This is a genomic window from Amycolatopsis mediterranei, assembly GCF_026017845.1.
GTDB lineage: Bacteria > Actinomycetota > Actinomycetes > Mycobacteriales > Pseudonocardiaceae > Amycolatopsis > Amycolatopsis mediterranei.
Genome location: NZ_CP100416.1, coordinates 9535621 through 9590811, shown reverse-complemented (window position 1 = coordinate 9590811; position 55191 = coordinate 9535621). Strand labels below are relative to the sequence as shown.

Below are 55191 nucleotides of genomic sequence, written 5' to 3'. Positions count from 1 at the left end.
CGCGGCCGGGTCCGCGCCCTCCTTCGCGATCTTCGCGACCGCGTCGGACAGCGCCGTGTTCGACGGCTGCGTCCACACCGGGCCGCCGACGAGGTGGCCGTTCTCCTGGACGAACCGGGCCGCGTCGGCGGCCGGGCCGGACTTGAGGTTGTCCGCGCGGCCGATCAGGCTCTGCCGGGACGGCACGTGGAAGCCGAACTTCGTCGCGAACTCCAGCTGGTCCTGCGTCTGGTCGATCCACAGCCACTTCACGAACGCCTTGGCTTCGGTGACGTGCGCGCTCTTGGCGTTCACCATCGCGCCGTACGCGCCGACCGGCACCGACGGCGCGCCGCTGCCGTCCAGCTTGGGGAAGGGCAGGACGCCGAAGTCCTCGTCGAACGCCTGGCGGATCTTCGGCACGTTCCACAGCCCGGTCCACTGCATCGCCGTCAGCCCGTCGATGAACGCGCCGGGGTCCGACCAGTCCGCCGGCGCGCCGAGCAGCAGGGAACCGTTGGCGTTCAACGTGTGCAGCTTGCCCAGCGCGGTCGCCGCGCGCGGGTCGTCGAAGCCGACCTCGCGGTTGCCGTTCTTCAGGTAGTCGAGCCCGGCCGACCACAGCAGCGGGCCGGTGAGCACGCCGACGCCGCCGTCGTTGCCCGCGAAGAGGCCCTTGACGCCGTCCTTCGTGAGCTTCGCGGCCGCGTCGACGAGCTCGTCGACCGTCTGCGGCGGCTGCACGCCCGCGGCCTGCAGCAGGCTCTTGCGGTAGAAGAGCACCTGCGTGTCGGTGGCCTGCGGGATGCCGTAGACCCGGCCCTCGACGGTCTGCGCGGCCAGCACGGCCGGGCTGAAGTCGCCCTTCACCGGCCCGATGACGTCGTCGAGCGGGAGGACCTGCTTCTGCCGCACCCAGTCGATCTTGACCTGCGCTTCGAAGACGTCGGGCACCTTGCTGTTCTGCAGCGCGGTGACGATCTTCGAGTCGTAGTCGCCCGGGTTCCACTGCACCGTCACGGCCGCGCCGGGGTAGCTCGACGCGTACCGCTTGACGGCGTCCTGGACGCCTTCCTCGCCGTAGGCGTGGTACCACTGCTGGAGCGCGGCCTTCGGGGCGTCCGACGGCGGCGGCCCCGCCGAGTACGCCGTCGAGGGCGGCGGGTCACCTTGCCGCCCGGTGTTCGACCCGCACGCCGTCGCCAGCGCGCCCATTCCCGCCAGCGCGAGGAAACTCCGCCTGTTCCGCTGCATCCCCAGAACCCTCCGACGTGCTCTGAAAGGCCACCATAGGGGGGTCAGGGTCCCCTATGGTGACCGCCAGAGGCATGAGACTCGCCGGAGATTTACCCGTTAGAGCTGCGCGATGTCGAGCTTTCCCTCGGAGTAGGACGCGCGGATCCGCTTCTTGTCGAACTTGCCGACGCTGGTCTTGGGCACCTCGTCGACGAACGTCCAGTTCTCCGGCAGCTGCCACTTGGCGACCTTGTCGGACAGGTAGTCCCGCAGCTCCTCCGGCGTGACGCTCTGCCCTTCCTTGAGCACGACGGCGACCAGCGGCCGCTCGTCCCACTTCTCGTCGGGGATGCCGACGACCGCGGCCTCGGCCACCGCCGGGTGGCCCATCACCTGGTTCTCCAGGTCGACCGAGGAGATCCACTCGCCGCCGGACTTGATGACGTCCTTGGCACGGTCGGTCAGCGTGAGGTAGCCGTCCGGGCTGATCTTGCCGACGTCGCCGGTGCGCAGCCAGCCGTCGTGGAACTTCTCCGGGTCGACGTCCTGCCCACCGTTGTAGGACGCCGCGATCCACGGGCCCTGGACCTCGAGCTCGCCGACGGCCTCGTTGTCCCACGGCAGTACTTCGCCGGAGTCGCCGATCAGCCGGGCCCGCACGGACGCCGGGAACCGGCCCTGCGTGTAGCGGTAGCGCCAGGCTTCGTCGCCGGTCGCGGACGCGGGCGGCCGCGCGACGCTGCCCAGCGGCGACGTCTCGGTCATGCCCCAGGCGTGCAGGATCCGGACGTGGTGGCGCTCCTCGAAGGCGTGCATCAGCGACGGCGGCACCGCCGACCCGCCGACGACGACTTCGCGCAGGTGGGAGATATCCTGCGGGTGCGCTTCGAGGTGGGCGAGCAGGCCCTGCCAGACGGTCGGGACGGCGCCGGCGAACGTCGGCTTCTCGGCGGCCAGCATGGCGGCGATCGGCGCCGGCTGGAGGAACCGGTCCGGCATCAGCAGCGACGCGCCGACCATCAGCGACGCGTACGGCAGGCCCCACGCCATCGCGTGGAACATCGGCACGATGGACAGGGCCTTGTCGCTCTGCGCGAGGTTCATGCTGTCGCTCATGCAGACCTGCATCGAGTGCAGCCAGATCGACCGGTGTGAATAGGCGACGCCCTTGGGGTCACCCGTCGTGCCCGAGGTGTAACACATCGCGGCGGCGGAGCGTTCGTCGACGTCCGGCCAGTCGAAGGTGTCCGGCTGGGCGGCCAGCAGTGCGTCGTAAGCGTGCACTTCGACGCCGGCCGGAGCCTCCAGGGCCGCGGCGTCGCCGTTGGCCACGATGACGTGCCGGACCGTCTTGAACTCCGGTAGCTGCTTCGCCAGCAGCGGGACGAGCGTGCCGTCGACGATGACGACCTGGTCCTCGGCGTGGTTGGCGACGAAGGTCAGCTGCTCGGGGAACAGGCGGATGTTCAGGGTGTGCAGCACGGCGCCCATCGCCGGCACGGCCAGGTAGGCGGCCATGTGCTCGGCGTTGTTCCACATGAACGTGCCGACGCGCTGGTCACCGGTCACGCCGAGGCTCTTGAGGGCGTTCGCCAGCCGCGCGGAGTTGCGGCCGAGTTCGCGGTAGCTCTCCCGGCGGGCTTCTGAACCGGTCCAGGTGATGACTTCGCTCGCCGAGTGCACCGACGTGCCGTGGCGGAGCAGGTTCGCCAGCGACAGCCGGCCGTCCTGCATGGTGCTCAACATGGTCGCTCCCGGGGGTCGCTCGCCGGTGAACTGGGGTTGCGCCGACTCTAGTGCGGATCGGGTGAAGCGGGCATGGTCAACTACGGCTCCGTTCGGTCACGGTCGTCGCGCGATCGGGCGACGACCGGACGATGATCAAGATCATCAATTTATCGGCTTTTCCTTATGTGCGAGGAAATGTGCACGAGAACAGGGCGTAACGGAGACTCCACTTCCGGGTGAGAGAGGCCACGCGGCCCACTTCTTGGGAGCGTTTCCGCAGGCCGGAGCGGGTTGCCCGGCATCACCTCCGGGGGTAATAAGTGCGTGTCGGTTGCACGGCCATGAAGCGGGTGGCGTTTACTGGGCCCGTGGCAAGAGACGGCTGAGCAGCGCTTGCAGGAGCAAGCACTCGTAAAAGCTGTCGGCCGCGAAAGCGGAGACCTGAGAGGAAAGGACACTACGTTGGCTCTGCCTACGTTGACTCCGGAGCAGCGCGCCGATGCCTTGGCCAAGGCCGCCGAGGCTCGCAAGGCGCGTTCGGAACTGCTTGCGTCGATCAAGTCCGGCAAGGAGAGCATCGAAAAGGTGCTCAAGCAGGCCAAGGAGAACAAGACCATCGGGAAGACGAAGGTCACCCAGCTGCTGAAGGCCGTCCCCGGCCTCGGCGCGGTGAAGGTCGCCGCCCTGCTCGAGCAGGCCGGCATCGACCCGGACCGGCGTGCGGCCGGCCTGGGCGAGCGTCAGCGCGAGGCGCTCATCGACGCGCTCAAGTAGTCCGTCACCAGGAGCTGACCGCGAGGGGAGTGTCGCTGGCGACACTTCCCTCGCGGATCTCCCGGAGCCTGGGACGCTCATCTGGTGAGTTCTGCGTCCTCTGGGGCCGAGCCCCAGACCCCAGCCGGGGGGCAAGCCCCCCTGGATCCCGCGCAAACGGTCAGTCCGGCGACCCCGGTCGACCTCGCCGCCCGCTACCAGCGTGGCGACTTCCTCTTCACGACGGCCGAGCGCGCACTCCTCGCGCAGGGCACCCTCCGCACCGTCACCGAGACGGACCCCCGCCGGCTCGCCTCGGCGATCCCCGGCGTCCTGGCCGAGACGGGTGCCCCGCTGGCCGTCGGCGTCCTGCCGTTCGACACCGGGCCCGACACGAAGGTGCCGGGCCACCTCGTCGTGCCCAGGACCGTCCACCGGTCCGAAGGGGTGCCTTCCCTGCCGCGGGAGGCTCTCCCGGCGCCCTCGCGGGTGCGTGCGGTGCCGTCGCCCGCGCTGCACATGGACGCCGTCCGGGCCGCGGTCTTCGCCCTGGGCGAGCGTGACCTGCGCAAAGTCGTCCTGGCGCGGGCGCTGGACCTCGAATTCGCCGCGCCGGTGCCCGCCGAGAGCATCGTGCGCAACCTGGCCGTGGGCAATCCCCGGCACTTCACGTACGCGGCCGAGCTGCCGGGCGGCCGGTCGCTCGTCGGCGCCACGCCCGAGCTGCTGCTGCGCCGGACCGGCCGGACGGTGTTCTCCTCGCCGCACGCCGGATCGATGCCGCGCTCGGCCGACCCGGCGACCGACCGCGCGAACGGCGAGGCGCTGCGGACCTCGCGCAAGGACCAGCTCGAGCACGCGGTGGTGATCGACTACCTGGTCGAGGCCCTGCGGCCGTTCTGCCGGACGCTGGACGTCCCCGCCGGCCCCGAGCTGGTCACGACGCCGGCGATCTGGCACCTGCGGACGCCCATCACGGGCGAGCTGGCGGACCCGGACATCACGGCCCTCGACCTGGCGGCGGCGCTGCACCCGACCCCGGCGATCTGCGGCACCCCGACCGAGGGCGCCCGCGACCTGGTGCAAGAGCTGGAGCCGTTCGACCGCGACTACTACGCGGGCGCGGTCGGCTGGGTCGACGCGGCGGGCGACGGCGAGTGGGCGGTGGGGATCCGCTGCGCGGAGATCGCCTCGACGTCGATGCGGCTGTACGCGGGCGGCGGGATCGTCGCGGCGTCGGACCCGCAGGCGGAGCTGGCCGAGACGACGGCGAAGTTCCGCACCCTGCTGACGGCGATGGGCTTGGAGGACCTGCCTGCCTAGGGGACCCAGTGCTCCTCGGTCACCGACAGGTCCTCGGTGGTCAGCACCGCGATGGCCGCCCGGTAGCCGTCCGCGGCCTTGAGGTCCGCCAGGCGGGTCGTCGCCGGGTCCAGGGCCGGGTCGCCCGAGGACACCAGGCTCGCCGGTTCGTCGTAGCGGGAGAACGTGATGCTCTGCAGCGGGATGCGCAGGCCCTTGCCGGTGGCCTTCATCACGGCCTCCTTGCGGGTCCAGTAGACGAAGAACGCCGCCGCCTTCTCCGTCGGGTCGAGGCCCGCCAGGTGCGCGGCCTCCGCCGGGCTCAGCGCGTACTCGATCAGGCCGTCGTCCGCGCGGCGGGTGGCCGTTTCGACGTCGAGGCCGACCGGGACCGACGGCGTCGCCGCGACGCCGATCAGCTCGCCCGAATGCGAGATCGACAGCGTCAGGTCCGCGCCCGGGATCCGCGGCCGCCCGTGCGGCTTGCCGCAGTCTTCGCAGGTGGCGTCGAACTTCACCGCCTCGAGCGCCAAGCCGAGCCGCTCGGCCGCGACCGTCTTCGCCAGGACGCGGCCGGTCAGGAACCGTCGCTTGTCCGCCTCCTGCCGGTACGCCTCGAACCGCCCTTGCTCGACGTCGTCGAGCAGGCGCATGAAGCGATCTTCGACGGGCAACGGCGACGACCAGCGGACCTCGATCTCCATCACCCCTCCGATCCTTCCGGGCCGGGAAGCCGTTGTCACGAATTCCGGCCGAGGTCTGGGGTTATCCACGCCTCAAGAGGTACCCTCGGGTAAGCAAGCGCTTAGCCAGTGTCGGAGGAGCAGCTCACCCATGGACTTTTCACTCAGCACCGAAGAACGGGAAGTGCGCGACTGGGTCCGCACGTTCGTCCAGCGGGAGCTGATCCCGCTCGAGCAGGAAGTCCTCCGGCGCGAGCGCGCCCACCAGCCCGGGCTCACCGGCGAGGAGCTCAAGGACCTCCAGCTCAAGGCGAAGGAGTCCGGCTTCTGGGGCGTGCTGACCCCGGAGGAGTACGGCGGCATGGGCCTGTCCGCCGTGATGGCCGCGCTGCTGGAAGCCGAGCTGGGCCGGACCTTCGTGCCGTTCCGCTTCGGCGGGGCCGCCGACAACATCCTGTTCCACGCCAACGAGGAGCAGAAGCAGACCTACCTGCTGCCGACCATCTCGGGCGAGCGCAAGTCGTGCTTCGCGATCACCGAGCCGGGCGCCGGGTCGGACGCCAAGGCCATCCGGACCACCGCCCGCAAGGACGGCAGCGACTGGATCATCAACGGCGAGAAGACCTTCATCACCGGTGGCAACGAGGCCGACTTCACCATGGTCTTCGCCATCACCGACCCGGAGAAGGGCGCCAACGGCGGCGTCACCTGCTTCCTGGTCGACCGCGAAGCCGGCTGGAAGTCCGAATACATCGACACCATGGGCGAGTGGGGCCCGGCTTCGCTGATCTTCCAGGACGTCCGCGTCCCCGAGACGCAGATCCTCGGCGAGGAGGGCCGCGGGTTCGAGCTCGCCATGCAGTGGATCGGCCAGGGCCGCTACCTGCTGCCCGCCCGCGCGATCGGTTCGTGCGAGCGGCTGATCTCGATGGCCATCGAGCACGCCAACACGCGCGAGACGTTCGGGCAGAAGATCGCCGAGCGGCAGGCCATCCAGTGGATGATCGCCGACTCCGGTGTCGAGCTGGAAGCGCTGCGGTGGCTGGTGCTGCACGCCGCCTGGCAGGTCGACCAGGGCGTGGATTCGCGGCACGCGCAGTCGATGGCGAAGCTGTACGGCGGCCAGAAGGCCAACGAAATCGTCGACCGCGTCCTGCAGATCCACGGCGGCATGGGTTACACGCGGGAGCTGCCGGTCGAGCGGTGGTACCGCGAGCTGCGGCTGCTGCGCATCTACGAGGGCACCGACGAGATCCAGCGCCGGACGATCGCCCGCAACCTGCTCAAGGGGCACGTGAAGGTCGGCGGCACGCTGGGCTGACAACGCGACCACCTTCTCGCGGGGGTCCGGGTGGCGGAGCCCCCGGCCCGGGGCGAAGCCCATAACGCGAGAAGCCGTCAGGGCCGCCTTTCCCGGCGGCCCTGACGGCGCTTCGGCTTGCTTACTTCTTGTTGCGGATGGCGATCGGGACGCCCGCGAGGTCCTCTTCGTTGCACAGGAGCTTCACGTCGTAGTACGGCGAACCCTGACGGTCGTCGTAGTCGAGGTGGATGGCCAGGACGTCGAGCGGCTCGCCCAGCCACTCCTGCGCCTGCCGTAGCCAGGCGGAGCACCGTGCCAGGGCGGTGGGGAGATCGTCATCGCGGAACTCGACGGGGCGATAGGGCACATCCTGCACCTGATCGCGGGGGTTTTCCGGCGCCGGGAGGCCCGGCGCGAGACCCGAGTCGTCCAGTTCCAGTTGGATCGTTTCCTCAGTCACCCTTCGAGCGTCCCCCACGCACGCCGTCTGGGCAAGGCGTACACAGGTAAAAGCGCCGCTAAACGGACACGCCCCACTCTTTCGCGACGATTTCCCGGCACCGTCGCAAGTCGGTCACGCCGGGCGCGGACGTGCAGCCCAGCGCCCTCGACGCCAGTTCCGCGTAGTGCTCCGCCAGCTCGTCCAGCGCCAGCGGGCCGCGTGGGGAATACCACCTCGCGACGCCGCTGCACATCTCGAGCAGGGCGAGCCGGGTCACCGCCGGGTGCTCCACACGGAACACCCCCGCCGCCACCCCTTCGTCGATCGCGGCCGCCCACAGCCGTTCGTAGGCGTCCCGCAGGGCCACCACCGGCTCGCGCGCGGCGGGGGACAGAACGTCGACTTCGTTGTCCACCACCCGGGTTTCCGCCGGTCCGACGGCGTGCGCGAGGACGTGCAGCACGACCAGCGTGCGCAGCCGGTGCACCGGGTCGCCGCCGCCCGCGGTCGCCTCGCGGGCCGCGTCGAGCAGCCGGTTCAGCGCCGTGTGCATGATCTCGGCGAGCAGATCCTCTTTGGTGCCCATGTAGTGGTACAGGCTGGCCGAGGAGAGTTCCGCCTCCTGCGCCAGATCCCGGATGCCGGTGCCGTGGAAGCCCTTGGCGGCGAACAGCTTCACCGCCGCCGCGCGCACCCGTTCGCGGCTGCTCACAGCCATGCTTCCGCCTTCGCGTCCCAGGTACCGGCGCGCGGGTCGGCGACCTTCCGCAGCTCGCCCTTGGCCACCCGCTCCGACGGCGTCATCGGCAGCGCGTCGGCGAACGCCCAGAACCGCGGAACCTTGAAGTAGGCCAGTTTCCCGGCGCAGAACGCGGCGAGCTCGGCGGGGTCCGGCCGGTCGCCGTCGCAGACGACGTAGGCCTTGATCTCCTCGCCGCGCAGCTCGTCCGGCACCGCGACGACGGCCGCCAGCCGGACCGCCGGGTGCAGCAGCAGCGCCCGCTCGACCTCGTCGGCGGAGACGTTTTCCCCGCTGCGGCGGATCATGTCCTTCGTCCGGCCGATGTAGTAGACGCGGCCGGCGGCGTCCATCCGGGCGAGGTCGCCGGTGTGGAACCAGCCGTTTTCGAACGCTTTCGCCGTCGCGTCCGGATCGTCGTGGTAGCCGTGCATCAGCCCGATCCCGCGGATCAGCAGCTGCCCGGTTTCCCCGCGCGGCACCGGCTTCCCGTCGTCGCCGGCGATCAGCACCTCGCGGTCGCGGCCGGGCCGCCCGATGCAGCCGGTGCCGACGGTCTCGTCGTGGTCGGCGGCGGTCATCCGGATGTCGCCGCCGGTTTCGGTCATCCCGAACGCCTCGTACCACGGCACGCCCCAGCGCCGTTCCAGCTCGGCGTGCAGGTCGTGCGGGATCGCCGACGCGCAGATCGCGCGGACGCGGTGCGCACGGTCGGTCTCGGCCGGTTCCTGGCGCAGCAGCAGCGTCGGCATCAGGCCGAGGCAGTAGAACCAGGTGACGCCGTGCTCGCGGACCTTCGCCCAGAACGTGCTGGGGTGGAAGCGGTCCAGCACGACGAGGGTGGCGCCACCGGCGAGTCCCAACGCGACATTCCACTGTGGATCGATGTAGTGGAACGGCTGGGCGGTCAGGATGACGTCCTCCTCGCCGACGGCGGGGAAGTCGGTGGCCAGGCTCACCGCGAGGGTCGTCCAGTAGCGGTTCGGCAGGACGCAGCCCTTGGGGGCGCCGGTGGTGCCGGAGGTGTACTGGATGTTGACCGGCAGCTCGGGCACCGGCGTGAACTCCGGCGGCTCGGCATCGGTGCGGAGCTCGTCCGGGGTGAGCACGTCGGTCAGGCCGATCCGGCCGAGCAGCTCGGTGAATTCGGGCGCGGCGACGGTCAGCTTCGCGCCGGAGTGGCGGAGGACGTGGGCGCCGTCGAACTCCTGGTAGTTCGTGTTGACCGGCACCAGCTGCGCGCCGATCTTCGCCAGCGCCAGCCAGGTGAGCGGGAACGCGGGCACGTTGCGCAGCATCACCGCCACCCGGTCGCCGGGGCCGATGCCACGCTCGGCCAGCGCCGCGGCGATCCGTGAGCTTTCGCGGTCGACCTCGGCGAACGTGAACTTCTGGTTCAGGTGATCGAAGACCCATGCTGTGCGCTCCGGCCACAGCGCGGCGGCCCGCGTGACGAGCTGCGCGAGGGTCCCGATCTCGGCGAGCGGCGTCACGTCCGGCTCCGGAAGGCTTCCGTCGACGCGGCGACCGCGGCCGAGGTTTCGGTGATCAGCGCGTGGCTGACCTCCAGCTCGAGGGCCGGTTCGATGTCGGTGCTCGCGTCGAGGACGCGCTTGGCCATCGCCGCGGCCGCGGGCGGGTGCTCGGCGATCCGCTTGGCCCAGCTGAGCGCTTCGGCCTGGAGCCGCTCGGCGGGCACGGCGGCGTTGACCATCCCCAGCTCCGCGGCCTTCCGGCCGTCGAACCGCTCGCCGAGCAGCAGCAGCTCCTTCGCCTTGAGCGGGCCGACCAGCAGCGGGAGCAGCCGCGACGCCGCACCGGTGACGCTCAGGCCGAGCGAGACCTCCGGGAAGGCGAACACGGCGTCCTCGGCGGCCAGGATCAGGTCGCAGCCGAGCGCGAACTCCGCGCCGGCGCCGATCGCGTAGCCGTGCACCGCCGCGATCACCGGCTGGCGCAGCCCGCGCAGCCGCCGCGTGACGTCCTGGAGCCGATCCAGCCGGGCCCGCGAGTCACCCGCGGGGGTGGGTTCCTTGAGGTCGTGGCCGGCGCAGAAGGCGCGGCCGGCCCCGGACAGCACGACGACGCGCGCGTCGCTGCGGGCGGCCGCGTCGAGGGCGGCGAGGAAGTCGTCGACCAGGACGGCGGCGACCGCGTTCAGCCGCTCGGGCCGGTTCAGCCGGATCTGCGCGATGCCGTCCTTGACGGCGAACTCCACGGTGGGCATGAGGGCGATGCTAGACGTTCGATCGATCGATCGATAGCCTCTGAATGTTGCTGCGGCGCGAAGCGCCTCCGTTGAGGGTGGCGGCGGGGAGGAAGGCGGAGCATGCGGGTCGATGCGGTCTACGAGAACGCCACGGTGTGGACGGGCACGGGCGCCACCAGCGCACTCGCCGTCCTGCACGGCAGAGTAGTGGCCCTCGGCGACGACGCCCTCTCGCTTTCGGCGCGCTCGCGGATCGACCTCGCGGGCGGGTTCGTCGTGCCCGGGTTCCACGACGCGCACAACCACATGGCGTGGTTCGGCATGGGCCTCGACGACGTCCCGCTGAGCGGCTGCCGCAGCGTCGAGGAGGTCTACGACGCCGTCGCCGCGCGCGCCGCGACGCTGCCGGCCGGGAGCTGGGTGATCGGGAGCGGGTACGACCAGAACAAGCTCGCGGGCGGGCATCCCGACCGGCGCGGCCTCGACCGGGCGGCGCCCGGGATGCTCGTGCGGCTCAAGCACACGTCCGGGCACATGACCGTGGTCAACTCGGCCGTGCTCGACCAGCTCGACCTGGCCCACGTGCCGGTGGGCGGGGACGTCGTGCTCTCCGCCGACGGTTCACCGACCGGGCTCCTGCGCGAGCAGGCCCAGCTGCTGCTGCGGCCGCTCACGTACCCGGCGCCGGTTTCGCGGGTCGTGCGCGGGCTCGAGCGGGCGTCCGAGCAGTACCTGGCCGAGGGCATCACCAGCGTCCAGGAGGCCGGGATCGGCGGCGGCCTCGTCGGCGAGACACCGGCCGAGCTGGCCGCCTACCAGGAGGCGCGCGACCGCGGCGTGCTGCGCGTGCGCAGCACGGTGATGGTCGCCGCGAGCGTGCTGCACGACCTGCCCGACGGCGCCGGCTTCGGCCTCGACCTCGGCCTGCGCACCGGCCTCGGCGACGAGTGGCTGCGCGTCGGCCCGATGAAGGTGTTCGCCGACGGCTCCCTGGTCGGGCGCACCTGCGCGATGCACGACCCGTTCGACGGCGAGCCGGACAACCGCGGCTACTTCCAGGTGCCCGAGGACGAGCTCGCGCGCACGATCAGCCGCGCCCACGACGCCGGCTGGCAAATCGCGACGCACGCGATCGGCGACCGTGCGATCACCGTCGTCCTCGACGCGTACGAAGCCGCGTTGGCCGCTTCGCCGCGCACGGACCACCGGCACCGCATCGAGCACTGCGCGGTGCTCCAGCCCGCGGAGCTCACCCGGCTCGCCTCGCTGGGGCTCATCCCGTCACCGCAGGGCCGGTTCGTCAACGAGCTCGGCGACGGCATGCGCGCCGCGCTCGGTGAGTCTCGCGTGCCCTGGTGCTACCGGCTGCGCAGCGTCCTCGACGCGGGTTGCGTGCTTCCCGCGTCCTCGGACCGGCCCGTCGTGAACGGCGCACCCCTGCTCGCGCTGGCCGACATGGTGCGTCGGCGCACGGCGTCCGGCGCGCCCTTCGCAACCGAAGAGGCCCTGACGCCGGAGCAGGCGTTGCGCGCGTACACGTACGGATCGGCGTACGCGACTTTCGCCGAGCGTGACCTGGGCACGCTCGAGCCCGGGAAGCTCGCCGACTTCGCCGTGTTGTCCGGTTCTCCCCTGGACGAGTCCGCTTTGGACGACCTCGCTTCCGGAGAACTCAGCGTGCAAGGCACCGCCGTCGGTGGCGAACTGCGTTATCAAGCGTGATGATTCACCTCTTTCCCACGAACTCGAGTGCTTCCTCGGCCAGCGCGGACCAGGGTTGGCGCGAACCCGCGTCCAGGGCCAGCCACTCCTTCATCGGGGTGCCCTTGTTGGCGTCGAAGCGCACCCCGTGCCCGCCCTCGACCAGCTCGTCCACCCGGGCTTCGGGCAGCTTCAGCACCAGCTGCCCGCGGACGAACATCGCGAAGATCCGCCCTTGTGCGCGCAGGGCGGAGCGCCCGAACCCGCCGGTCGCCCCGGGTGGCGTGATGCCCGGGCGTCCGGTGAACTCGTCGACCAGGACCTCGAACTTTCTCCTCTGGCGACATCGACCACCTCCACGTCCGACCGTAACGACCACCACCGACAAAAAGGGGAGGCGAGATGCCCGTCCGCGACGCCGTCTTCGAAGACATCGAGGAGATCTGCGCGCTCATCGAGGAGCACGCCGTCTACGAGGACAACCACGACCTGAAGCTGGACCGCGCCGAGATGAGCGGGCACCTGTTCGGGCCGGACCCGAAGGCGTGGGTGCTCATCGCGACCCCGCCCGGCGAGCCGGGGACGGTGGCCGGCTTCGCCTTCTGCAGCTGGAACTTCTCCACGTGGGAAGCCCGGCCGGGGATCTGGCTGGACGACCTGTTCGTCCGGCCCGCCTACCGGCGGCACGGGCTCGGCGGCGAGCTGCTGGACGAGCTGCGCACCCGCACGACCGGCCGCGTGGAGTGGGACATGCAGGAGGGCAACGAAAAAGGCGCGGCGTTCTACGCCCAGCTCGGCGCCGAACCGGTCCCGGGCTGGATCCGCTACCGCTGGCGGCCGTGAACTTTCACGAGAAAGTACCCGGGCCCGTATCGTGTGCGGTATGGGAGACGGTTCGGTCCGGAGGTCCTCGTCGGTCGAGGACTACGTCCGGGTGATCTACGGCCTGGTCGAGCGGGGTGAGGCGGTCACCAACGCGTCGCTCGCCGGCCGGCTGGAGGTCAGCCCGTCCTCGGCGTCGGGGATGGTCACGAAGCTGTCCCAGCTGGGCCTGGTCACCCACGTGCCGTACCGCGGCATCGAGCTCACCGCCGACGGCAGGCTCCTGGCGCGGTCGGTGCTCCGGCGCCACCGGCTGATCGAGACGTACCTGGTCTCGGAGCTCGGCTACACGTGGGACGAGGTCCACGCGGAGGCGGACGCGCTGGAGCACGCGGTGTCGGACCGGCTGGTCGAGCGCATCGCGGCGAAGCTCGGCAACCCGGTCCGCGACCCCCACGGCGACCCGATCCCGGCGCCGGACGGGAGCGTGGAGGAACTGCCGGTCCGGATCCTGGACGACCTCCCGCCGGGCGCGGTGGGCGAGATCGTGCGGGTCTGGGACACGGACCCGGAGCTGCTGCGGTACCTGACGGAACACGCGATCAACCTGGGCGAACGCATCGAGGTGGTGGAGCGGCAGCCGTTCGGGGGACCGATGGTGGTGAAGGTCGGGTCGCCACCGGATGCCGCCACGCACGCCATCGGCAAGGAGATCGCGCAGGCGTTGTCGGTCACCCTGCGCTGAGCGGTCGCGAACGTCAGGAATGACTCATTCCTGACCTCCGACGTCATGAATGACTCATTCCTGACGTCGGGCGAAACGCGTACGCGCGGGTGACGTCGTGAAGCGGATGTGGTGACCAGCCGCCGCCCCGGACCATGGCTTGCATGAAACCCTTCCGCTTCGGCGTCGTCGCCGGTTACTCGCCCAACCTCACCTCGTGGACCGCCCAAGCCGAGCGGGTCGAGAAGCTCGGGTTCGACACCCTGCTCGCCACCGATCCCGTCGGCACCGCCGATCCGTTCGTGCTGCTCGGGGCCGCCGCCGCGGTCACCCTGGATCTCACCGTCGGCACCTTCGTGCTCGCCGACCCCTTCCGCGACGCGCGAGCGCTCGGCTGGCAGGCGCAGACCCTCCACCGGCAGACCCGCGGCCGGTTCGAGCTCGGCCTCGGCGTCGGGCGGCCCGGGGCCGAAGCGCACGCGGAAACCCTCGGCCGGGAATTCCCCTCACCGGGTGAGCGCATCACACGGATGGCCGCCACCATCGCGCACTTCAAGCGCGAAGCGGACCGGCCCCGGTTGATGCTCGCCGGCGGGGGGCCGAAAATGCTGGCGCTCGCCGCGCAAGAAGCCGACACCGTCACGTTCAGCTGGGCGCCGACGACGACCGAAGCCGAAGCGACGTCCATTGTGGATCGATTTCGCGCACTCGCCGGGCCGCGGCTGCCGGAGATCGAGCTCGGCCTGAACCTGATGGCGCTCGGGACGGAACCGTCGCCCGCGATCGCGCGGTGGGCCGGGGCCGACGTGCCCGAACTCGCCGCGGCGGGGGCCGTCACCGTTCTGCCCGAGGATCCGGGGCAGGCCACGGAAACGCTTCTCCGGTGGCGAGAGCAGTGGGGGATTTCCTACGTCACGATCAACTCCGGCTACGCGGAACCGTTCGCCGCGATCGCCGACGAGGCGCGCAAGGCAGGTGGGTGAGGACCCTTCCGATCTTGCGAAGCGGCGCCTACGCTCCAATCTTCGTAATCGGGAGTGCTTCGGAGCGTTGTGATGACCGGTCAGCGAACACGCACCATCGACCGGGGGGAACAGGCGGAGCTGGGCCGGCTGCTGGCAGCCGGGCCGTTCGACGTGGCCCTGCGGGCGGCGATCCGGGCCCGCGGCCTCGGCCTCGAGCGGATCCGCTATCGCTTGCGCGGCAGGGGAACCACGGTCAGCCTGGCCACCCTCAGCCACTGGCAATCGGGACGGTGCCGGCCGGAGCGGCCGGAATCGTTGGAGGCCCTGCGGAATCTCGAGGACATCCTGAACGTGCCGGACGGCTCGCTCAGCAAACTCCTCGGCCCGCCACGGAGCAGGACGAGGATCCACGCGCTCAGTTGAGCGGTGTCGACGGCCGTTAGGCTCGCGCCATGCGAGCTGTGGTGATGGAGGAGTTCTGCGTCCCGCCCGTCGTGCGGAACGTGCCGGAGCCGGTGGCCGCGCCGGGCGGCGCGGTGATCGAGGTCGACGCCACCGGGGTCTGCCGCAGCGACTGGCACACCTGGCAGGGGCACGACGCCGCCGTCACGCTGCCGCACGTCGCCGGGCACGAGCTCGCCGGCCGGATCGTCGCGCTCGGCGAAGGCGTGCGCGGCTGGGAGCTCGGCGCGCGTGTCACCGTGCCTTTCGTCTGCGCCTGCGGCACGTGCGCCCAGTGCGCCCGCGGCGACCAGCAGATCTGCGACCGCGAGTTCCAGCCCGGCGCCACGCACTGGGGGTCGTTCGCCGAGCGCGTCGCCATCGAGCACGCGGAGACGAACCTGGTCGCGCTGCCGGACTCGCTCGGCGCCGCCGAGGCTGCCGCCCTCGGCTGCCGGTTCGGCACGGCGTTCCGCGCGGTGCTGCGGCAGGGCCGCGTCACCGCGGGTCAGTGGGTCTCGGTGTACGGCTGCGGCGGCGTCGGGATCTCCGCGGTGCTGCTGGCCGTCGCGGCGGGCGCGAAGGTCGTCGCCATCGACGTCTCGCCGGCCGCGCTCCAGCTTGCCGCGAAGTCGGGTGCCGCGGTCACGGTCGATTCCTCGGCGTTCGACGGGCCCGAAGCCGTCGCCGCGCACGTGCGCGAGCTGACCGGCGGCGGCACGTACGTCTCGCTCGACTGCCTCGGCTCGCCGTCGACCTGCGCGGCCTCGGTCGGCAGCCTGCGCAAGCGCGGCCGGCACGTCCAGGCCGGGCTGATGCCGCCCGCGCAGGGCCTCGCTCCGATCCCGATGCACCGCGTCATCGGCGGTGAGCTGGAGCTGGTCGGCATCCACGGGCTCCAGGCCCACGAGTACCCGGAGCTGCTGCGCGTGGTCGAGACGGCGGGCATCGACCTCGCCGCGCTGATCGGCCGGCGCATCGGGCTCGACGACGTCCCGGCCGCGCTGGCGGCGATGAACGACCCCGTGCCGGCCCAAGCGGGCGTCACCGTCGTGACGTTCGGTGACTGATCGGCGGCGCCGCGGTCAAGAGACCCGTTCGTAGCTGATCCACGCTGGTTTGTGACATTCAGGTGTGGGAACGTCTACTTCATGGTGGCCCAAAGCGAGGGGATGCCGCCGCAGGACCGTCCCGCTGGTCCATTGGGACGGCTCCTGCGGCAGTTCGCTGCCGCGGGCGTCACGTTCCGCGGTCATCGCGTGGTGCCCTCGACGATCACCGACCGTATGACATCTGGGGCTTCGGCCCAGGCCGGGTGCTCCGCCACCCGGACCCCCCGAAAAGCCGCTGTGCGGCGGGAGTCTCCGGCACAATCGAGGTGATGGACGCCCTCCTGCCGCGCCCGCGCGCCGAGATCGCGCCCGGCGCCGTGCACCTGCCCGGCTGGCTCGGCTTCGACGAACAGCGCGAGCTGGTCGCGGCCTGCCGCGGCTGGCCCGGCTACCGCCACACCCGGCTGCCCAACGGCGGCGTGATGTCGGTGAAGTCGGTCTGCCTCGGCCGGCACTGGTACCCGTACGGCTACTCGCGCACGACCGGCGAGGGGACGCCGGTGCTGCCGTTCCCGGACTGGCTCGGCGACCTCGGCCGCCGCGCGCTGACGGCCGCGTACGGCGAGCCGGCCGAGGCGTACGCGCCGGACGTCGCGCTGGTCAACTTCTACGACGCCACCGCCAAGATGGGGCTGCACCAGGACAAGGACGAGCGCAGCCTCGAGCCGGTGGTGTCGGTCAGCCTCGGTGACGCCTGCGTGTTCCGCTTCGGCAACACCGAAACCCGCGGCCGGCCGTACACCGACGTCGAGCTGCGTTCGGGTGACGTGTTCGTGTTCGGCGGCCCATCCCGACTGGCCTACCACGGCGTGCCGAAGACGCTGCCGGGCACGGCGGACCCGGCGCTGGGCCTGGCCGGGCGGCTGAACATCACGCTCCGGGTGTCCGGGCTCTAGTCCTCAACGGACTCCTCCTCGTCCGGCACCACGATGAACCGGACGGCCACCGACCGCGAGCCTTCGGGGTGCTGTCCCGGCTCGGTGACGTACTTCCACACCAGGTTCTGGTACTCCTCGACGAAGGAGGCGACCTGCTCCTTCGTCAGGTGCAGCCCGGCGCGGTAGATCTGGTTCCAGCCGCGGGCGCTGTCGTAGCCCGCGTAGGCCCGGGCGACCAGGCCCAGGTCGTGACTCAGCTTCAGCGCGCCGAGCTTCAGCATCGCTTCGCGCTCGTCCGGCGCGAGGTCGAGACCGGGCGGGGTGTAGATGTCCTTCGACCGCGACTTCCACCAGCGCTCGCGGCCGTCGCCGCGGTTCTCGAGCTCCTCGATCAGCTCCAGGTCGGCGAGCTTGCGGAGGTGGTAGCTGGTCGTCCCGGTGCTCTCGCCCAGTGCCTTCGCGACGCTCGTGGAGTTCGCCTCGCCGTGTTTGCCCAGGTAGCTGAGGATGTCCCGGCGCACGGGGTTGGCCAGCGCCTTGTAGAAGGCCTTGAGGTCCGCGCCGGTCAGGACGCGCTTTTCGGGACGTTCGACCATGCCCGGAGCGTACTACAGAGATTGTTTGCAAAGAATCTCTGCAATCGCTACCTTGGGTCGGAAGAGAGAACTCGGGGGTTCGCATGAAGAAGCTCTTCTGGGCGGCCGGGCTGTGCCTGCTGCCGTGGATCGCGGTACTGGGGACGACGTTGCCGGAGGTCGTGCAGGCGCAGCACTGGCGGCTGGCCTGGACGGGCTTCGACACGGCGGAGGCGGCCGGCCTGCTGCTCACGGCCTGGCTGCTGAGCCGCGGTGATGCGCGGACGCCGCTGGTCGCGACGGCCACCGCGACGCTGCTGCTCGCCGACGCCTGGTTCGACGTGGTCACGGCCGGCGACGACGTGGTGTTTTCGCTGCTCATGGCCGGCCTGGAGGTGCCGCTGGCGCTGGCGTGCCTGTCCGTCGCCGTGCCGCGGCCGGTGCCGGCGCATGTCTGAACTGGACCCGCGGCTGCGCGACGAGATCGACGACCAGGTCGCGGAGGCCTTGGACGCCTACTTCGCCGAGCGGCGGCCGCGACGGCGGTGGCGCGCGTGGCCCGTGGTGGTGACGGTGGCACTGGGGGTCGTCACCACCTGGCTGGCCCCGGGCGCGGCCTGGGCGGCGTGGCTCGCGATCGGAGCCACGAACGCCGCCTGGCTGGTGGTCGTGAGCGGCAGGCGGGCCTGACCCGCTCTGCCGCTCACGACGCTGGGAGGAAAGCTAGGCCGCCCGGAACCGCACGGTCTGGCCCGGCCGCAGCTGGGCCGCCAGATCCAGGTCCGCCTCCTCGACGACCGCGATCACCGGATACCCGCCCGTCGTCGGGTGGTCGGCGTGGAACAGGATCGGCCGGCCCGACGGCGGCACCTGCAGCGACCCCGGCACGCACGCCTCCGACGGCAACTCGTCGTGGCGCGCCCGGGCCAGTGCCGGCCCGGTCAGCCGGATGCCGACGCGGTCCGAATCCGGCGAGACCGTGTACACAGTGGACAACAGTTCGTCCGGCGCGGTGAACCAGTCGCGACGCGGACCCGGCGTCACGCGCAGCACCGGTTCCGCCGGCAACGCCGCCCGGGGCGCGAGGTCCACCACCGGGAACGCCCGCGGAGCCGGGCCGATCGGCAGCAGCATCCCGGCCGTCACCGGCGGCGGGCCGAGCTTCCCGAGCGTGTCCGTCGCCCGGGAACCCAGCACCGGCGGTACGTCGATCCCGCCGCGCACCGCGACGTAACACCGCAGCCCCGACACCGCCGTGCCCAGCGCCAGCTCCTCTCCGGGCCACAACGTGATCGGCCCGTTCGGGCCGCCTTTCGAGAGCGGGCAGGCCGCGCCGGTGACCGCCACCGTCGTCACGCCCGAAGCGCGCAGCACCAGCCCGCCGAGCGTGACCTCCAGGGCCGCCGCGTCGTCCGGGTTCCCGACCAGCCGGTTGGCCAGCCGGAACGACTCGCGGTCGGCCGCGCCGGAGCGGCCGACGCCGAGCGCCGCGTGGCCCGGGCGGCCGAGGTCCTGCACCGTCGTCGCGAACCCGGGCCGGACGACTTCGAGCTTCACGACGGCACCGCCGTGAACCGGACCCGGGTGCCCGGCGGCAGCAGGTTCGGCGGGTCGCGCTCGACGTCCCACACCGGCACGCCGGTCCGGCCAAGCAACCGCCAGCCGCCCGGTGACGCGCTCGGGTAGATCGCGCTGTACTCACCGGCGATCGCCACCGAGCCCGCCGGGATGCGGGTGCGCGGCGAAGACCGCCGGGGCACGTGCAGCGCCGGGTCCGACCCGGTCAGGTAGGCGAAGCCCGGTGCGAAGCCGCAGAACGCCGAAACGTACGTCCCCGCGGTGTGCCGCGCGATCACCGAAGCCTCGCTCAACCCCGTCTCCGCGGCCACGTCGGCCAGGTCTTCGCCGTCGTACACCACCGGGATCACCACCTCGCCCGCGTCGGCCGCCACACTGTCCACAGGGGACACTTGACGCAGCAGCGCGCCCAGGCGTTCCGCGTTCGTCATCGACGGGTCGAAGCGGACCAGCAGTGTCCGCGCCGCCGGGACGAGTTCGACGACCCCGTCCGGCGGCGACTGCGTCAGTGCCGCCTGGAAGCCCAGCACGTCGTCCAGTTCCACCAGGACCGCGCGCCGCCCGCACGGCAGCAGCCGGACGGTCATCCGGTGAACGCGGTGAGGGGGACGTCCGCGGCGGTCAGGCCGGCCCGGATCCGGCGGGCCAGCTCGACCGCGCCCGGCGTGTCGCCGTGCACGCACAGGGAATCCGGGCGCAGGTCGAGCTTGCCGCCGTCGGCCGTCACGACGCCGCCGCCGGTGGCCATCGCCACCGCCCGGTCGGCCACGGCCCCGGCGTCGTGCAGGACGGCGCCCGGCCGCTTGCGCGAGACGAGCCGGCCTTCCGCGGTGTACGCCCGGTCCGCGAACGCCTCCGCGTACGCGACGACGCCGGCTTTCTCCGCTTCCCGCTGCATTTCCGAGTCCGGCAAGCAGAGCAGGGCCAGCGCGGGGTCGTACCGGCGCAGGCCCTCGACGATCGCCGCCGCCTGCTCGGCGTCGCCCGCCGCGGTGTTGTACAACGCGCCGTGCGGCTTCACGTACGTCACGCGGCTGCCCGCCGCGCGGGCGAACGCGTCGAGCGCGCCGATCTGGTAGAGCACTTCGTCCGCCAGTTCGTCCGGCGCGATGTCGAGCGCGCGCCTGCCGAAGCCGGCCAGGTCGCGGTAGCCGACGTGCGCGCCGATCGCGACCCCGCGCCCGGCCGCCAGTTCGCACACCCGCCGCATCACCGACGGGTCGCCGGCGTGGAAGCCGCAGGCGACGTTCGCGCTGGTCACGATGTCGAGCATGGCTTCGTCGTCGCCCATCTTCCAGGCGCCGAAGCCCTCGCCGAGATCGCTGTTCAGATCCATTTCAGCCCACCCGGTATTCGCTGTCGTACCGATCGGTGATGAACATGTACCCCGGCGCGTGCGTGATCGCAAAGGGGGGCCGCGATGCCATCAGCGCCGCCTGCGGGGTGACTCCGCAGGCCCAGAACACCGGCACGTCACCCGGTTCCGCGTCCACCGGGTCGCCGAAGTCCGGCCGGGAAAGGTCGTCGATGCCCAGCGCGCGCGGGTCACCGACGTGCACCGGGGCGCCGTGCACCGCGGGCATCGTGCGGGTGATCCGGATGGCGTCGTCGACGCGGTCCTCCGGGATCTGGCGCATCGACACCACCATCGGCCCGAACAGCCGCCCGGCGGGTTCGCACGGCCGGTTCGTCACGTACATGGCGACGTTGCGGCCCTGGTCGACGTGCCGCAGCGGGACGCCCTCGGCGGCCAGTGCCGTCTCGAACGTGAAGCTGCAGCCGATCGAGAAGGCGACCATGTCGCTGCGCCACAGGCCGGTCGCGTCCGACACCTCGCCGGCGAGGACGCCGTTCTGCCAGATCCGGTAGCGCGGCAGGTCGGTGCGCAGATCCGCGTCCTCGGCGAGCCGGGTGGCCGGGTCGCCGGGGTCGGTGACGTCGAGCAGCGGGCACGCCTGCGGGTTGCGGGTGCAGAACAGCAGGACGTCGTAGGCCCAGTCCTCGGGCACGGCGATCAGGTTGGTCTGGGTGAAGCCGCTGGCCCAGCCGGTCGTGGGGTGGGCGGTGCCGCGGCGGAACGCTTCGCGCGCTTGCGCGGGGGTGAAGGTCGCGGGTTCGTCGAAGGTTGTCATGAGTTCCCCCTCAATCGACGAGTTCGATGCCGCGGGTCTCCGGGAGGCCGAGCAGGGCCAGCACCGCGATGCCGTAGCCCAGCGCGCCGAACACGATCGCGCCGCCCGCGCCCAGGAAACCGACCACAGTCGGGAAGATCGCCCCGACCGCGCGGCCGAAGTTGTAGGTGAAGCCCTGCCCGGTGCCGCGCAGCGCGGTCGGGTACAGCTCGGCGAGGAACGCGCCGAACCCGCTGAAGATCGCGGACATCGAGAAGCCGAGCGGGAAGCCGAGCACCAGCACGAGCCCGTTGGCGCCCTTGGGGATCTGCGTGTACGCGACGATCAGCGCGGCCGAGAGCAGCGCGAAGGTCAGGAAGGTCTTCTTGCGCCCCATCAGGTCGGTCAGGTAGCCGCCGCAGATGTACCCGACGAAGGCACCGGTGATGAGGAAGGCGAGGTAGCCGCCGGTGCCGATCACGGTCAGCTCGCGCGTCTTCTTCAGGTAGGACGGCAGCCACGTGGAGATCGTGTAGTACCCGCCCTGGACGCCGGTGGCCAGCAGCGCGGCGAAGAACGTCGTGCGGACCAGGTCGCCCTTGAAGATCTGGACGAGGGTGCCCTTCGGACGCTCGGTCTTCAGGCGCTCTTCGGCGCGCGGGGCATCTTTGACGCTCTTGCGGACCCACAGCACGAGCAGGGCCGGGATGACGCCGGTCCAGAACATGATCCGCCAGGCCACGGCGTCGCTCGCCACGCTGAACACGACGGTGTAGACGATCACCGACAGGCCCCAGCCGACCGCCCACGCGCTCTGCACGAACGCCACGGTCCGGCCACGGTACTTCGCCTGCGAATACTCGGCGACCAGTGCCGCGCCGGCCGCCCACTCGCCGCCGAAGCCCAGGCCCTGGAGCGCGCGGAAGATCAGCAGCGTCTCGAAGTTGGGCGCGAACCCGCAGAGCACGGTGAAGATCGTGTACATCGCGATGGTGATCTGCAGCGTCCGGACGCGGCCGATCCGGTCGGCCAGCATGCCGGCCCCGACCCCGCCGACGGCCGACACGACCAGCGTCGTCGTGCCGAGCAGGCCGGCTTCACCGCTCGAGATACCGAAGTACGCGGTGATCGCGGCCAGGCCGAGCGGCAGGGTCTGGTAGTCGAACGAGTCCAGGCCGTACCCGCCGAACGCGCCCACGAAGGCGCGGCGGCCCCGTTTTCCCAGCGTGCGGAACCAGTCGAACGGCCGGGCCTCGGTAGCGGTAGTGGCAGTCATGGGGCACCTCCTGGCCAGTGTCTCTCATCGTGGCGTGCCTCACACGGTAAGGATTGTTGAACAATTCCACAAGAGGCTAGTTGGATCGTCCTCTGGGTGCCGGGTACTCTCGGTGCCGTGGTCATCGAAGACGACGTGGTCCCGGGCCTGGAGGCCGACCGCGGCCTGGTCACCCGCAAGAGCACGGCCGAGCGGGTCGCCGGCGTCCTCCGCAAGCGGATCGCGGAAGGGTTCTTCCTCCCCGGCGGCCGGCTGTCGGAGCAGGACATCGGCAACGCCCTCGGCGTCTCCCGCAACACGCTGCGTGAGGCGTTCCGGCTGCTCACGCACGAGCGCCTGCTCGCCCACGAGCTCAACCGCGGGGTCTTCGTCCGCATCCCGAGCGTCGAGGACGTCGTCGACATCTACCGGGTGCGCAAGATCATCGAATGTGCCGCGGTCCGCGGGGTGCGGGCCAAGCCGGCGACCTTCGCGCGGATCAAGGAGAAGGTCGACATCGGGGACGAGGCCGCGCGCACCGGCAACTGGAAGGACCTGGGCACCGCGAACGTCTGGTTCCACCAGGAGCTCGCCGCGCTGTCCGGCAGCGAGCGGGTGAACGAGCTGGTCGGGCGGCTGACCGCCGAGCTGCGGCTGGTGTTCCACATCATGGCCGAGCCGCGGCGCTTCCACGAGCGCTACCTGCCGCGCAACCACGAAATCCTCGACCGCATCGAGGCCGGCGACGGCCCGGGCGCGGAGCAGCTGCTGCTGAAGTACCTCGACGACGCCGAGGAACAGCTGGTGGGCGCGTACGCCGACCGTGCCGAGGCAGCCCGCGCGGCCAGCGCGGCGGAATAGGTCAGTTCGGGCAGGCTTGACGTCCGGACGGCCCGAGCACGAGCCGCACGCGATACGCGGTCGTTAACCTCGGGGGCGGTTCCGCCGCCGGAGACCCCCAGCGGCAGGCGGGACCCCACGCTGCCGGGTCGCCGCTTCCCCAGGGCCGCGGCCCGGCAGCCCTACGCCGTGAAGGCCGCCTCGCGACGGCCTTCACGGACTCTTTGGTCGAGCAGCCGGGGTCAGCCGGCGTAGCGGGCGAAGATCCTCGTGAAGTCCCACGCCTGCTGGGAAACCCCGGAGCAGGTGTCGTTGTTCGGGTACCCGCCGGGGCACGGGCGGTCGCGGTTGGCCGACCAGAACGTCAACCGGGCCAGGTGGTGCGCGTTCGCGTAGCCCAGGATGGTGGTGAAGTCGTTGAGCGTGACCGTCTCGCTGTTGTCGGTGATGCCGTTCATCGACGAGATGCCCATGTGCCGGTAGGCCGTGTCGTCGTCGTAGCCGTACGCGCCCTTGACCACGTTCTTCAGGCCCTCGGCCGCCCGCTGCGTCAACGTGCCCATGTTCTGGCCCGCGCCGCCGAAGTCGAAGGGCATGATGACCCAGCCGTCGACCGTGAGGCCCGCCTGGGCGGCCCGGTTGACCAGGCTGTTGTCCGGGCCGGACTGGTCCGTGCCGAAGGTGACGTACAGCTTGATGCCCGGGTTGTTCGCCCGGACCGTCTTGAGCGCGTCGACCGTGCGCTGCTGCACCGTCGGGTTGCTGTAGGCGTCGGCCTCGATGTCGATGTCGATGGCCTTGAGGCCGTAGGCGTTGATCACCTTCTGATAGCCCGCCGCCAGCTCACCCGCGCTGCCGCAGGACGACTCCAGCTTGTTGCCGGAGTAGCCGCCGAACGACGGGATGATGTCGCCGCCGCCCGCACGGACGGTGTTGATCGTGGTCTGGTCGACGCCGCCGGTCAGCGCGCGCCCGCCGTCCCACTGCGGGTTGCAGTAGCCGTTGGACAGGATGAACGCCAGCGTGAACCACTTGACGCCGGTGGCGTTCATGATCGTCGCCGGGTTCGGCGGGTCGCCCCAGCCGTTGTAGAGGTAGGGCGCGACGGCCATCGCCCCCGGTCCGGGCGGCGGGGTGGTGCCGCCGCTGGGCAGCGTCCACTGCTGGTTGGCCGTGCTCGCGCACGTCCAGATCTGCAGCCGCGTCCCGTTGGCGCTGGAGTTGCCGGTGGCGTCGAGGCACTTCCCCGACCCGGTGCCGACCAGGTTCTTCGCCGCGTTGGCCGTCCACTTCTGGGCGCTGCTCCCGTTGCAGTCCCAGAGCTGGACGGTCGTGCCGTTCGCCGTGCCCGCGCTCGTGACGTCCAGGCACTTGCCCAGCGCCTGCAGGGAACCGTCGCTGCCGACCGTCCACTGTTGGGCGTTGGTGCCGTTGCAGTCGTAGAGCTGGACGGCGGTGCCGTTGGCGTTGCTCGCGCCGGCGACGTCGACGCACTTGCCGCCGAGGCCGGTGATGGGGCCGGTCGCCGCCTGCGCGGCGCCGGGGAGGAGGACCATCGCGGAGGCGGCCAGCAGGCCACCCGCCGCGGTCAGGGCTTTGAGCTTCATGCGGGCACGTTCCACTTCTGGTTGGCGGCGCCGGTGCAGGTCCAGATCTGCAGCCGGGTGCCGTTGGCGCTGGAGTTGCCGGTGGCGTCGACGCACTTGTCCGAACCGGCGCCGACGAGGTCCTTGGCCGCGGTTGCGGCCCACCTTTGGTTGGCCGTGCCGCCGCAGTCCCAGAGCTGCAGCTGGGCACCGTCCGTTGTGGACTGCCCGGTGACGTCGAGGCACTTGCCGAGCGCCTTCAGGGTTCCGTCGGTGCCGACCGTCCACTGCTGGGCGCCGGAGCCGTTGCAGTCGTAGAGCTGGACGGCGGTGCCGTTGGCGCTGTTCGCGCCGGCGACGTCGACGCACTTGCCGCCGAGGCCGGTGATCGGGCCGGTCTTGCCGGTGCCGCCGCCGGTGCCCTGGGTGCCGCTCCAGGTGAACGTCGCCGACGTGCGGCCGGGCAGGGTGTAGGTGAACGACGAGTTGCCCCAGTTCACCCGCACGCTCTGGTTGCCCGTGCCGGAGTTGTACGCGATCAGCGCCTTCGAGCCGTCCGGGTTCTTCCAGGCGACGTTCCGGACGGCCGAGCTGTCGTTCGAGTCGATCCGGTACGCGCCCGGCTTCACGAACTTCGTCAGGTGGCCCATCGTGTAGTACTCGACGGTGTAGTCGACCTGCCCGCTGCGCGAGTCTCCGTTGTGGACGGTGATCAGCCCGGTGCAGGTACCGCAGCCGCCGTTGTGCGGGCCCATGTTCTGGTCGACGGCGAGGCTCCACTTGGTCACGCTCTTCGACCAGTTCCGGGTGTAGTCCACGATGTTGTTCATGTCTTCGGCCTGCTGGTTCGAGATCCAGGTGCCGCCGGAGTGCTCGGTGGAGTAGGCGTTGACAGTCGGGTACTGGTTGTGCGTGGTCGTCTGCTGGGCGATGTCACCGCCGTAGCCGTGCCACGCCACACCCCCGAAGTTCGGGTGGTTCCGGATCGCCGAGTCGTCCAGGGTCGGCGCGCCGTAGGACGCGTAGGTGTCCCAGTTCCAGTCGAGTGCGAGGACCTTGGTGGACAGACCGGCACCCTGCAGTGCGGGAAGTAGGTTGTTCTTCGCGAAGTACGCCAGGCCCGCGCCGTTCCAGTTGGTCGACGGGTAGCTCGCGCAGCACGTCGGCTCGTTCTGCATCGAGACGTAGTCGATCGGCACGCCCGCGTCCCGGTAGGCCTGGAGGTACTTGACGAAGTACTGCGCGTAGGCCGGGTAGTACTGCGATTCGACCCAGCCGAGCAGGTAGCTGTCGTTGTCCTTCATCCACGGCGGCGCGCTCCACGGCGACGCCATGATCTTGGCCTGCGGGTTGAGCTGCTTGGCCTGCTTGGTCAGCGGCAGCACGTCGGCCTGGTCGTGGGCGATGGAGAAGTGCGTCAGGTTCGGGTCGGTCTGGCCGGCCGGCACGTCGTCGAAGGTGTAGCTGTAGCGGGCCAGGTCGGACGCGCCCAGCGGGTTGCGGATGAAGCTCAGGCCGATGCCGGTGTTCGGGTCGAACAGCTTGCGCATGGTGTCGTCGCGGGTGGCCTGGGACAGCGCCCCGCTGGAGTTCATCAGCCAGGCCGCGGTGTCCGTAAAGGACGCTCCGCCGCCTTCGAACTGCTGGTAGGTGGTGTTTTCGTTGACGTTGATGGTCACGCCGCCGCTGCCGGTGCCCGCGGCGAACGTGATCGGTGCCTGCTGCTGGAGCCCGCGGGTGACCGTCCGGCCGCCGGCGTCGCTGGTCGTGGTGAGCCAGACGTTGACCGTCTCGCCCGCGGCCCGCGCGGGCCCGGCGAAGGTGGCCGCGGCGACCGCGGACACCCCGATCAACGCGAGGAGAGAGCGTTTTCTCATGGGAGAGTCCACTTCTGGTTGGTACCGGTCCCGCAGGTCCAGATCTGGAGCCGGGTCCCGTTGGCGCTGGAGTTGCCGGTGGCGTCGAGGCACTTGCCGGAGCCGGCGTTCACGAGGTTGCGCGAGCCGTTGGCCGACCACTTCTGGGCGTTGCTCCCGTTGCAGTCCCATAGCTGGGTCGTCGTGCCGTTGGCCGTGCCCGCGCTCGTGACGTCGAGGCACTTGCCGAGTGCCTTCACGGTTCCGTCGGTGCCGACTGTCCACTGTTGGGCGTTGGTGCCGTTGCAGTCGTAGAGCTGGACGGCCGTGCCGTTGGCGTTGCTCGCGCCGGCGACGTCGGCGCACTTGCCGCCGAGGCCGGTGATCGGGCCGGCGGTGCCGGTGGGTGGCGTCGTCGTGCCGCCCGCGAACTGCGTCGCGACCTGTTCGCCGAGGCTGACGGCGTTGGCGTGGTTCTCGATCGGGTTGACGTGCGTGTTCGGGAACACGATGTAGGTCACCGGGCCCTCGGTGCCGCCGTTCTTCGGATCGGGGTTGATGCCCAGGCTGACGGCGGTGGCGTAGGACGCCTCGCCGATGATGCTCGTCGGGCCGGTGTCGCCGACCACGGCGTAGCTGACCTGGTTGTTGTAGATCACCGCCACGACCGAACCACCGTCGATGCCGTAGTTGCGGTAGTCCCAAGTGGACGTCGGCTGGGGCAGCACGATGTACGGCAGCTGCGCCGCGTTGAGCGGCTGGTCGGTCGAGGTGTGGAACGCGGTGTCGGGGTAGAAGCAGCAGTCGGTGTTTTCGTTGCACTGAGTGGTGCGGACGCCGTCGCAGTCGACGTCCATGTCGGCCTTGAAGAACACCGCGCCATTCGCTTGGCAGACGGGCACGGTGGCCGCGCCGCCTTCGTCGTAGGAATACTTCCCGTTCGAGATCTGTTGACAGGATTGGGTTTTCGCGAGCAGCTGACTCGCGGACGGGCCCGCTTCGACGGCAGCCTGGGCCGAGCCTGCGGTGAGGAAGGAAAGCGCTAACAGGGCACACCCCATTGGCGCGACAAGGATTCGCCGCACTTCGGTTCTCCTTGGGGAGTGGGGCCGGGAGCTACGCGCTCCCGGCCCCGGGGATCAGGGCGTGGTCCACTTCTGGTTCGCGCCGCCGCCGCAGGTCCAGATCTGCAGCCGGGTGCCGTTCGCGCTCGAATTGCCGGTGGCGTCGAGGCACTTGTTCGCGTTGGGGTTCACGATGTCCTTCGCCCCGGTCACGACCCATTGCTGCGCACCGGTTCCGTTGCAGTCGTAGAGCTGCACCGGCGTCCCGTCCGCGGTGCCCGCACCGGAGACGTCCATGCACTTGCCGAGGGCGCGGATCGTGCCGTCGGTGCCGACGGTCCAGTTCTGCGCGGCGTTGCCGTTGCAGTCGGTGATCTGGATCGGCGTGCTGTTGGCGGTGTTCGCCCCGGCGACGTCGACGCACTTGCCGCCGATGCCGGTGATCGTGCCGGTCCGGCCGCCGCCGCTGCTGGAGGTGTTGGTGACGTGCACGTAGTCGACGATCAGCTGCTGCGGGAACTGCGTGCTGCTGTTGGGATCGCCGGGCCAGTACCCGCCGACGGCGAGGTTGAGGATGATGAAGAAGTTGTGGTCGTACACCCAGCGGTTGCCGTTCAGGTCCGACGGCGTGCGCGTCTGGTAGAGGTTGCCGTCGACGTACCACTTGATCTGGTTGGGCGCCCAGTCGATGGCGTAGGTGTGGAAGTCGTCGGAGAAGTTCGGGCCGTTGTAGGCGGCGCCGATGCCGCCGGAGCCGGAGTATCCGGGGCCGTGGATGGTGCCGTGCACGGTGTTCGGCTCGAACCCGACGTTTTCCATGATGTCGATTTCGCCGTCGGTGGGCCAGTTCCCGCCGCCGAGCATCCAGAACGCCGGCCACATGCCCTGCCCGCGCGGGAGTTTCATGCGCGTTTCGAAGTGGCCGTAGGCCTGGCTGAACTTGCCGGCGGTGTTGAGCCGCGCGGAGGTGTATTCGCAGCGGCCGTACCAGCAGTTGTAGTTGCCGGGGTTTTCCTTCTTGGCGGTGATGACGAGGTGGCCCTGGCCGTCGAGCTGGGCGTTGTTGGTGCCGGAGGTGTAGTACTGCCGCTCGTGGTTGTTGACGTTGTCGCCGGTTTCGAGCTGCCACTTCGAACCGTCGACCCCGGCACCGGCGGCGCCGTTGAAGTCATCGGTGAACGTGGCCGCTGCTTCTGCCGGGGCCGTCGTGATGGCTTGCTGCCCGAGGCCGAGCAGCGCGCAGGCGGCGAGGAGTGCCGCCCAGCGGTTCTTCTTGGAGGTGGACATCGTTGTCGCCTCTCTCACCGTGGGGACCGGCGAACCGCGCGCAGCACGGAACGCGGGGAGGGGGAGCCGGCCCCGCCTGCCGGGGCGGCGGCAGGTGTGACCGTGTGTGCCCGCGGCCTTCGGGCCTGGGCTGGCTTTGTTGTGCGTGGCAACAAAGTATGCATGGTCCAGACAAGGCGGGCAACCGTCGGACGGTCATTTTTTTTCAACCCGAATTAAGGGGGTGTCGGGGTGGGGATGATGGGGGTGAGCTGGGGGATGCGGGGGTTCCGGTGAGCGGGGCATGGGGGTTTGTGGCTCGCTGGGGGGTGGTTCCCGCTCAGTGGGCATGGTGGTTGAGGGGCGATCCGCTTCTGGGTTCTCGTCGGTTCCTGTTTGCGTGCCGGCTGCTCGTCGGGTGTTCGGTGGGCGGCTTGCGCCGCGGGTCCGCGGGTCTGGTGCGCGGGTCTGTCCTGCGGCGGGCTGTGGGCCTCGCCCGTGTGCGGCAGTTGGGGCCGCCGCGGATCAAGCCGCGTCGGAGTTCGGGGCTCCCGGCTTGGCCAGCCTCGATGTCGCGCCCTGCTCCAGGAGGTCCGCCACCGGGAGGGTTGCCGCTCCCGTGGCCACCGCGTCCAGGCCCAGGGAGCCCAGCTGGATCGATGTCTGGCTGAACGGGTGCCGCAGGGCGTGTTCGCCCGCCGCTGCGGCGATTGTCGGCAGGAGCTTCTCTCCCAGGGCCAGGCCCGCCCAGCCGCCGATCACGATGCGCTCCGGGTTGAACAAGTTGATCAAGTTCGCGATGCCCGCTCCGAGGTAGCCCGCCGTTTCGTCGAGCACTCGCGAAGCCGTTTTGGACCTCGAGGCCGCCGAAAGCAGGGCCGAAAACTGGGCCTGCTCGTCCTCGCCCGTGATGTCCTTGCCGCGCGCCCGGCGGTACCGCGCCAGCACCGCGCCCGCGCCGATGTAGGCCTCCAGGCACCCGCGCGAGCCGCAGCGGCACTCCTGGCCGCCGTACGCGATCGTCGTGTGGCCCCACTCGCCCGCGCTGCTCGTCGATCCGCGGTACGTCGTCCCGTCCGTCACCACCGCCGCGCCCACGCCCGAGCCGATCAGCGCTATCACCGCGTGGCGGGCTCCGCGGCCCGCGCCGAACCACATCTCCGCCTGGCCCTGGGTCTTCGCGCCGTTGTCGACGAACAGCGGCAACCCCACGCCCGCCTGCTGCAGCATGGCCTCGAACGGCACCGCGTCCCAGCCGACCGTCGGCGCGTGCACCAGCACCCGGTCGCCCTGCTCGACCGTTCCCGGGACGCCGATGCCGACCCCCAGCACGCCCGATTCGTCGATGCCCGCGCTCGCGAACACCTCCCGGAGCCCGGACGTCACCTGCTCGACCGCCGTCGCCGCGTCGGGGGCCTTCGGGAGCGGGTGCTCGACCGTCGCCAGGCGGTTCATCGCCAAGTCGAACAGCTCCACCTTGACGCCCGTTTCGCCGATGTCGACGCCCGCGACGTGCCCGTACGCCGGGTCCACGCGCAGCAGCACCCGGGGCCGGCCGCCGTCCGATTCGACCTGGCCGGCTTCGGTGATCAGGCGTTCTTCGCCCAGTTCGGCGGTCACGTTGCTCACCGTGGCGGCACTCAATCCGGTCAGCTGGCTGAGTTCGTGCCTCGACAGCGGGCCGTCGAAGTACAATTTCGACAGCAGCAGGGATCGGTTGTGCCGCCGCAGATCGCGGACGGTGGTGCGCTTGCTCGCCATGGGCAACCCATCTGAACTTCTTACCGGCTCACTGACAGGATGCCTGATCACCGTAAGTTGTGGCTATGTATTAAGTGGTGAACTAAGTCCCGAACCCATGGTCGGGGGGCCGCGGTCTGGCAGAATCCTCCCGGTGACCCAGGTGGTGCGCCAGACGACCCGTGACCTCAGGCGGCACAACCGCGCGGCACTGCTCTCCTCGCTCTACCTCCGCGGTCCCGTCAGCAGACTGGAACTGGTAGCTGAATCGGGACTGTCGGCCGCCACCGTTACGAACGTCGTCTCCGAGCTCATCGCGGACGGCGTCGTGGCCGAGGCCGGATCGGTCGAATCGGACGGCGGGCGGCCGCGGACGCTGCTGGCCGTCCGGCCCGGGTTCGGGCAGGTCGTGGGCGTGGACGTCAGCGAGACGCACGTCGAGGTCGGCCTGTTCGACTGGGCGCTCGGCACCCTCGCCACGGTGCGCCACCCGCTCGTCGGCACCCGCCTCGACCCGGACGAAGTGGCCGGGCTGGTCCGCACCGGCATCGCCGAAGTGCTCGCGGGGGGCGATCCGGACGCGGTGTTCGGCGTCGGCATCGGCGTGCCGGGTGCGGTGCGCGACGGCGGGATCGTGCACGCGCCCACCCTCGGCTGGAGCGGGGTGAACTTCGCCGACCTGATCCACCCGCACATCCAAGCGCCCCTGCACCTGGACAATCGCGCGCGCACCCTCGGCCAGGCGGAGACGTGGCGGGGGGCCGGCCGCGGCGCCGAACGCGCCATCGTCGCCCTGCTCGGCGTGGGTGTCGGGGCCGCCGTTGCGACGGCCGGGCGCTCGCACCCCGGCATCACCACCAGCGAGTGGGGCCACACCGTCGTCAAGGCGGCGGGGGCTGCCTGCCGGTGCGGCTCACACGGCTGCCTGGAGGCCTACGTCGGCGTCGAGGCGGTCGTCCGCCGCTACGCCGCTCTCGCCGGCAAGGAACCGGTCATCGGGGACGAAAGCGACGTCGAACTGGCGCGGATCGTGGCCGAGGCCCAGCGTGGTGGCCCGGCCGCCGACGTGCTCGCCGAAACCGGCGAGTACCTGGGCATCGGCATCGCGAACCTGATCAATCTGCTCAGCCCCGATCGGGTGGTGCTTTCCGGCTCGGCCGGGGCGATCATGGGACCGGCGATCCTGCCCGCGGTGCGCGACGCCGTGGGCCGGCACGCCCTCGGCTACCTGGCCGAGCGCACCGAGGTCGTCCTCGGCCGGCTCGGGCCGGAGGCGGTCGCGCTCGGCGCGGCGACCCTGCCGATCGCCGAACTGCTGGCGAACGGTGGCCGGACCGGCTGAAACCCTTGCGACGCAAGGAGCAACGCCGGAAACAGGTCCAGACCGCCAGTTCTTTCAGTACTTAAACTTAGGTACAAAACGTTACCGCCGTGTTATTGACGTGACCCGAGTCACCCGGGTTGACTTCGGGACGTCGTTCGGTCGCCGGCGGTCGGGGCTCGCTACCAGTCGACAGTAAGCAAGTCGTCGATGAAAGTAGGAGGAACCGATGCGAGCCAAGCGCGCAGTAGTTGCAGCGCTAGTAGCCGTGACGGCCTTGAGCGGGCTCACGGCGTGCTCGGGCGGGAGTTCCAACGCCGCCCAGAGCAACCCGGACTCCGTGCTCAACGTCGGCAAGCCGGACGGCCCGCAGGCGGAGAACAACAACCCGTTCCTGGAGACGTCCGCCCTGTCGAACATGGGCTACCGGTGGATGATCTACGAGCCCCTCGTCATGTTCAACCGCGTCAAGCCGCAGGATCCGGGCAAGCCCTGGCTGGCCACGAAGTGGGACTGGTCGGACAACTACAAGAAGCTGGCCCTGACCGTCCGTGACGGCGTCAAGTTCTCCGACGGCCAGCCGATGACCGCCGAGGACGTCGCCTACACCTTCCAGCTGCTGCGCGACAACAAGGCGCTGAACGTCGACGCCGTGCCGTACAAGGACATCACCGCGGCCGGCAACCAGGTCACCCTGGCCTTCGACGGCTCGCAGTTCGTCAACCAGGTCAAGATCCTGCAGACCCTGGTCGTGCCGAAGCACGTCTGGCAGGGCGTCAAGGACCCGGCGCTCGACCTCGTGAAGAACCCGATCGGCACCGGGCCGTACACGCTCAAGTCGGCCACCCCGCAGACGATGATCGTCACGCGGCGCGACAACGGCTACTGGCAGGAAGCGCCGAAGGTCAAGGAGATCCGCTACACCTCCTACACCGACAACAACGCGCAGGTCAACGCGCTGGTCAACGGGGCTGCCGAGTGGAGCTTCGTGTTCATCCCGAACTACAAGGCCGTCTACACCAACAAGGACCCGCAGCACTACAAGCTGTGGTTCCCCGCGCAGCTGGCCGTGCACGGCCTGTGGTTCAACACCGAAAAGGCGCCGTGGAACGACCCGAAGCTGCGCCAGGCCATCAACAAGGTGATCAACCGCGAAGACATCTTCAACCAGGGTGAGGCCGGCTACTTCTACCCGAAGAACGACCAGGTCACCGGCATCCCGACGCCGGCGGGCGACCCGTTCATCGCGCCGCAGTACAAGGGCCAGTCGGTCCAGGCCGACGTCCCGGGCGCGAAGGCGCTGCTGACCGGGGCCGGCTACAAGTTCACCGGCGACAAGCTGGCCGACCCGGGCGGCAAGCCGGTCACCATCAAGCTCACCGTCCCGTCGGGCTGGTCGGACTACATCACCGACCTGGAGATCATCAAGGACAACCTGGCGCAGATCGGCATCACCGCCACGGTCGACAAGATGAACCAGGACGCGTGGATGAAGTCGGTCGACACCGGTGACTTCGAGGGCCTGATGCACTGGACCAACGACGGGCAGACGCCGTACGACCTGTACCGCGACGTCATGGACGGCAACCGCTACAAGCCGACCGGCCAGGGTGGCATCAACGGCAACTACGGCCGCTACAAGAACGACGAGGCGACCAAGGCGCTCGAGACCTACGCGAACGCCGAGGACGACGCCGCCCGCACCGCGGCCATGGCGACGCTGCAGAAGATCATGATCGAGCAGCAGCCGATGATCCCGACGTCGGCGGCCAACTCCGGCGGCGAGTACAGCACGAAGAACTGGGTCGGCTGGCCCGACGAGGCCAACCCGTACGCGCCGGCCCAGCCGACGCTGCGCAACGCGCTCGACATCGTCATGCACCTCAAGCCCGCGGCCTGACGATGGCCGACTCAGCCGTGACGACCGAGCAGTCTCCCTCCGACCCCGTCGCCGTCGGGCCGGAGGGGGACCTCCCCGTGGTTCTCGAAGCCGCAGGACTCACGAAACACTTCCCCGTCCGCCGCACGGGCCGGGCCGCGCTGACCGGCCCGCGCCGCGCCATCCAGGCCGTCGACGACGTGACCTTGACGCTCCGGCGCGGCCGCGTCACCGCGCTGGTCGGCGAGTCCGGCTCGGGCAAGTCGACGGTCGCGCGCCTGCTCGCGGGCCTCTACCCGCGCACCGGCGGCGACATCCGGCTGCACGGCGAGACGGTGAACGTCAAGCACGGCAAGGCGTTCCGCGCCTACGCCCGCCGGGTGCAGATGATCTTCCAGGACCCGTTCGCGTCGCTGAACCCGGTGCACACCGTGCGCTACCACCTGACGCGGGCGCTGAAGATCCACGGCCGGGCGGGTGAAGACCTCGAGAAGGCGCTGCACGAGCTGCTCACCCGCGTCCAGATGACCCCGCCCGAGCGGTACATCGACAAGTTCCCGCACGAGCTGTCCGGCGGCCAGCGCCAGCGCGTCGCGATCGCGCGGGCGCTCGGCGCCGACCCGGAGGCGCTGCTGGCCGACGAGCCGGTGTCCATGTTGGACGTCTCGATCCGGCTCGGCGTGCTGAACCTCCTGCGCGACCTCAAGGAACGCCTGCACCTGGCGATCCTGTACATCACGCACGACATCGCGTCCGCGCGCTACTTCGCCGACGAGACCATGGTGATGTACGCGGGCCGGATGGTCGAAGGCGGCGACAGCGAAACCATCACGCAGCGGCCGGCGCACCCGTACACCCGGCTGCTCATCGAATCCGCTCCCGACCCGGACCGGATCGCGGGCGGTCGTGGCCCGGGCGAGACGCCGGCCGAACGCGGGTCCGGCGAACCGCCGAGCCTGCTCGACCCGCCGCCGGGCTGCCGGTTCCACCCGCGCTGCCCGGTGGCGATGGAGCGCTGCAAGACCGACCTGCCGCCGCGGTTCGAAGTCGACGACGCACCCGGGCACTGGGCCGCGTGCTGGCTGTACGACGGAGCCGCCCGATGAGGTTCCTGCTGCAACGGCTGGCCTTCTACGCCTTCACCGCGTGGGCCGCCGTGACCATCAACTTCTTCATCCCGCGGCTGATCCCCGGCGACCCGGTGCAGTCGCTGATCGCCAAGAACCAGGGCATGATCAGCGCGGAAGCGATGCAGTCGCTGTACGTCCTGTTCGGACTCGACAAGAACGAAAGCCTGATTTCCCAGTACTTCGACTATTGGGGCCAGCTCTTCCGCGGCGATCTCGGGATCTCGTTCACGTTCTTCCCGACGCCGGTGTCCGACCTGCTCACCGACAGTCTGCCGTGGACGATCATCCTGGTCGGCGTCACCACGGTCGCCGGCTTCGCGATCGGCACCGGGCTCGGCGTGATCGCCGGCTGGAAGCGCGGCTCGTGGGTCGACGGCCTGCTGCCGGTGACGACGTTCCTCTCGTCGATCCCGTACTTCTGGCTCGGCCTGATCGCGCTCACCCTGCTGGCCGGCCCGGGCAGCTTCTTCCCGTCGTCCGGCGGCTACGACCCGGGCACCATCCCGGGCTGGGACGGCACGTTCATCGGCAGCGCGGTCCAGCACAGCCTGCTGCCCGCGCTGACCATCCTGATCAGCTCGATGGGCAGCTGGATCCTGGGCATGCGCAACATGATGGTCACCGTCGCGTCGGAGGACTACGTCACCGTCGCGCACGCCAAGGGCCTGCCGGAACGCCGGGTGATGGTCGGCTATGCCGCGCGCAACGCGCTGCTGCCGAGCGTGTCCGGCTTCGCGCTGGCGCTGGGCTTCATCGTCGGCGGCACGCTGCTGGTCGAGATCGTCTTCTCCTACCCCGGCGTCGGCTACCAGCTGTTCCAGGCCGTCGGCTCGCAGGACTACCCGCTGATGCAGGGCATCTTCCTGATCATCACGCTCTCGGTGCTGGTGGCGAACCTGTTCGCCGACGTCGCCTACCTGGCGCTCGACCCGCGCACCCGGAAGGAGGGCTGACATGGCCGTACCCGCGGCGGACGTCAAAGCCGCCCAAGCCCTCCCCATCGACGCGATCGCCGGCCGCGCGAAGCGGCGCCGCTTCCGGTTCCTCACCAGCGGCAAGACGGCCACCGGCCTCGCCGTCATCGTCTTCTTCCTGGTGATCGCGGTCATCGGCGAATGGATCGCGCCGTACGACCCGTCGGCGCGCAGCAGCGACCTGCTGGAATCGCCGTCGGCGCGGCACTGGTTCGGCACCACCCACCTCGGCCAGGACATCTTCAGCCAGGTCCTGGTCGGCACGCGCAGCGTCATGCTGGTTGGGCTCGCCGCCGGGATCGTGGCGACGATCCTCGCGGTGATCGTCGGCGTGACGTCCGGCTACCTCGGCGGCACGCCGGGGGAAGGCCTGTCGGCACTGTCCAATGTGTTCCTGGTGATCCCCGCCCTGCCGCTGATCATCATCATCGGCAGCGCGGTGCCCACCGGCGGGGACATCCTGGTGGCGGTGATCATCGGGTTCACATCGTGGGCGTGGGGCGCGCGAGTCCTCAGAGCACAGACGCTTTCGCTACGGGGCCGTGAGTACGTCGAAGCCGCCCGGGCCACCGGCGAGTCGACGTGGCGGATCATCTTCTTCGAGATCCTGCCGAACCTGACGGCGGTCATCGCGTCCAGCTTCGTCGGCACGGTGATCTTCGCCGTGATGTCGGAGATCACCCTCGCGTTCGTCGGCGTCTCGGGACTGTCCAACTGGAACTGGGGCACGATCCTGTTCTGGGCGCAGAGCCAGCAGGCCCTCGCCCAGGGCGCGTGGTGGTGGTTCGTGCCGGCCGGGCTGGCGATCGCCATCCTCGGCACGGCGTTGTCCCTGCTCAACTTCGGCATCGACGAGTTCGTCAGCCCGCGGCTGCGCGGCAGCGGCAAGGCGCGCGTCAAGGGCGCCGACGGGCGGACGCATCGGATGCGCGTGGGCTTCACGCCCGTGCTCGGGCGGGAGGAACGGCCGTGATGGACCCGGTGCTGGAGATCAAGGGCCTGGACGTCGACTACGGCGTCGGCGCCGAGGCCGTGCGCGCGGTCCGGGACGTGCACCTGACGCTGCACCGCGGCGAAGTCCTCGGCCTGGCCGGGGAAAGCGGCAGCGGAAAGTCCACGTTGGCCTACGGGCTGACGCGGCTGCTGGCACCACCGGGCGTCATCCGCGGCGGCGAGGTGCTCTACCACCCCGCGGACGGTGAGCCGTACGACGTCCTGAAGCTGACGGACAAGCAGCTGCGGGACTTCCGGTGGGCGGAGACGTCCATCGTGTTCCAGGGCGCGATGAACTCGCTGAACCCGGTGCACAAGGTGGTCACCCAGCTGGTCGACGTCATCAAGGCCCACGAACCGCGGTCGACGAAAGCGGGCCGCGTCGCGCGGGCTCGCGATCTGCTGAAGCTCGTGGGAATTTCGGCCGACCGGCTCGAGGCGTACCCGCACCAGCTGTCCGGTGGCATGCGGCAGCGCGTGATGATCGCGATGGCGCTCGCGCTGGAGCCGCGCGTGGTCATCATGGACGAGCCGACGACCGCGCTCGACGTCGTGATGCAGCGGCAGATCCTCGGCCAGCTCGTGGAACTGCGGGAGCGGCTGGGGTTCTCGGTCCTGTTCATCACGCACGACCTTTCGCTGCTGGTGGAGTTCTCGGACCGGATCGCGATCATGTACGGCGGCCGGATCGTCGAGCAGGCGCCGGCGGCGGAGTTCTACCGGGACGCGCTGCACCCGTACAGCCACGGCCTGCTGAACTCGTTCCCCGCGTTGCGGGGGCCGCGGCGCGAGCTGGCCGGGATTCCCGGATCGCCGCCGGACACCCGCGGGATGCCGTCCGGCTGCGCGTTCCACCCGCGGTGCCCGAAGGCTTTCGAGCCGTGCCCCGACCGCGTGCCGCTGCTGGGAACGCCCGGCGACCCGGCGCGCGAGGTGGCCTGCTGGCTGCATCCCGTTGTCGCCGATACAGCTCACTGACCGTCCTGTCCGGTAACTCTGGAGGAGAGCCGCCTTGACCGAGACCACCGCCGCGACCGCCGAGCAGCAGGCGCTGATCGACACCCTGCCGCCGGACTTCCGCTGGGGCGTGGCCACCGCCGCGTACCAGATCGAAGGCGCGGTCTCCGAGGACGGCAGGACACCGTCCATTTGGGACACCTTCTGCCAGGTGCCGTGGGCGATCGACAACAACGACACCGGTGACGTGGCGTGCGACCACTACCACCGGATGCCCTCGGACATCGAGCTGGTCCGCGAGCTGGGCGCGGACACGTACCGGTTTTCCGTGGCGTGGCCCCGGGTCCAGCCGCACGGCCGCGGCGGCGTCAACGAGGCGGGCATCGGGTTCTACGATCGGCTCGTCGACGAGACGCTGAACCGCGGGATCACGCCGTGGCTGACGCTGTACCACTGGGACCTCCCGCAGGAGCTGGAGGACGCGGGTGGCTGGCCGGCGCGCGACACCGCGTACCGGTTCGCGGACTACGCGATGCTGGTGTTCGACCGTCTTTCCGACCGGGTCCGGCATTGGACGACACTGAACGAGCCGTGGTGCTCGGCGATGCACGGGTACGTGCACGGCGTGATGGCGCCGGGCCGGCGTGACTACGCGGCCGGGATGCACGCGGTGCACCACCTCCTGCTCGGCCACGGGCTGGCGGTGCAGCGCATGCGCCAATCAGCACAGCGCCCCACGGAATTCGGCATCACGCTCAACATGTGCACGGCCGACCCGGCGACGGACTCCCCGGAGGACGTCCGCGCGGCCCGGCAGGCGGACGGCCTCGGCGTCCGGATCTATCTGGACCCGCTGGTCCACGGCCGCTACCCGGCGGACGTGGTGGACGACCTGGCCGACCGCGGTGTCGAGCTCCCGGTCCAGGACGGCGACCTCGACGTGATCTCGGCACCGCTGGACTTCCTGGGCGTGAACTACTACTTCGGCCAGCAGTTTTCCGGAGTGGACGAATCAGGGTCCTCAGTGGACGATGACGGCGTCCCGGCGTCGAGGGTGGTCCCGTTCGGCGAGCCGACGACGGCGATGGGCTGGGAAATCCTGCCCGGCAAGTTCACGGAGCTGCTGACCCGGCTGGGTCGTGACTACCCGGGCTTGCCGATGTACATCACGGAGAACGGCTCGGCCTTCGACGACGACCCGGACTCGTCGGGCTTCGTCCGCGACGACTCCCGCACGGCGTACTTCGCGTCGCACATCGCCGCGGTGGCGGCGGCCCGGCAGGCCGGGGCGGATGTCCGCGGGTACTTCGCGTGGTCCCTTTTGGACAACTTCGAGTGGGCCTACGGGTACGCGAAGCGGTTCGGGCTGATCCGGGTGGACTACGAGACGCAGCAGCGGACGATCAAGCAGAGCGGCTACTTCTACCGCGACACCGTCCGGCGGGTGCGCGGCAGCTGAGCTCTCGGCGGTAGGGCCGGCCCCACCAGGGTGGCGGTGGTGTACCCCATGGTCCGGCTCGGGGGATTTCCCTAGCGTCGGCCGGGCGAAATCCCGACCGGCGACCTGGGGGAGCCATGACCGTCCGAACGGAGAACAGACCCTTACCGGCCGAGGTGGCACCGCGGTGGTGGCGACGACCCTGGGTGGCGCCGCTCGCCCTCGTCGTCGCCGTTTTCCTCGCCTACTCGGTCCCGCCCTACCTCACCCTCGATCCCGCGCGGTCACGCGTGCCCGCGCCGCCCGGATTCCCCGCGCACTACTGGTTCCTCGTCGCGCACATCACCTTCGGGACCATCGCCATCGTCGGCGTCATCCTGCAGATCTGGCCGTGGCTGCGTCGAAAGCACCCGGTCGTCCACCGTCGCGTCGGGCGGGTCTACGTCTTTGCCGGGGCGATTCCCGCCGCCGTGATGGCGGCCACCATCGGTGCGGTGAGCCCGTTCGGCCCGGTGGTCGGGACGCTCGACGTCGTCGCCGCGCTGCTGTGGCTCGGCTTCACGATCGCCGGGTGGCGGGCGATCCGGCAGCGCCGGTATGCCGAGCACCGGAAGTGGATGATCCGCAGCTTCGCGATGACCATGAGCACTTTGACGAGCCGCGCCCTCTCGCCGATCGCGTTCCTGCTCGTCATGCCGCGGGTCGAGGACAAGAGCGAGCTGATCCTGAGCGCGGGCACGCTCTCCGCCGTGCTGAGCATCCTTTCGTTGCTGCTGCTCAGCCAGTGGTGGCTCGACCGGAAGCCGAAGAGGCCAGCCACCGCGCGATGATCGTCCGCTGGATCTCCGACGCGCCTTCGTAGATGCGGGGCGCCCGGACCTCCCGGTACAGGTGCTCCAGCAGGTGCCCGCGCCGCAACGCGCGGGCGCCGTGGAGCTGGACCGCCGAGTCGACGACGAACTGCGCCGCCTCGGTGGCGAACAGCTTCGCCATCGCCGCCCGGCCGCCGAGGTTCGCCTCGCCCGCGTCGTACGCACCCGCCGCCGCGTAGACCAGCAGCCGGGCCGCTTCCGTACGGGTGGCCATCTCGGCCAGCGCGTGCGCCACCGCCTGCTGCTTGATCAACGGTCCGCCGAAGGCCTCGCGCGCGCTCGTGTGGGACACCGTGGCGTCCAGCGCCGCCTGGGCCATGCCGACGGCGAACGCGCCGACGCTCGGGCGGAACAGATCGAGGGTCCGCATCGCGACGGCGAACCCACGGTTCTCCTCGCCGAGCAGTTCCTCGCGCCGGACCTCGACGCCGTCGAACGTCACCGTGCCGATCGGGTGCGGGCTCACCAGGTCCAGGTGCTCGCCGCCCAGGCCCGGGCGGTCGGCGGGGACGACGAACGCGCTCACCCCGCGCGAGCCGGCGCCCGGCGTCGTCCGGGCGAACACCGTGTAGAAGTCGGCTTCCGGCGCGTTGGAGATCCACATCTTCTCGCCTGTGAGGCGCCAGCCGTCACCGTCGGCCTCGGCCGCCAGTGAGAGCGCCGCCGCGTCCGAGCCGGCGTCCGGTTCCGTCAGCGCGAACGCCGCCACCGCGTCACCGGCCGCCACCGCGGGCAGCCACTTTGCGACCTGTTCGTCCTTTCCGGACTGCAGCACCGGGTAGCTTCCGAGGCCCTGCAACGCCAGCGCGGTCTCGGCTTCCGTGCTCACAGTGGCGAGGTTCTCGCGCAGGATGCACAGGTCCGTCGCGGCCGCCTGTCTCGACGGCTTCCCCGACGCGACACCGGGGAAGAGCCGCGCGAGCAAGCCGAGCGCGCCCATCGCCTTGAGCAGCGGGCGGTTGACCGAACCCTCCACACCGGACTCGGCGATCGGCCGCAGCTGCTCCTCGGCCAGCCGTCGCACCTCGACGGCGAACGCCTGCTGAGCAGGGTTGAGGGCGAAGGTCATGAGGGCGCTCCCGGTCGCCAGCGGGCATGGGCGGTGCCGGTGGGACCGGACCGGACGAGGTCGAGCCGCGGCTCCGGTCCGTCGGAGCGGCCCGTCTGCGGCTTGCGGCTGCCCGCGGCGAACGGCTTCGGCCACGGCATCGGATAGCCCTGTTCGGCCGCCGCGTGCAGCGTCCACTGTGGATCGTAGAGGTGCGTCCGGCCCAGTGCGCAGAGGTCCGCGCGCCCGGCCAGGATCAGCGAATTGACGTCGTCGTAGGACGAAATGGCCCCGACGGCGATCACCGCGATCCCGTACTCCTCGCCGATTTCGTTGCGGATCCGGTCGGCGTAGGGCGTCTGGTAGCTGCGGCCGTACTGCGGGCGTTCTTCGCTGACGACCTGCCCGGTCGAGACGTCGATGCCCGCGGCGCCGTGGGCGGCGAACGCACGCGCGATCTCGACGGCGTCGTCGGCGTCGATGCCGCCCTCGCACCAGTCGGTCGCCGAGATCCGGACGGTCATCGGCCGCTCGGCGGGCCAGACCGCCCGCACCGCGTCGAAGACCTCCAGGGGGAAGCGCAGCCGGTTTTCGAGCGAGCCGCCGTAGGCATCCGTGCGCTGGTTGGTCAGCGGCGAGAGGAACGACGACAGCAGGTAGCCGTGCGCGCAGTGCAGTTCCAGGACGTCGAACCCGGCGCGGGCCGCCGCGTGAGCGCACGCGACGAACTGCTCGCGGATCTCGTCGAGGTCTGTTGTGGACAGTTCACGGGGGACTTGGTTGCGTTCGGAGTACGGCAATGGCGAAGGGGCGCAGACTTCCCAGTTGCCGGCCGGGAGCGGCTCGTCGATGCCGTCCCACATGAGTTTCGTGGAACCCTTGCGCCCGGAGTGTCCCAATTGGACGCCGATCCGCGCCGGCGTCTGCGTGTGCGCGAAGTCGACGATCCGCTTCCAGGCGGCTTCCTGTTCCGGTGTGTACAGCCCGCCGCAGCCGGGCGTGATCCGGCCTTCGGGGGAGACACAGACCATCTCGGTCATCACCAGCCCGGCCCCGCCGAGGGCCTTGCTGCCCAGGTGCACCAGGTGGAAGTCGCCCGGCACGCCGTCAACCGCGGAGTACATGTCCATCGGGGACACGATGATCCGGTTCGGCAGCTCCAGCTCGCCGAGCCGGAACGGCTGGAACATCGGCGGCCGCGACGTCGTCCCGAGCGAGCGCGCGAACCAGTGGTCGAGCTCGGCCGCGAACTCGGGGTCGCGCAGGCGGAGGTTGTCGTAGGTGACGCGGCGGCTGCGCGTGAGGATGTTGAACGCGAACTGCGGCGGTTCCTGGTGGGCGTACTGCGCGATGTTCTCGAACCACTCCAGGCTGGCCTGCGCGGCGCGCTGGGTCGACGTGACGACCGGTCGCCGTTCCAGTTCGTAGGCCTTGAGCGCTTCGGCGACACCGTCGTTTTCGTGCAGGCACGCGGCCAGCGCGAGCGCGTCCTCCATGGCCAGCTTCGTGCCGGAGCCGATCGAGAAGTGCGCGGTGTGCGCGGCGTCGCCGAGGAGGACGACGTTCTCGTGCACCCAGGTCTCGCAGCGGACCGTCCCGAACGAGACCCACTTCGAGTTGTTCGCCATGACCTGGTGGCCGTCGAGGACGTCGGCGCACAGCTCGCGGATCAGCGCGATCGACTTCTCGTCGCTCTCGCCGGGCTTCAGTGAGGTCGCCGCGATCGGCCCGAACGTCCGCTGCCAGACGTCGTCGGAGACCTCGAGGATGAACGTGCTGCCCTCGCGGCCGTACGGGTAGCCGTGGATCTGCATGATCCCGGCCGGCGTTTCGAGGACGTAGAACTTGAAGGCGTCGAACACGAGGTCCGTGCCCAGCCAGATGTACCGGCACCGGCGGGTCTCGACGCTCGGCCGGAACGTTTCGGCGTACCGCGCGCGCATCGCCGAGTTGACGCCGTCGGCGGCGATGACCAGGTCGTAGCCCGAGAGATCGGCCGGAGCCTCCTCCCGGAAGTGCAGCCCGACGCCGAGTTCGCCGCAGCGGCTCTGGAGGATGCCGAGCAAGCGCTTGCGGCTCATCGCGGCGAAGCCGTGGCCGCCTGAGGTGGTGACCGTGCCGCGGTAGTGGACGTCGATGTCGTCCCACCGGGCGAATTCGGCCTTCATCGCCTCGTGCACCGCCGCGTCGGCGTGCTCGATCCCGCCGAGCGTCTCGTCGGAGAACACGACGCCGAAGCCGAAGGTGTCGTCGGGCGCGTTGCGCTCCCAGACGGTGATTTCGTGGCCGGGACCGAGCTGTTTCGCGAGCGCGGCGAAGTACAGACCCGCCGGGCCGCCACCGATGACCGCGATTCGCACGCCGTCCAGGGTATGTCGTGACGACTACGACCGTCAATAACGCGAAAGATGGCGTACCGTGTCCGCATGGAACGCATCAACCCGCCGGAGCTGGGCAAGCCGTCCGGCTTCTCGCACGCGGTGGTGGCCGAGGGGCGGGTGGTCTTCCTCGCCGGCCAGACCGCGCTGGACGCGTCGAACAAGATCGTCGGCGAGGGCGTCGTCGCCCAGTTCGAGCGCGCACTCGGCAACCTGCTGGCGTCGTTGCGCGCGGCCGGCGGGTCCCCGGCGGACCTCTGCAGCGTGACGATCTACATCGTCGACATGGCGGATTACCGGGCCCACGCCCGCGAGATCGGCGCGGTCTGGCGTCGGCTGGCGGGCACGGAGTACCCGGCGATGGCGGGCATCGGCGTGTCCCGGCTGTGGGACGAGGAGGCGCTGGTGGAGGTCCAGGGGTTCGCGGTGCTCAGCCGAGGTTGATCGCCTTCGCGACGAACGCCCGGGCCGGCGTCTCCAGCTGCGCGTGCAGCGCGAAGAACAGCTCGGCCGCACGGATCCCGGACCAGCCTGCGGGCAGGAACTCGGCGGGCAGGCCCGGGTCGAGGTAGGGCATCCGGCGCCAGCCGGTCAGCACGCGGACGTAATCACCGAAGGCCTCTTCGTCCGGCACCGGCTTGCGGCGCTGCCAGCGGCGCAGGGCCGGGCCGTGCTCGTCGAGGAATGTCGTGTACAGCTCGTCCAGGCGGTCGAGGTCCCACCAGTCGCGGACCTTCGCCGCGACGTCGCCGAACGCCAGGTGGTCGGCGCGGAACAGGTCGGCGTAGCCGGCCAGGCCGAGCCGGGTGAGCGCTTCCTCCGTCGCCGCGTGGAGGTGGGCCGGGGCGATCCAGACGCCGGAGGCCGCCGTGCCGAAGCCCATCCGGGCGAGCTGGGTGCGCAGGAGGTGGCGCTTGTGGCGCTCGGTCTCGGGTACCGAGAACACCGCGAGCAGCCAGCCGTCGGCGGCGGTCGCGCGCCCGCGGCGGAAGATCCGCTCGTCACCCTCGCGCAGGATCTCCCGGGCGTCGTCGGACAGTTCGTAGCCCGCCGTCGCGTCACGCCGCACCGCTTCGAGGATTCCGCGCCGCTTCAGCCGGGAGATCGACGAGCGCACCGCGGGCTCGTCGACGCCGACGGCGGCGAGCAGGTCGATCAGCGAGGCGACCGAGAGCCAGCCGCCTTCGGTGCGCGAATAGAGGCCGTACACCGTCACGATGAGCTGGCGAGGCTGGGCGGACCGGCCGGAGCCGTCCAGTTCGGTTGCCTCGGGTACGGCCGTCATCGCGCCACGATAGCAACTCCCGCCCGGATCGCTCCGCTACGATTTCGCCGCGATGCTGCCAGCCACCAAGGGGATCTTCGACCGGCTCACCCGCCGCGGCCGCCTGATGACCAAGCGGACCTGCGACCGGCAGGGCCACGTGCTGCGCGGCGGGCGCTTCCTCTTCCGCACCCCGACCGCGTGGGAGTACGCCGCCGCCGTCGCCGGGGGCAGTGATCCGGCCGCGCAGCGGTGGCTCGGCTGGCAGCGCGACTCGATCGTCGCCGAACCGCTGCGCGCGGACGCGCTGCGGGTCGTGCCCGGCACCGGCCCGGTCTGGACGTCACCCGATCCGCAGTCCGTCGACCTGGTGATGATCGACGTCGAGGCCAACCGCTGCGCCGGGCTGGTCAGCGTGCACACCGGCGAGGACGGCGGCCCGGAGACCGGCGGCTACCTCGCCCCGGCCTACCGCGGTCGCGGCTTCGGGCGGGTGCTCTTCGCCGCCGGGCTGACGCTGGCGCACGAGCACCTCGGCTTGGCGCGGGTGCGGGCCGGCGCGGAAGTCGGCAACGTCGCCAGCGCGCGGTCGCTGCAGGCCGCCGGGCTCGCCCGGGTCGGTGGCCCGCCGACGTACCGGCTGCCGGACGGCCGGATCACCGAGGCGTGGTGGTTCCAGCACGACGTCCCGCGCCCGACGCGCTGCGGTGGGCCTCAGGCAAGCTGGTTCCCGGTAGCGTCGGTGCTCTGACAGCTTTGGGAGGTTCCGGGTGGCGGAGCCCCCGGCCCGGGGCCGAGCCCCGGATGACACAGACTTCGGCCGTCGCCGACGTTTTCCGTGGCTATCTTCGCCGTATGACTTCGCTTTCCGCTCCGGTTCCGCCCGTGCCCCTCGACGTTCCGCCGGGGAGCGTCGCCTGGTTGCGTGCGTCCGTGGCCCGCTTCAGCAACGGTGCCGACCACGTCCGGCGACGCGCGCTGGCCGTGGACGCGCTGGCTTCGGTCGACGCGGATTCCCTGCGGGAGAACGCTTTTCTCCGCACTCGCGGGATCGTGTCCGGTCGCGACGTCGTCGACGTGATGGCCGAGATCGCGCGGCCGGTGCTGGTCGGGGTGCTCGCCGAGGCGCTGGGCCTGCCGGACGTCTCGGCCGACGTCGCCGGAGTCGCGGCGGCGTACCACCCGCACGTGGCGCCGGGCGAGGCCGCCGAAGCGGCGTTGACGCGGCTGGTCGCGGCCTGCGGCGGGCCGACCGAATCCGCGGCGGCCCGGATCGGCCTGCTCGTCCAGGCCTGCGACGCCACGGCCGGCCTCATCGGCAACGGGCTTTTCGCGTCACTGACCGGAAAACCCGCCGAGCAGCCGGTGCTCGCCACGCGCCGCCGGATCGACGGCGCGGACGTCACGGTGTCCCTCGCCGGGACGCCGTTCGGGGCCGGGCCGCGCGCGTGCCCGGGGTCGCGGCACGCCCTCGCTCTCTCGGCCGGCGTTCTCGAGGCGTTGCGCGGCTTTCGCCTGACAGAAGGGGAAACGACCTGGGTTTCGTCGCCGAATCTCCGGATGCCCTCGGCGCTGTGGGTGACCCGCGGCTGAACTGCCGGGGCCTTCTGCTAAGACTTACCGCGTTCATCTCTGGGGGAAGGCGGGGAATTGCTGTACTTCGACGGCCTGCTCGGCATCGTCACGTTCGGGTTGTGGATCTTCTGCTTGGTCGACGTGATCACGACGGACGAATCGTCCTGCCGCAACCTGCCGAAGGGATTGTGGTTGCTGCTCGTGCTGGTCGTGCCGCTGGTCGGCTCGATCATCTGGCTGGTGGCAGGCCGTCCGCAGCAGGTGGTGCGGGCTCGCGGCCCGTACGAGCGCCAAACGCCGGCGTTTCCGGAGTACGACCGGCCGGGCCGGTTCGCGGCGACGAGCCCGGAAGACGACGAGGAATTCCTCCGCAAGTGCCGGGAACGCGCGGAAGCGCAGCGCAAGCTGGCCCGCGAAAAGCGCGGCGACGAATAGCCGCTAGCAGCCGGGGCCGTCGCAGGTGCCGCGTTCGTAGGCTTCCAGCGTCGCGATCACCAGCTGCCGCTCGGCAGGGGTCAGCGGCGTCAAGGCGTCGCTCCAGGCCTTCGCGCCCCGGGCCAGCCAGGCGTCGACCGCCGGCCGCTTGTCCGGGGTGATGCTGACGATCGTGCGGCGGCGGTCGGCGGGGTCCTCGTCGCGGTTCAGCACGCCCTGGCGGCTGAGGTCGCCGACCATCAGGCTCGCCGTCGTCGGCGCCACCTGGAGGCGGGTGGCCAGCTCGGTGACCGTCATCGGGCCGTCGAAGAGCAGGTACGACAGCAGCGAGAGGTGTCTCGGCGCCAGCGCGCAGCCGTCCAGCTCGGCCGGCACCGGCGTGCGCTTCGCCCGCCCGACCAGCCGTGGCATGAGCAGCAGGAGCTGCCGCACGCCGTCCTCGACACTCGGCCCGGCCTCCGTTGACACCACTCACCTCCCGTCGGTAGTTTTGTTTGCAAAGCAAACACTTAGCTCGAGCGTACCTCGCGCCCGCTCGAGCCTACCGGCCAGAAACAAGGGGATCCCATGACCGCGCCAGCCGACATGAACGAGTTCAACAAGCAGGTCGCCGCCGAATTCCGGGCCAACGAGGGCAAGGTCGGCGGCATGTTCGATGGCAAGAACGTGCTCCTGCTCACCACGATCGGCGCGAAGAGCGGCGAGGAGCGCCTGTCCCCGCTCGTCTACACCCTGGACGGCGACCGCTACGTCATCGCCGCGTCCATGGGCGGTGCGCCCAAGAACCCCGCCTGGTACCACAACCTGGTCGCCAACCCGAAGGTCACGGTCGAGGTCGGCACCGAGAAGTTCGAGGCCACGGCCACCGTGATCGCCGACCGCGCCGAGCGCGACCGCCTGTACGCGGGCATGGTGGCGCACGCCGAGGGCTTCGCGGAGTACGAGACGAAGACCGACCGGCTCATCCCGATCGTGGTCCTGGAGCGCTAGGACGCGACCGGCGCGGGCTCGGCGCGCGTCTCGGCAGGGTGGTCCGCTTCCTGCCGTTCCGCGCGCCGGGCTTCCTTGCGGGCGATGAGCTGCTTGCCGACGTCGATCAACGGCTTCTCGACCCAGCGGTGGATCAGGTCGGCGATCGCCAGGCCGACCAGGAACACCGTCAGCCCCGAGACCGTCCGGTGCGCTCCGAGCCCGGGCACCGCCTGCACGACGACGAAGTGCACCGGCCCCTGGAGCAGGTACAGCGAGTACGACCGCTCGCCCACGAACCGCATCGGGGCGGTGCTGAGCAGCCACCGCAGGGGGCCCGGGCTGACCAGTACGATCAGCAGGAGCATCGTCAGCGCCGCGTACGCGACCAGCAGCCACAAGTTGTTGCGGGTCTCGTGCCAGAGGTCGTCGAAGTTCGTGTGCAGCAGCGCGAACGCCACGACGATCGGGATCGCCGCCAGCGGGTGCGTCAGCGGCTTCAGCAGCGCGTACCCGCGGCGGTAGTGCAGCAGGATCGCCAGCAGGCAGCCGCCCGCCAGGATGAAGTAGTGGATCGTCGAGCGGTAGATCGCCGTCTGCGAGTACTCGAGGACCCAGCCGCCGGTGGTCAGCGGGACCAGCGCCAGCAGCGCGACCATCGCCACGCCGACCAGCAGGAACTTGCGCTTCGCCGCCCCGATCCCGATGGCGACCAGCAGGAACGGCCAGACGAGGTAGAACTTCTCCTCGATGCCGAGCGTCCACGAGCCGCTGAAGAAGTTGTCCGCGCCGTGGGTGGCCGCCGGCAGGAATTCGTTGAGGAACGTCAGGTAGTACTTCAGCGCCTGCGGGAAATCGCGCGAGTAGAACTCGCCGCGCAGGACGACGAACGCGACGATCCCGCCGAGGATCACCAGGTACGGCGGCAGGATCCGGAACACGCGCCGGATGTAGAAGTTCGACAGCGAGATCCGGCCGGTGCGGTCCTGCTCGCGCAGCAGCAGCGTGGTGATCAGGAATCCCGACAGCACGAAGAAGAGGTAGACGCCGACCCAGCCCGACAGCCACGTCCAGTTCGGGCCGCCGAAATGGAAGAAGATGACCATCGTCGCGGCGAGCGCGCGCAGACCGTCGAGCCCGGGGAACCGCCGCATGCCGAGGTAGTCCTCGTGGCTCATGGTGCGCAAGGCGGTTCCCCTATCGATGCGGTGGCCGGCCGAGTATATGGCTCCGATTTCCAGTGCCTTTTCCCCGGCCGGTTTCGCGATCACCAGGCCCGGAAGACGTTCCCGGCGTCGTACCGGGACTTGAGCTCCCGGAGCCGACGCAGGTCCGCGGCCGGAAAAACGCCCTCCGTGAGCTCCTCCGGTGCGTGCTCGCCGTAGACGAACGGCAGCAGCCGGCCGGTCGTCCACGGCGCCAGCGCGTCGAACAGCTTCGCGTGCGCGCTCCGGATGGCCGCGACGCCGTCGTCGCCGACCATCGACAGCGCCCGGACGACGAACTCGGCCGAGCGGTCCCAGCCCACGCCCGGCGTCTCCGGCGTCCGGGCGAGCGCGCCGCCCAGCCGGTCGATGATGAGCACCGGCGGCGCGGCCGCGCCCGGGCCGGCGTGCTCGACGATCGCGTCGAGCATGGCGTCGTTCAGCTGGGAGACGGTCGCGTTGGTGCCGTGGTAGCCGTGCGGCTGCCGCGGCTCGGCCGCGATCGACCCCGACTCGGTGAACGGCATCGGCCGCAGCGTGTCCGCCAGCGCGGGGGCGACCGCGCGCAGCGGCGCGACGAGGTCGTCGCCGCCCTCGCCGAGGTAGGCGATCCGGATCTGGGCGACGTGCCGGCCGCGCACGGGCTCGGGCACCATCGGCAGGTCGGGGTACTGGATCATGGCCAGTGACGTCGTCAGCGTGTCCGGCGCGGCCGCCGACCACGTCCGCCACGCCCGCAGCGCGGCCGGCACGTCGGCGCTGCCGAAGGTGAGGCTGCCGCCGTAGAGGTCGCTGACCGGCATGAGGTCGAATTCCATCGCCGTGACGACGCCGAAGCCGTCCCGGCCACCGCGCAGGGCCCAGAACAGGTCCGAGCCCGGCTCGGCCCGCCGGAGCTCGCCGTCGGCGGTCACGACGTCGAGGGCGCGGACGTGGTCGGCGGCGCGGCCGTACCGGCGGGCCAGCAGCCCGAAGCCGCCGCTGAGCGTGTAGCCGACGACGCCGACGTCCGGGGAGGAGCCGCTGAGCGGCGCCAGGCCGTGCCGGCCGGCGGCTTCGATCACCGCCTCCCACCGGACACCGGCTTCGACGCGGGCGGTGCGGGCGGCGGCGTCGATCTCGACGCCGGTCATCCGCCGGGTGCTGATCAGAACGCCGTCGGTGCCCGCGGTCAGGCCGTGCCCGGTGGCTTGGACCGCGACCGGCAGCCGGTGCTCGGCCGCGTACCGCACGGCGGCGGCGACGTCCTCGGCGCTTTCGGCGGCGATGACGGCCGCGGGCGAGGTGGGCACGGCCGTCTGGAACCCGGTGACTTCTTCGGTGTAGCCGTCCTGACCGGGGCGGAGGAGGTTCATTTCGGGTCCTTTCGTTCGCTGTCTCCAGCTTCGAACGGACTCGGTCAGAAGTCCAAGATCTGGTTTGTCTACTCACTAGAATCAGTGCTTATGGAACTGCATCAGCTCGCGTACTTCGTCGCCGTCGCGGAGGAAGGCAACTTCACGCGCGCGGCGGAGCGGCTGCACGTCGCCCAGCCCGGGGTGAGCGCGCAGGTCAAGCGCCTCGAGCGGGAGCTGGGGCAGGAGCTGCTGGACCGCTCCGGCCGGACGGTCCGGCTCACCGACGTCGGCGCCGCGGCCCTGCCGCACGCCCGGGCCGCGCTCGCGGCGGTGCGGGGCGTGCGCGAAGCCGTCGAGGAACTCGCCGGGCTGGTCCGCGGGCAGGTGGCGATCGGCATGGTGACGTCGGTGGGCCCGGTCGGGCTGCCCGACCTGCTGGCCGGCTTCCACGAGCGGTACCCGGCCGTCGAAATCACGCTCTCGGAGGCCGACTCCGACACCATGCTCGCCGCGCTGCGCGAGGGACGGCTCGACCTCGCCGTCGTCGGCATCTCGACGGCCCCGCCACCCGGCATCGCGACGCAGGTGCTGCTCGAGGAGGCGTTCGTGGCCGTCAGCGGTCCGTCCGGTCTGCTGGCCGGGCGGGACGAGGTCGAGATCCCCGACCTCGACGGCCTGCCGCTGATGGCCCTGCCGAAGGGGACGGGCCTGCGCACGGCGCTGGACGCGGCCTTCGCGCGGGTGGGGCTGACCCCGCGGATCGCGTTCGAGGCGGCCGATCCGAACGTGCTGGTGCAGCTGGCGACGCGCGGGCTCGGCGTGGCGATCGTGCCGGAGTCGCTCGCCCGGTACCACCAGGCGGAGCTGGCCGTCGCCGGGCTCGGCGGCCCGGGGCTGCGGGGCATGCTGGCGCTGGCCTGGCGGGCGGACGGGCCGTTGAGCCCGGCCGCGCGGGCGTTCATCGCGTTCGTCCGGGCGGCTCACCGCTCTTGACACATCGTCAACAGGGGCGTCTCCTGGAGCACGAGGAGGTGCGCCGATGCCCGAGTCCACCCTTCGCGACGCCGTCATCGGCGCCGGGCTGCTGGCCGGCAGCGCGAACGTGATCATGCAGCTGTCCCGCGCGCCCGTCGGGCACGGCGTCCTGGAGAGCCGCGTCGACAGCGGCAACCTCTTCCGCCACCCGGTGAAGCGGACCCGGACCACGCTGACCTACCTGGCCGTCGCGACGATGGGCACCGACGCCGAACGCGCGGCCTTCCGGAAGGGCGTCAACCGGGCTCACGCGCAGGTGCACTCGACCGCGTCGAGCCCGGTGGCCTACGACGCCTTCGACACCGACCTCCAGCTGTGGGTCGCGGCCTGCCTGTACAAGGGCATCGAAGACGTCCTCCTCGCCTTCGGCGGTGGGGAGCCGGAGCGGTTCTACGCCGGCGCCGCCGCCCTCGGCACCACGCTGCAGGTGCCGCCCGAGAGGTGGCCCGGCGACCGGGCGGCCTTCGAGGAGTACTGGGCCGGCGAGCTGGCCGAGGTGTGCATCGACGACGCCGTCCGCCGCTACCTCACCCGGATCGTCGACCTGGAGTTCCTGCCGCCGGTCGTCGCCGGGCCCGGACGGCGGTTCCACCGGTTCGTCACCACCGGGTTCCTCCCGCAGCGCTTCCGCGACGAAATGCGGCTGCCCTGGACCGCCGCCGACCAGCGCCGCTTCGAGGCGCTCCTCGCCGCGCTCGGCCTGGTCGTCCGCGTCCTGCCCGGCCCGCTGCGGCGGTTCCCGTTCAACGCCTGCCTCGCCGATCTGCGGTGGCGGCTGCGCACCGGACGCCCGCCCGTCGGGAGTTGACCGCCTCGCGCGGGGACGCGAGGGTGGGCGGATGAGCGGTGATGAGGTGCGGCACGGCGTCAAGCTGAGCAGTCTCGACCAGGAGGTCTTCCCCGACGCGGGGGTCACCAAGCGCGAGCTGCTCGACTACCTCGAAGCGGTGTCCGGCCGGATGCTGCCGGAGCTGCACGACCGGCTGCTGAGTGTCGTGCGGGTGCTGCGCGGCCAGGGGCCGTTCATGCAGAAGAACCTGCCGAAGTACACGCCGGAGTGGGTGGAGCGCCGGGCGCTGTGGGCCGACCGCTCGCGGCGCGAGGTCGTCTACGCGCTCTGCAACGACCTGCGCACGCTGCTCTGGTTCGGCAACCAGCGCGCGATCGAGTACCACACGACGCTGTTCCGCGGTGAGCCCGCGAACGGGCCGACGCACCTGATCCTCGACCTCGACCCGCCCGCGGACGCACCGTTCTCCCTGGCCGTGGGCGCCGCGAAGCTGGTGAGGGAGGCGTTGCGCAAAGACGGCCTGGACGGCGCGGTGAAGACCAGCGGCTCCAAGGGCGTCCACGTCTTCGTGCCACTCGCGGCGGGCCAGTCCACCGAGGACATCGCGGCGGCGACCCGCGCGGTGGCGGCCCGCGCCGAGCGGATCGACCCGGCGCTGGGCACGACGGAGTTCGTGGTCGAGCGCCGCGAAGGCAAGGTGTTCCTGGATTCCACGCGGGCCGGCGGCGCGACGGTCGTCTCGGTCTACAGCCCGCGCCACCGCCCTGGTGCGCCCGTGTCGTTCCCGGTCCGCTGGGCCGGCCTCGACGACGTCAAGCCGGCCGACTTCACCGTGCACACGGTCCCCGGCCTGCTGGGCGACGGTGATCCGTGGACCGAGGAGATGCCCGAGCCGTTCGTGCTGCCCGCGGACCTGGTCGAGGAGGGGCACACGATCCCGATCGCCCGCGTGGTTGCGATGCACGAGGGCAAGCGCCGCGCCCGCGCGGCCCGCGAATCCGGCTCCTGATGCAGTGAATGACTCATTCCTGGCGTCCGACGCCAGGAATGAGTCATTCACTGCATGGCTGCTGGGTCAGGCGGCCTGGTTGTGGCTGGGCCAGGCGTGGCCGAGGGGCCGGCGCAGGGACGAGCGGGTGATCGCGACGATCCGGGCCGGCCGGTGCGAGACCGCGACGCGGTGGCGGGCCAGCCAGACGACGTCCCGCCCGAACGACCACGTCAGCGAGGCCAAGGCGACCGCGACCAAAACCAACGTCACCGACGTCGGCAACAGCTCCGAGACCGTGACCACCAGGACGACCCCCTGCACGGCCGCGACCGTCTTGCGCGCCATGCTCGGGTACAGCGGCGCGGTCAGCCAGGGCATGGTCCACGAGGCGGCGACGAACACGTACCGCATCAGGCCGATCGCCAGCACCCACAGCCCGAGCGTGCGGGACACCTGGATGCACAGCAGCAAGATCAAGAACGCGTCGACCTCCATGTCGAAGCGCGCGCCGAACTCCGACGCCGTGCCGGTGCGCCTTGCCACCTGGCCGTCGAGACCGTCCAGGAGCAGGGCCACGCCGACCAGCCCGACCAGCCAGCCGAGGGCGAAGTCACCGTCGGCGATCAGGGCCGCGGCGCAGCCGACGAGGATCGCGCGGGCGAAGGTGATCCAGTCCGCCGGTCCGAAGGCGCCGCGGCCGCTGCGGCGCAGCCCCCACTCGGTGAGCAGCACCAGCGCGAGGGCGTAGACGACTCCGGTCGCCCAGGCCAGCGGCGTGAAACCGACCGCGAAAACCCCTGCGGCGAGCACCGGCGCCGGAATCACCGCACGCAGGAGAAGGTCCTGTTTGATCATCGTCGACTCCGCGAATTGCTCATAGGGTGGCGACGCCAGCCTCCGGACGCCCGCTGAGGAGAAACACGTGGAACAGGCTTTCTGGGTTCAAAGTCCCGGCTCGGGACAGCTGCGCGAGGAGCGGCTGCCCGCGCCCGGGCCGGACGACGTGCTCGTCCGCACGCTGTACTCCGGCGTGAGCCGCGGCACCGAAACCCTGGTCTTCCGCGGGGGCGTCCCGGCGAGCCAGCACGCCGTCATGCGCGCGCCCTTCCAGGAGGGCGAGTTCCCCGGCCCGGTCAAGTACGGCTACCTCAACGTCGGCGTCGTCGAACAGGGCCCGGCGCACCTCGACGGCAAGACGGTCTTCTGCCTCTACCCGCACCAGACCGCATACGTCGTCCCGGCGAGCGCGGTGACGCCGGTGCCGGCTGCCGTCCCGCCCGGGCGCGCGATCCTGGCCGGCACCGTCGAGACGGCGGTGAACGCCGTGTGGGACGCGCGCCCGCGGCTCGGCGACCGGATCGCCGTCATCGGCGCCGGGATGGTCGGCTGCAGCGTCGCGAAGCTGCTCACCGGCTTCCCGGCCGCGCGGGTGCAGCTGATCGACGTCGATCCGGCCAAAGCGGACATCGCCGCCGCGCTCGGGGTCGAGTTCTCGACACCGGACGAGGCGCTCGGCGACTGCGACCTCGTCGTGCACGCCAGCGCGTCCGAGGCCGGCCTCACCAAAGCCCTGGAACTACTCGCGCCGGAAGGGGAGGTCGTCGAGCTGTCGTGGTACGGCGACCGCCGGGTCAGCGTCCCGCTCGGCGAGAACTTCCATTCGCGACGGCTGGTGATCCGCAGCAGCCAGGTCGGGACGGTCGCGCGGCCCG

56 protein-coding genes (2 of these 56 cut by a window edge) are annotated in these 55191 nt (G+C 70.8%); 30 read left to right on the top strand and 26 right to left on the bottom strand.

The window, feature by feature from the left end; genetic code table 11:
* Together ISP_RS43425 and ISP_RS43420 are read right to left on the bottom strand one after the other, a co-directional pair.
* Positions 1 to 1233 carry the 5' portion of an ABC transporter substrate-binding protein gene (locus ISP_RS43425; RefSeq protein ID WP_013230134.1) on the bottom strand. 57 nt of this gene lie to the left of the window's left edge, so the window shows 1233 of its 1290 coding nt (coding positions 1-1233); its start codon is at positions 1231 to 1233; its stop codon lies beyond the left edge, outside the window.
* 99 nt (positions 1234 to 1332) lie between these two features.
* Positions 1333 to 2961 carry a long-chain fatty acid--CoA ligase gene (locus ISP_RS43420; protein ID WP_013230133.1) on the bottom strand — a complete coding sequence of 543 codons (1629 nt, stop codon included), beginning with the start codon at positions 2959 to 2961 and terminating at the stop codon, positions 1333 to 1335.
* A 444-nt stretch (positions 2962 to 3405) separates the two neighbouring features.
* On the opposite strand from ISP_RS43420, the gene mihF reads away from it, so the two are divergent.
* Both mihF and ISP_RS43410 read left to right on the top strand, forming a co-directional pair.
* Positions 3406 to 3717, top strand: a complete 312-nt coding sequence (gene mihF / locus ISP_RS43415) for an integration host factor, actinobacterial type (RefSeq protein WP_026468624.1) — start codon at positions 3406 to 3408, stop codon at positions 3715 to 3717.
* A gap of 84 nt (positions 3718 to 3801) precedes the next feature.
* Positions 3802 to 5019 (top strand): isochorismate synthase, encoded by a 1218-nt coding sequence (locus ISP_RS43410; RefSeq protein ID WP_013230131.1) that lies wholly within the window; start codon positions 3802 to 3804, stop codon positions 5017 to 5019.
* On the opposite strand, the gene ISP_RS43405 is transcribed toward ISP_RS43410, so the two are convergent.
* Entirely contained in the window at positions 5016 to 5702 is a 687-nt protein-coding gene (locus ISP_RS43405) for a 4'-phosphopantetheinyl transferase family protein (protein WP_014467778.1), read from the bottom strand. The genes ISP_RS43410 and ISP_RS43405 overlap by 4 nt on opposite strands.
* Positions 5703 to 5832: 130 nt before the next feature.
* Between ISP_RS43405 and ISP_RS43400 the strand changes: the two genes are divergently transcribed.
* Complete coding sequence (locus ISP_RS43400; protein WP_013230129.1) at positions 5833 to 7002, top strand: acyl-CoA dehydrogenase family protein; 1170 nt, start codon at positions 5833 to 5835, stop codon at positions 7000 to 7002.
* Between the two features lie 121 nt (positions 7003 to 7123).
* Here ISP_RS43400 and ISP_RS43395 read toward each other — a convergent pair whose 3' ends face one another.
* The 4 genes from ISP_RS43395 to ISP_RS43380 are packed head-to-tail and all read right to left on the bottom strand — an operon-like array spanning position 7124 to position 10392.
* A complete protein-coding gene (locus ISP_RS43395; RefSeq protein WP_013230128.1) occupies positions 7124 to 7444 on the bottom strand; it encodes a hypothetical protein in 321 nt (106 codons plus the stop codon).
* Positions 7445 to 7502: 58 nt separating this feature from the next.
* Positions 7503 to 8144 (bottom strand): TetR/AcrR family transcriptional regulator, encoded by a 642-nt coding sequence (locus ISP_RS43390; RefSeq protein WP_034284095.1) that lies wholly within the window; start codon positions 8142 to 8144, stop codon positions 7503 to 7505.
* Entirely contained in the window at positions 8135 to 9658 is a 1524-nt protein-coding gene (locus tag ISP_RS43385) for an ATP-dependent acyl-CoA ligase (RefSeq protein WP_013230126.1), read from the bottom strand. The genes ISP_RS43390 and ISP_RS43385 overlap by 10 nt, the downstream gene beginning before the upstream one ends.
* Positions 9655 to 10392, bottom strand: coding sequence for an enoyl-CoA hydratase/isomerase family protein (locus tag ISP_RS43380; RefSeq protein ID WP_013230125.1), 738 nt, complete (start codon positions 10390 to 10392; stop codon positions 9655 to 9657). Before ISP_RS43380 ends, ISP_RS43385 begins: the two co-directional genes overlap by 4 nt.
* Positions 10393 to 10494: 102 nt before the next feature.
* On the opposite strand from ISP_RS43380, the gene ISP_RS43375 reads away from it, so the two are divergent.
* The gene (locus tag ISP_RS43375) at positions 10495 to 12096 is read left to right on the top strand and encodes an amidohydrolase (RefSeq protein WP_013230124.1); all 1602 of its coding nucleotides are present in this window, start codon (positions 10495 to 10497) and stop codon (positions 12094 to 12096) included.
* Positions 12097 to 12100: 4 nt separating this feature from the next.
* On the opposite strand, the gene ISP_RS43370 is transcribed toward ISP_RS43375, so the two are convergent.
* Positions 12101 to 12457, bottom strand: coding sequence for a hypothetical protein (locus ISP_RS43370; RefSeq protein ID WP_230468619.1), 357 nt, complete (start codon positions 12455 to 12457; stop codon positions 12101 to 12103).
* A 20-nt stretch (positions 12458 to 12477) separates the two neighbouring features.
* Between ISP_RS43370 and ISP_RS43365 the strand changes: the two genes are divergently transcribed.
* The 6 genes from ISP_RS43365 to ISP_RS43340 all read left to right on the top strand — a co-directional run bounded on the left by ISP_RS43365 (position 12478) and on the right by ISP_RS43340 (position 17035).
* On the top strand, positions 12478 to 12918 hold the full coding sequence (locus tag ISP_RS43365; protein ID WP_013230122.1) for a GNAT family N-acetyltransferase: 441 nt from the start codon (positions 12478 to 12480) through the stop codon (positions 12916 to 12918).
* A gap of 40 nt (positions 12919 to 12958) precedes the next feature.
* Positions 12959 to 13642, top strand: coding sequence for a metal-dependent transcriptional regulator (locus ISP_RS43360; protein ID WP_013230121.1), 684 nt, complete (start codon positions 12959 to 12961; stop codon positions 13640 to 13642).
* Between the two features lie 143 nt (positions 13643 to 13785).
* The gene (locus ISP_RS43355) at positions 13786 to 14604 is read left to right on the top strand and encodes an LLM class flavin-dependent oxidoreductase (protein ID WP_013230120.1); all 819 of its coding nucleotides are present in this window, start codon (positions 13786 to 13788) and stop codon (positions 14602 to 14604) included.
* A 72-nt stretch (positions 14605 to 14676) separates the two neighbouring features.
* On the top strand, positions 14677 to 15009 hold the full coding sequence (locus ISP_RS43350) for a hypothetical protein (RefSeq protein WP_014467777.1): 333 nt from the start codon (positions 14677 to 14679) through the stop codon (positions 15007 to 15009).
* 29 nt (positions 15010 to 15038) lie between these two features.
* Positions 15039 to 16097: an alcohol dehydrogenase catalytic domain-containing protein gene (locus ISP_RS43345; RefSeq protein WP_176742197.1), complete on the top strand. Its 1059-nt coding sequence runs from the start codon at positions 15039 to 15041 to the stop codon at positions 16095 to 16097.
* Positions 16098 to 16408: 311 nt separating this feature from the next.
* Positions 16409 to 17035, top strand: a complete 627-nt coding sequence (locus tag ISP_RS43340; protein ID WP_014467775.1) for an alpha-ketoglutarate-dependent dioxygenase AlkB family protein — start codon at positions 16409 to 16411, stop codon at positions 17033 to 17035.
* Here the strand turns inward: ISP_RS43340 and ISP_RS43335 are convergent.
* The gene (locus ISP_RS43335; protein ID WP_013230116.1) at positions 17032 to 17613 is read right to left on the bottom strand and encodes an ArsR/SmtB family transcription factor; all 582 of its coding nucleotides are present in this window, start codon (positions 17611 to 17613) and stop codon (positions 17032 to 17034) included. The genes ISP_RS43340 and ISP_RS43335 overlap by 4 nt on opposite strands.
* Before the next feature lie 83 nt (positions 17614 to 17696).
* On the opposite strand from ISP_RS43335, the gene ISP_RS43330 reads away from it, so the two are divergent.
* Together ISP_RS43330 and ISP_RS43325 are read left to right on the top strand one after the other, a co-directional pair.
* Positions 17697 to 18050 (top strand): hypothetical protein, encoded by a 354-nt coding sequence (locus tag ISP_RS43330; protein ID WP_013230115.1) that lies wholly within the window; start codon positions 17697 to 17699, stop codon positions 18048 to 18050.
* Positions 18043 to 18282 carry a hypothetical protein gene (locus ISP_RS43325; protein WP_013230114.1) on the top strand — a complete coding sequence of 80 codons (240 nt, stop codon included), beginning with the start codon at positions 18043 to 18045 and terminating at the stop codon, positions 18280 to 18282. The genes ISP_RS43330 and ISP_RS43325 overlap by 8 nt, the downstream gene beginning before the upstream one ends.
* Positions 18283 to 18315: 33 nt before the next feature.
* On the opposite strand, the gene ISP_RS43320 is transcribed toward ISP_RS43325, so the two are convergent.
* Genes ISP_RS43320 through ISP_RS43300 form a run of 5 tightly spaced genes read right to left on the bottom strand, consistent with a single transcriptional unit; the run spans position 18316 to position 22557 of the window.
* Entirely contained in the window at positions 18316 to 19149 is an 834-nt protein-coding gene (locus tag ISP_RS43320) for a 5-oxoprolinase subunit C family protein (RefSeq protein ID WP_013230113.1), read from the bottom strand.
* Positions 19146 to 19757: a 5-oxoprolinase subunit B family protein gene (locus ISP_RS43315; protein ID WP_013230112.1), complete on the bottom strand. Its 612-nt coding sequence runs from the start codon at positions 19755 to 19757 to the stop codon at positions 19146 to 19148. The genes ISP_RS43320 and ISP_RS43315 overlap by 4 nt, the downstream gene beginning before the upstream one ends.
* Positions 19754 to 20506 (bottom strand): LamB/YcsF family protein, encoded by a 753-nt coding sequence (locus tag ISP_RS43310; RefSeq protein ID WP_013230111.1) that lies wholly within the window; start codon positions 20504 to 20506, stop codon positions 19754 to 19756. Before ISP_RS43310 ends, ISP_RS43315 begins: the two co-directional genes overlap by 4 nt.
* Before the next feature lies 1 nt (position 20507).
* Positions 20508 to 21302, bottom strand: coding sequence for a putative hydro-lyase (locus ISP_RS43305; RefSeq protein WP_013230110.1), 795 nt, complete (start codon positions 21300 to 21302; stop codon positions 20508 to 20510).
* 10 nt (positions 21303 to 21312) lie between these two features.
* Entirely contained in the window at positions 21313 to 22557 is a 1245-nt protein-coding gene (locus ISP_RS43300) for an MFS transporter (protein ID WP_013230109.1), read from the bottom strand.
* Positions 22558 to 22674: 117 nt separating this feature from the next.
* On the opposite strand from ISP_RS43300, the gene ISP_RS43295 reads away from it, so the two are divergent.
* A complete protein-coding gene (locus tag ISP_RS43295; RefSeq protein ID WP_013230108.1) occupies positions 22675 to 23397 on the top strand; it encodes a GntR family transcriptional regulator in 723 nt (240 codons plus the stop codon).
* Between the two features lie 221 nt (positions 23398 to 23618).
* Here the strand turns inward: ISP_RS43295 and ISP_RS43290 are convergent, their stop codons facing one another.
* The 5 genes from ISP_RS43290 to ISP_RS43265 all read right to left on the bottom strand — a co-directional run bounded on the left by ISP_RS43290 (position 23619) and on the right by ISP_RS43265 (position 30909).
* Positions 23619 to 24983 carry a chitinase gene (locus ISP_RS43290; protein WP_013230107.1) on the bottom strand — a complete coding sequence of 455 codons (1365 nt, stop codon included), beginning with the start codon at positions 24981 to 24983 and terminating at the stop codon, positions 23619 to 23621.
* Complete coding sequence (locus ISP_RS43285; RefSeq protein WP_034284089.1) at positions 24980 to 26839, bottom strand: ricin-type beta-trefoil lectin domain protein; 1860 nt, start codon at positions 26837 to 26839, stop codon at positions 24980 to 24982. Before ISP_RS43285 ends, ISP_RS43290 begins: the two co-directional genes overlap by 4 nt.
* A complete protein-coding gene (locus ISP_RS48190) occupies positions 26836 to 27720 on the bottom strand; it encodes an RICIN domain-containing protein (RefSeq protein WP_230468618.1) in 885 nt (294 codons plus the stop codon). The genes ISP_RS43285 and ISP_RS48190 overlap by 4 nt, the downstream gene beginning before the upstream one ends.
* A 237-nt stretch (positions 27721 to 27957) precedes the next feature.
* Positions 27958 to 29169 (bottom strand): glycoside hydrolase family 16 protein, encoded by a 1212-nt coding sequence (locus ISP_RS43270; protein WP_013230104.1) that lies wholly within the window; start codon positions 29167 to 29169, stop codon positions 27958 to 27960.
* 504 nt (positions 29170 to 29673) lie between these two features.
* Entirely contained in the window at positions 29674 to 30909 is a 1236-nt protein-coding gene (locus ISP_RS43265) for an ROK family transcriptional regulator (protein ID WP_013230103.1), read from the bottom strand.
* Positions 30910 to 31042: 133 nt separating this feature from the next.
* Here ISP_RS43265 and ISP_RS43260 point away from each other — a divergent pair, with 133 nt between their 5' ends.
* The 8 genes from ISP_RS43260 to ISP_RS43225 all read left to right on the top strand — a co-directional run bounded on the left by ISP_RS43260 (position 31043) and on the right by ISP_RS43225 (position 40410).
* Positions 31043 to 32230 carry an ROK family transcriptional regulator gene (locus tag ISP_RS43260; RefSeq protein ID WP_013230102.1) on the top strand — a complete coding sequence of 396 codons (1188 nt, stop codon included), beginning with the start codon at positions 31043 to 31045 and terminating at the stop codon, positions 32228 to 32230.
* 247 nt (positions 32231 to 32477) lie between these two features.
* Positions 32478 to 34109, top strand: a complete 1632-nt coding sequence (locus ISP_RS43255) for an ABC transporter substrate-binding protein (RefSeq protein WP_014467774.1) — start codon at positions 32478 to 32480, stop codon at positions 34107 to 34109.
* 17 nt (positions 34110 to 34126) lie between these two features.
* Positions 34127 to 35194: an ABC transporter ATP-binding protein gene (locus tag ISP_RS43250; RefSeq protein ID WP_013230100.1), complete on the top strand. Its 1068-nt coding sequence runs from the start codon at positions 34127 to 34129 to the stop codon at positions 35192 to 35194.
* On the top strand, positions 35191 to 36171 hold the full coding sequence (locus ISP_RS43245; protein ID WP_013230099.1) for an ABC transporter permease: 981 nt from the start codon (positions 35191 to 35193) through the stop codon (positions 36169 to 36171). The genes ISP_RS43250 and ISP_RS43245 overlap by 4 nt, the downstream gene beginning before the upstream one ends.
* Position 36172: 1 nt before the next feature.
* The gene (locus ISP_RS43240; RefSeq protein ID WP_013230098.1) at positions 36173 to 37165 is read left to right on the top strand and encodes an ABC transporter permease; all 993 of its coding nucleotides are present in this window, start codon (positions 36173 to 36175) and stop codon (positions 37163 to 37165) included.
* The gene (locus ISP_RS43235; protein WP_013230097.1) at positions 37165 to 38163 is read left to right on the top strand and encodes an ABC transporter ATP-binding protein; all 999 of its coding nucleotides are present in this window, start codon (positions 37165 to 37167) and stop codon (positions 38161 to 38163) included. Before ISP_RS43240 ends, ISP_RS43235 begins: the two co-directional genes overlap by 1 nt.
* Positions 38164 to 38197: 34 nt before the next feature.
* Positions 38198 to 39601 (top strand): GH1 family beta-glucosidase, encoded by a 1404-nt coding sequence (locus ISP_RS43230; protein ID WP_013230096.1) that lies wholly within the window; start codon positions 38198 to 38200, stop codon positions 39599 to 39601.
* Positions 39602 to 39786: 185 nt separating this feature from the next.
* On the top strand, positions 39787 to 40410 hold the full coding sequence (locus ISP_RS43225; protein WP_013230095.1) for a DUF2306 domain-containing protein: 624 nt from the start codon (positions 39787 to 39789) through the stop codon (positions 40408 to 40410).
* On the opposite strand, the gene ISP_RS43220 is transcribed toward ISP_RS43225, so the two are convergent.
* Both ISP_RS43220 and ISP_RS43215 read right to left on the bottom strand, forming a co-directional pair.
* Positions 40358 to 41521, bottom strand: coding sequence for an acyl-CoA dehydrogenase family protein (locus tag ISP_RS43220; protein ID WP_013230094.1), 1164 nt, complete (start codon positions 41519 to 41521; stop codon positions 40358 to 40360). The genes ISP_RS43225 and ISP_RS43220 overlap by 53 nt on opposite strands.
* Positions 41518 to 43860 carry a bifunctional salicylyl-CoA 5-hydroxylase/oxidoreductase gene (locus tag ISP_RS43215; protein WP_013230093.1) on the bottom strand — a complete coding sequence of 781 codons (2343 nt, stop codon included), beginning with the start codon at positions 43858 to 43860 and terminating at the stop codon, positions 41518 to 41520. The genes ISP_RS43220 and ISP_RS43215 overlap by 4 nt, the downstream gene beginning before the upstream one ends.
* A 66-nt stretch (positions 43861 to 43926) precedes the next feature.
* On the opposite strand from ISP_RS43215, the gene ISP_RS43210 reads away from it, so the two are divergent.
* Positions 43927 to 44322, top strand: coding sequence for a RidA family protein (locus tag ISP_RS43210; protein ID WP_013230092.1), 396 nt, complete (start codon positions 43927 to 43929; stop codon positions 44320 to 44322).
* On the opposite strand, the gene ISP_RS43205 is transcribed toward ISP_RS43210, so the two are convergent.
* Positions 44309 to 45163, bottom strand: a complete 855-nt coding sequence (locus ISP_RS43205) for a PaaX family transcriptional regulator (protein ID WP_013230091.1) — start codon at positions 45161 to 45163, stop codon at positions 44309 to 44311. The genes ISP_RS43210 and ISP_RS43205 overlap by 14 nt on opposite strands.
* A 52-nt stretch (positions 45164 to 45215) precedes the next feature.
* Here ISP_RS43205 and ISP_RS43200 point away from each other — a divergent pair, with 52 nt between their 5' ends.
* The 3 genes from ISP_RS43200 to ISP_RS43190 all read left to right on the top strand — a co-directional run bounded on the left by ISP_RS43200 (position 45216) and on the right by ISP_RS43190 (position 47152).
* Positions 45216 to 45893: a GNAT family N-acetyltransferase gene (locus ISP_RS43200; RefSeq protein ID WP_013230090.1), complete on the top strand. Its 678-nt coding sequence runs from the start codon at positions 45216 to 45218 to the stop codon at positions 45891 to 45893.
* Between the two features lie 182 nt (positions 45894 to 46075).
* On the top strand, positions 46076 to 46735 hold the full coding sequence (locus ISP_RS43195; RefSeq protein WP_013230089.1) for a cytochrome P450 family protein: 660 nt from the start codon (positions 46076 to 46078) through the stop codon (positions 46733 to 46735).
* 57 nt (positions 46736 to 46792) lie between these two features.
* Positions 46793 to 47152 carry a PLDc N-terminal domain-containing protein gene (locus ISP_RS43190; RefSeq protein ID WP_013230088.1) on the top strand — a complete coding sequence of 120 codons (360 nt, stop codon included), beginning with the start codon at positions 46793 to 46795 and terminating at the stop codon, positions 47150 to 47152.
* 3 nt (positions 47153 to 47155) lie between these two features.
* Here the strand turns inward: ISP_RS43190 and ISP_RS43185 are convergent, their stop codons facing one another.
* Positions 47156 to 47620, bottom strand: a complete 465-nt coding sequence (locus tag ISP_RS43185; RefSeq protein WP_013230087.1) for a MarR family winged helix-turn-helix transcriptional regulator — start codon at positions 47618 to 47620, stop codon at positions 47156 to 47158.
* A gap of 99 nt (positions 47621 to 47719) precedes the next feature.
* On the opposite strand from ISP_RS43185, the gene ISP_RS43180 reads away from it, so the two are divergent.
* Positions 47720 to 48142, top strand: a complete 423-nt coding sequence (locus ISP_RS43180) for a nitroreductase family deazaflavin-dependent oxidoreductase (protein ID WP_013230086.1) — start codon at positions 47720 to 47722, stop codon at positions 48140 to 48142.
* Here ISP_RS43180 and ISP_RS43175 read toward each other — a convergent pair.
* Both ISP_RS43175 and ISP_RS43170 read right to left on the bottom strand, forming a co-directional pair.
* Positions 48139 to 49299: an acyltransferase family protein gene (locus ISP_RS43175; RefSeq protein ID WP_176742200.1), complete on the bottom strand. Its 1161-nt coding sequence runs from the start codon at positions 49297 to 49299 to the stop codon at positions 48139 to 48141. The two genes, ISP_RS43180 and ISP_RS43175, sit on opposite strands and share 4 nt — an antisense overlap.
* A gap of 89 nt (positions 49300 to 49388) precedes the next feature.
* On the bottom strand, positions 49389 to 50681 hold the full coding sequence (locus ISP_RS43170; protein ID WP_013230084.1) for an FAD-binding oxidoreductase: 1293 nt from the start codon (positions 50679 to 50681) through the stop codon (positions 49389 to 49391).
* Positions 50682 to 50771: 90 nt separating this feature from the next.
* On the opposite strand from ISP_RS43170, the gene ISP_RS43165 reads away from it, so the two are divergent.
* From ISP_RS43165 to ISP_RS43155, 3 genes are read left to right on the top strand one after another with little or no spacing between them, the layout of a single operon-like run.
* Complete coding sequence (locus tag ISP_RS43165; RefSeq protein ID WP_013230083.1) at positions 50772 to 51656, top strand: LysR family transcriptional regulator; 885 nt, start codon at positions 50772 to 50774, stop codon at positions 51654 to 51656.
* A 46-nt stretch (positions 51657 to 51702) separates the two neighbouring features.
* Entirely contained in the window at positions 51703 to 52506 is an 804-nt protein-coding gene (locus ISP_RS43160; RefSeq protein WP_013230082.1) for an oxygenase MpaB family protein, read from the top strand.
* 31 nt (positions 52507 to 52537) lie between these two features.
* Positions 52538 to 53497, top strand: coding sequence for a DNA polymerase domain-containing protein (locus ISP_RS43155; RefSeq protein WP_013230081.1), 960 nt, complete (start codon positions 52538 to 52540; stop codon positions 53495 to 53497).
* A gap of 66 nt (positions 53498 to 53563) precedes the next feature.
* Here the strand turns inward: ISP_RS43155 and ISP_RS43150 are convergent, their stop codons facing one another.
* Positions 53564 to 54334, bottom strand: a complete 771-nt coding sequence (locus ISP_RS43150) for a CDP-alcohol phosphatidyltransferase family protein (protein ID WP_013230080.1) — start codon at positions 54332 to 54334, stop codon at positions 53564 to 53566.
* A gap of 67 nt (positions 54335 to 54401) precedes the next feature.
* On the opposite strand from ISP_RS43150, the gene ISP_RS43145 reads away from it, so the two are divergent.
* On the top strand, positions 54402 to 55191 hold the 5' portion of the coding sequence (locus ISP_RS43145) for a zinc-dependent alcohol dehydrogenase (RefSeq protein ID WP_013230079.1). 173 nt of this gene lie beyond the right edge of the window; the window shows 790 of its 963 coding nt (coding positions 1-790); the start codon lies at positions 54402 to 54404; its stop codon lies off the right edge, out of view.

Bases quoted from the DNA above. Each gene is read 5' to 3' on its own strand.
- ISP_RS43420 (WP_013230133.1), bottom strand. From the start codon at position 2,961: ATGTTGAGCACCATGCAGGACGGCCGGCTGTCGCTGGCGAACCTGCTC.
- ISP_RS43405 (WP_014467778.1), bottom strand. From the start codon at position 5,702: ATGGAGATCGAGGTCCGCTGGTCGTCGCCGTTGCCCGTCGAAGATCGC.
- ISP_RS43400 (WP_013230129.1), top strand. From the start codon at position 5,833: ATGGACTTTTCACTCAGCACCGAAGAACGGGAAGTGCGCGACTGGGTC.
- ISP_RS43390 (WP_034284095.1), bottom strand. From the start codon at position 8,144: ATGGCTGTGAGCAGCCGCGAACGGGTGCGCGCGGCGGCGGTGAAGCTG.
- ISP_RS43380 (WP_013230125.1), bottom strand. From the start codon at position 10,392: ATGCCCACCGTGGAGTTCGCCGTCAAGGACGGCATCGCGCAGATCCGG.
- ISP_RS43375 (WP_013230124.1), top strand. From the start codon at position 10,495: ATGCGGGTCGATGCGGTCTACGAGAACGCCACGGTGTGGACGGGCACG.
- ISP_RS43365 (WP_013230122.1), top strand. From the start codon at position 12,478: ATGCCCGTCCGCGACGCCGTCTTCGAAGACATCGAGGAGATCTGCGCG.
- ISP_RS43360 (WP_013230121.1), top strand. From the start codon at position 12,959: ATGGGAGACGGTTCGGTCCGGAGGTCCTCGTCGGTCGAGGACTACGTC.
- ISP_RS43355 (WP_013230120.1), top strand. From the start codon at position 13,786: ATGAAACCCTTCCGCTTCGGCGTCGTCGCCGGTTACTCGCCCAACCTC.
- ISP_RS43350 (WP_014467777.1), top strand. From the start codon at position 14,677: ATGACCGGTCAGCGAACACGCACCATCGACCGGGGGGAACAGGCGGAG.
- ISP_RS43345 (WP_176742197.1), top strand. From the start codon at position 15,039: ATGCGAGCTGTGGTGATGGAGGAGTTCTGCGTCCCGCCCGTCGTGCGG.
- ISP_RS43340 (WP_014467775.1), top strand. From the start codon at position 16,409: ATGGACGCCCTCCTGCCGCGCCCGCGCGCCGAGATCGCGCCCGGCGCC.
- ISP_RS43335 (WP_013230116.1), bottom strand. From the start codon at position 17,613: ATGGTCGAACGTCCCGAAAAGCGCGTCCTGACCGGCGCGGACCTCAAG.
- ISP_RS43330 (WP_013230115.1), top strand. From the start codon at position 17,697: ATGAAGAAGCTCTTCTGGGCGGCCGGGCTGTGCCTGCTGCCGTGGATC.
- ISP_RS43325 (WP_013230114.1), top strand. From the start codon at position 18,043: ATGTCTGAACTGGACCCGCGGCTGCGCGACGAGATCGACGACCAGGTC.
- ISP_RS43315 (WP_013230112.1), bottom strand. From the start codon at position 19,757: ATGACCGTCCGGCTGCTGCCGTGCGGGCGGCGCGCGGTCCTGGTGGAA.
- ISP_RS43310 (WP_013230111.1), bottom strand. From the start codon at position 20,506: ATGGATCTGAACAGCGATCTCGGCGAGGGCTTCGGCGCCTGGAAGATG.
- ISP_RS43305 (WP_013230110.1), bottom strand. From the start codon at position 21,302: ATGACAACCTTCGACGAACCCGCGACCTTCACCCCCGCGCAAGCGCGC.
- ISP_RS43300 (WP_013230109.1), bottom strand. From the start codon at position 22,557: ATGACTGCCACTACCGCTACCGAGGCCCGGCCGTTCGACTGGTTCCGC.
- ISP_RS43290 (WP_013230107.1), bottom strand. From the start codon at position 24,983: ATGAAGCTCAAAGCCCTGACCGCGGCGGGTGGCCTGCTGGCCGCCTCC.
- ISP_RS43285 (WP_034284089.1), bottom strand. From the start codon at position 26,839: ATGAGAAAACGCTCTCTCCTCGCGTTGATCGGGGTGTCCGCGGTCGCC.
- ISP_RS43270 (WP_013230104.1), bottom strand. From the start codon at position 29,169: ATGTCCACCTCCAAGAAGAACCGCTGGGCGGCACTCCTCGCCGCCTGC.
- ISP_RS43265 (WP_013230103.1), bottom strand. From the start codon at position 30,909: ATGGCGAGCAAGCGCACCACCGTCCGCGATCTGCGGCGGCACAACCGA.
- ISP_RS43245 (WP_013230099.1), top strand. From the start codon at position 35,191: ATGAGGTTCCTGCTGCAACGGCTGGCCTTCTACGCCTTCACCGCGTGG.
- ISP_RS43240 (WP_013230098.1), top strand. From the start codon at position 36,173: ATGGCCGTACCCGCGGCGGACGTCAAAGCCGCCCAAGCCCTCCCCATC.
- ISP_RS43235 (WP_013230097.1), top strand. From the start codon at position 37,165: ATGGACCCGGTGCTGGAGATCAAGGGCCTGGACGTCGACTACGGCGTC.
- ISP_RS43220 (WP_013230094.1), bottom strand. From the start codon at position 41,521: ATGACCTTCGCCCTCAACCCTGCTCAGCAGGCGTTCGCCGTCGAGGTG.
- ISP_RS43210 (WP_013230092.1), top strand. From the start codon at position 43,927: ATGGAACGCATCAACCCGCCGGAGCTGGGCAAGCCGTCCGGCTTCTCG.
- ISP_RS43205 (WP_013230091.1), bottom strand. From the start codon at position 45,163: ATGACGGCCGTACCCGAGGCAACCGAACTGGACGGCTCCGGCCGGTCC.
- ISP_RS43200 (WP_013230090.1), top strand. From the start codon at position 45,216: ATGCTGCCAGCCACCAAGGGGATCTTCGACCGGCTCACCCGCCGCGGC.
- ISP_RS43180 (WP_013230086.1), top strand. From the start codon at position 47,720: ATGACCGCGCCAGCCGACATGAACGAGTTCAACAAGCAGGTCGCCGCC.
- ISP_RS43175 (WP_176742200.1), bottom strand. From the start codon at position 49,299: ATGAGCCACGAGGACTACCTCGGCATGCGGCGGTTCCCCGGGCTCGAC.
- ISP_RS43170 (WP_013230084.1), bottom strand. From the start codon at position 50,681: ATGAACCTCCTCCGCCCCGGTCAGGACGGCTACACCGAAGAAGTCACC.
- ISP_RS43165 (WP_013230083.1), top strand. From the start codon at position 50,772: ATGGAACTGCATCAGCTCGCGTACTTCGTCGCCGTCGCGGAGGAAGGC.
- ISP_RS43160 (WP_013230082.1), top strand. From the start codon at position 51,703: ATGCCCGAGTCCACCCTTCGCGACGCCGTCATCGGCGCCGGGCTGCTG.
- ISP_RS43155 (WP_013230081.1), top strand. From the start codon at position 52,538: ATGAGCGGTGATGAGGTGCGGCACGGCGTCAAGCTGAGCAGTCTCGAC.
- ISP_RS43150 (WP_013230080.1), bottom strand. From the start codon at position 54,334: ATGATCAAACAGGACCTTCTCCTGCGTGCGGTGATTCCGGCGCCGGTG.